We start from the raw sequence: 56,316 nt of genomic DNA, 5'->3' as shown, positions 1-56,316 counted from the left end.
GGCACCCCCGCCGCCCCGTAGGCCTGCGTGAACTTCACCAGGTAGTCGGCGAAAACCCCGTTCTGGTCGCTGCGCAGCGAGCCGCCGATGAGGTTGTTGTTGTCCTTCATCCACGCCGACCCGCTCCACGGCGTGGCCATGACCGACAGCTTCGGGTTCAGGCTCTTGGCCTGCTTGACCAGCGGCAGGATGTAGGAGTTGTCGTGCGCCACGGAAAACCGCGTGAGAGCCGGGTCCGCCGCGCCGTGTCGTAGGTGTAGAAGTTGCTGTGCGAGAAGTCCGACGCGCCGATGGGCTGGCGCAGGAAACTCAACCCGATCCCGCTGGTCGTGTTGAACAGCGAGTTCATGATCTCGTCACGCCGCGGCGAGTTGCTGATGTTCCACGCGGCCGAGTCCGTGAACGACGCGCCGAAGCCCACCATCGACTGGTAGGTGGTGTTGGGGTTCACCGTGATCACCGGCCCGCTGCCGCCGGAGCCGAACGACACGTTTCCCTGCTGTTTCAACAGGTTCGAGCGGTCGGCGGTGGTGAGGCACACGCCCGCGGTGGTGGCCGCGTGCGCGGCCGGCGCGGGCGCGGCGAGGTAGGCTCCGGCGCTCGCGGTGGCGACGACGGCCGCGGCCGTGATCCGCCAGCGCGTGCGAGCCGGTCTCGGCTGGGTGACTGTGCCTGACATTCCGCTCCTCGGTGGGATCAGGAGCACGCTCGCGGGGAGCGGCTCGTCTCCTGCCACAGTGGCGGCTGTCCGGCAGTTTTCAGTGGCGCCTCGAGGTGAGGCGGGCGCCGGTCGGAGGTTCCCGGCCGGCAGCCCGGCAATGGTAAATTTCCATTACGAACGGTGTCAAGGCGCCGATCGACGGTTCCTCACACGGCGGTGAGGAACGAGCTCGCGACCGCCGGCCGTTCGCTGTGGAGGAACCGCTCCCAGACGCGACGGAGGTCGGTGAGGTCGGCGACCCCGTCCGGCGCACCCTCGAGCATCCCGGCTCCCTTGAACGCCGCGTGCGTGCCGAAGAGGAACGGGAGGTCGATGCAGTGGCAGGCGCCGTACGGGTTGCCCGGCGCGGCCCAGTCGAAGCGCAGCAGCGTCGCGCCGGGGCCGAACCGCTCGGCCAGCCGCGGGAGTTCTCCGCTGAACAGCGCGGAAGTACCCTGCTCGACCGCGTCCGCGTCGGCGCCGGGGTTGTAGGCGCGGACCTCCTCGCGGGTCCAGCTGATCAGGGCGGGACCCGGCTTCACGGCGGTGATCAGGTCGCCGGCGACGAGGTGCTGGTCGGCCACGAGCTGAAAGGGCGTCGAGACCTGCCCTCGCGTGCGTTCGGAGAACGTCGCGAACCCGTCGAGCAACCGGGCCGCGGGCATCGTCGCGAGTTCCCGCGGATCGCTCGACCCGACGGCGTCGAAGAACTTCTCCGCCCAGCCCGCGGCTTCGTCGCGGGTTTGCGGGACGAGGCTCACGGGCGCGCTCTGCAGTGCGACCCGGTGCACCAGACCGGCGGCCGCCGGCGCGGACCACAGCGCGAGCGCCGACTGCCCGCCCGCCGACTGGCCGCCGACCGTGACGCGCGCGGGGTCCCCGCCGAACGCGGAGATGTTGTCCCGCACCCATTCCAGCGCCGTGAGCTGGTCGGCGACGCCGAGGTTCGGCGGGGCGACCCCGTCGAAAGCGAGGAACCCGAACACGCCCAGCCGGTAGTTAACCGTGACGACCACGGCGTCGGCGTCGTCCGCGAGCCGGGTGCCGTCGTACCAGTCCTGGCCGCCGGAGCCGGTGAGGAACCCGCCGCCGTGGAACCACACGAGCACGGGCCGCGATCCGGCGACCGACGGCGTGAAAACGTTGAGCGACAAGCAGTCTTCCGACTGCGGCAGCGTCATCGGCCCGATCACCGGGTCGAGGCGCGAGGTCGGCTGCACCGCCGCGGGAGCGGCCTGAAGCGCCGCGTGCACGCCTGTCCATCCGGGTGCGGGCGCCGGTGGCCGGAATCGCTGCGCGGTCGCGTACGGAATTCCGCGGAAAGCGCCGTTCGTGCCCCGGACTTTGCCGCCCGCGGTCTCGACGATGATCACGTCAGCCTTTCGGGGAATCGGTGAGGACGTCCGCGACCTGGTCGGGAGCGGACAGGAAGGCCGAATGCGACGTGGTGAGATCGAAAACGCTGGTCCGGTTTCCGGGGAATGCCGCATCGGCCTGGCTGACGAAAAGCGTCTGCAGCTCGGCGGGAATAGTGCGGTCCTGTGTGCACCGGATGTACGTGCGGGGAACCGAACCCCAGCCCGATCCGGTGAGCGTCGTGCTTTCCACCACCATCGCCACGGGTGCGTCGCAGCTGAGCATCGCGATCGCGGCTGCCGCTTTCGGTTCTTCGACGTCGCCGTAGAACGCCTCGCGGATGGCCTTTTGTACCTCGGGGTCCGGATTGCCGGGGTCGATCCGCAGTGCGCCGGTGCTTTCGGGGTCGCCGACCAGCAGTGTCATGAAGCGGTTGCTCTGCCCTTCCGGCAGCGACGGGTACACCAGGCACGGCGTGTCGGAGGCCGGCATGTACGCGGCGAGGTAGTAGAGGTGCGCGAAGAGTCCGGGTTCGCGTTCCGCCGCCCTGGTCAGCACCGCGCCGCCCATGCTGTGGGCGACCGCGGGAAGCCGCCGCCCGCCGCCGATCGCCTTGAGCCGGCCGATCAGAAGGTCGGCCGCCGCGTCCAGGCCGATCCCGAAGACCGGCGACGGTTCGGTGGCGAACGCGCCGGCGTCGAAGGGCCGGCGCGTGGCCGACTCGGGTGCCACGGCGTGCAGTCCGTGCGCGGCCAGGTCCACCGCGACGGCCGCGCGTCCTCGCGCGGCGAGCTCGGTGATCACTTCCGACCACGCCCACGAGCCGTGGTAGAAGCCGTTCAGCAGAACGATCGGGGCATCCGCCACAGTATTTTCTTCCACAACCGCACGATTGTGCCCGGAACCGGCCGGGGAAACCACGCGTGATCGAGTCAGTTTCTGTCGCCGTCGGATCACGCGCCGACGCTGGTGCGGGCCGGTACGAATGCCGGTGAAGCTGTTGTACAGTCACGACTATTGACGACCATCCCGTGTGCGGAGACCGGAAACGGAGCACGCCGGAGAGGAGCATCAGGTGCTGGAGAAACGCAGGCTGGTCATCCGGCCGCCCCACGATCTCGGCGGGTTGCCGGAAGGGCGGCTCGTCCGCTCCGAGCACGACATGACGCCGTTCGAAAAGAGCTGCCACGCGCTGCTGAACGTGCTCGACAGGCACAAATTGGTGAACACCGAGGAAAAACGCCGTGGTGTGGAGGATCTCGGGTCGGAGATCATCGGCAAGCTCACCTACTACGAGCGGTGGGCGGTTTCGGCGTCGAAGGTCCTGATCGAGAAGAAGATCATCACCAGTGAAGAGCTGGGGAAGAAGATGACCGAGATCCGCGAGCGGCTGACGGAGGACTGAGGGCCGTCCGTCCGATGTGGTCGAGATCGAGATCTACGAGCATTGGCTGGAGCCTGTCCCGAACGCCGTGAACGAACAGGAGTGACCGTGGCCGCACATACGCATGAAGGCGCGCACGAGCATGAGGATCCGCATGCGCCGATCGAGGCGGCTGCGGGGGAGCCGGATTATTTTGATGTGCTGCAGATGGCGGTTCGTGAGTTGATGGTCGAGAAGGGTTTGATCGGGGCGGGTGAGGTCCGTGCCATGATCGAGACGCTGGATGCGCATGAGCCGTCTCGTGGTGCTGCTTTGGTGGCGCGGGCGTGGTCTGATCCGGGGTTCAAGGAGCGGTTGCTGGCTGATGGTACGGCTGCGATCGTGGAGTTCGGGATCGACAACTATGACGGTACGAAGCTGATCGTTTTGGAGCAGACGCCGGATACGCACAATCTGGTGGTGTGCACGTTGTGTTCGTGTTATCCGCGTCCGGTGCTGGGTTTGCCGCCGGATTGGTACAAGAGTCGTCCGTATCGTGCTCGTGCGGTGCGGGAGCCGCGGGCGTTGTTGGCGGAGTTCGGTACCGAGGTTCCTGACGAGGTCGCGATCCGGGTGCATGACAGCACGGCGAACATGCGTTATCTCGTGCTTCCGATGCGGCCGGAGGGCACGGAGGGGTGGAGTGAAGAGGATCTGGCCGAGCTGGTGACCCGGGACGCGATGATCGGCGTGACCACGGCCCGCGAGCCGTGACCCTGGCCCGGAGCGCCGACCGCGCGGCCGACGAGCGGAAGACCGTCGGACAGACCGGCGAGTGGCCGCCGGCCGCGTGGCTGGCCGACGCGGCCGGGACAGCGCTGCTGGTCTTCGCCGCCCTGACCGTGGTCGGGTTCACGATGGCCCCGGCCGCTCCGCTGCGGAGCTGGCCGGTGGAGCTGCGGCTGCTCGTCGTCGGTGTCGTGGTCGGTGGCACGGTCGCGGTCTTCGCCGTGACGCCGCCCGGCAAGCGGTCGGGTGCGCACCTCAACCCGGCGGTGAGCTTGTTCATGGCTTTGCGCGGGGTGCTGTCCGCCCGGGACACGATCGCGTACACGGTGGCGCAGCTGCTCGGGTCGGTGGCCGGCGTGCTCGTGGCCCGGGTGTGCTGGGGCCGGCGGATGCGGGACATCTCCGACGGCCTGATCCAGCCGGGCCCGGGTGTGGGCACAGCGGGTGCGGTGCTGGGCGAAGCGGTGAGCACCGTCGTGCTGCTGCTGCTGCTGGTGCTGTCGTGGCTGGTGTCGAAGCCGCGGCCGCGTGAGACGCCGTGGGTGATCGGCGCGGTGATCACCGTGCTGATCGTGGTGACCGGCACGACGTCCGGCGGGAGTTTCAATCCCGCGCGGGACTTCGGCCCGTTCGTGCTGGGTTCGGACTTCCGTTCTTTCTGGGTCTACATGCTCGCCCCGCTGGGCGGCGCCGCGCTGGCCGCGGTACTCCTGTGGGCGGCCCGGTTGTGGCGGCCGCGGACCTGCAAGCTGTGCGGGCCGGCCTTCGACGAGGTGACGGTGACGATGCCGGAGACGATCGACTCACCGCTGGGGCGCCGGGTGTGCCGTGAGCTGGAGCTGGCGGGTTTCACCATCCACGGCGGGGTCCGGCCGGCGGCGTGGAGGTCCGGAGTGCCCGCCCGACCACGGCGGCGGGGTGCTGGTGAGCTGGGCGCCCGACGCCGCCGCGTTCGAGCCGATCGACGAACGCGTGACGGCCGTCGAGAAGACCATGGCCGGAGCCCTGCTGACGGTGCTCGCGGCCCTCGGGTTCACCGCGGAGCCGCTCGGCGAGTCGTTCTCGGTCCGGGTCACCGACGGGCTGAACCGGGCGGGGGTCGCGTGAGAAGCACTGTGCCCGCGTGCCCGGACACCAACCGGTTACCGGCGGTGCCGCTGCCGACCTTGGCGGGCGTCGCCGGTGCCGGGGTGAGCGGGTCAGTCCGAGGAGACGGTGCGCCGCTGGTGCACCGCGACGTCCATGAACACGCGCTTGAACTCGGCGTAGGACTCGCGGCCCACGCGGCGGGCGTGGCGGTCCTGCATGCTCGCCATGATGCGGTCGGCCGTGCGCATCTGGTCGAGGCCGCGTTCGGTCGGGCAGACGAGCTTGGCCCGGCGGTCGCCGGGGTCGGGCCGGCGGTACACGTAGCCCAGTGCCTCCAGTTCGTCCACGAGCAGGCCGATCGCCTGTTTCGCCTGGCCGGAGAGCCGCGCCAGCTCGGTCGCGCGGAGACCACCCGGATCGAGGTAGGCCAGTACCACCCCGTGCCGGGGGTGCAGATCGTCGAAACCTTGGGCGACGAGCTTCGCGAAGAGTTCGCGTTGAACGGCGAACAGGAGCCTCGCTGACAGCACCCCGAGGTCCGGATTCGTCGCGTTCCGCTCCGCCCGGGTAACCACTCACCGCCTCCTTCGGCCGCGCGGCCGCCGAACACCGCCGCGGGATGGCCGATCATAAACGTTCGACCTGACCCGGCTCCGGGCGGCGCGCCGCTGGACGCTCGCCCGGAGCCGGGCCAGGTTGATCCGATCTCGGCGAAAATTGATCTTTTCATGCGTAGTCGAGCCTCTTTCGGGGGCGAATGCTGGACCGTATGGACGACATGCACTTCGACCTGGTGGTCATCGGCTTCGGCAAGGGCGGCAAGACGCTGGCCGCGGCTCTGGGGAAGCTCGGCAAGCGAGTCGCGATGATCGAGCAGTCCGCGGCGATGTACGGCGGGACCTGCATCAACATCGGCTGCGTGCCCACCAAGTCGCTCGTCCACCACGCCGAGCACCCCGGTGCCGGCACCCCGCCCGAGCGCCACCGCCAGGCGGTCGAGGCCACGCGCGCGCTCACCGCGGCCATGCGCGGGAAGAACTTCGCCATGCTCGACACGATCGACACTGTCACCGTGATCACCGGCAAGGCGACGTTCCTCGACCCCAAGACCGTGCGGGTCGCGGCGGGGGAGGACGTCCTGCGCGTCACGGCGGAGACGATCGTGATCAACACCGGCGCCGTGCCGACGGTCCCGGCCATCCCGGGCCTGCGCGAGAGCACCCGGCTGCTGACCAGCACCGACCTGATCGACCTCGACCACCTGCCGAAGCACCTGGCCATCCTCGGCGGCGGGTACGTCGGCGTGGAGTTCGCCTCGACATACGCCCAGTTCGGCAGCGCGGTCACGGTACTCGACGCCGCGCCGCGGATCATGCCGCGCGAGGACGAGGACATCGCCGCGGCGGCCACCGCCATCCTGCGCGGGGCCGGGGTCGAGTTCGTCTCCGACGCCCACGTGACCGGCGTCCGCGACATCGACAACGGCGTGGAGATCACCTACGAGATCGACGGTCAGACGCACACGCTCGCGGCCGACGAGGTGCTGGCCGCGACCGGCCGCACGCCCGCGACCGAGGGCCTGGGCCTGGACCGTGCCGGCGTGCGCACCACTGAGACCGGTGCCGTCGAGGTCGACGAGCACCTGCGCACCAGTCAGCCGCACATCTTCGCGATCGGCGACGTCAACGGCGGCCCGCAGTTCACCTACATCTCACTCGACGACTACCGCATCGTGGCCGACCAGCTCCTCGGCGGCGGCAAGCGGTCCACCCGGGACCGGAAGTTCATCCCGTACACGGTGTTCATGAGCCCGGCGCTCTCGCGCGCGGGCCTCACCGAGCGCGAGGCCGTGGCCCGCGGGCTGCCGGTGAAGGTCGTGGAGAAGGCCATCGCCGACATCGCCGCCATGCCGCGGTCCAAGATCGTCGGCGAAACGCGGGGGTTGATGAAGTTCGTGGTGGACCGCGAAACCGACCTGATCCTGGGCGCGACGCTGCTGGGCGTCGACTCGCAGGAGCTGATCAACCTCGTCACGCTCGCGATGCGCCACGACGTGACCGCGACCGAGCTGCGCGACTCCGTCTACACACACCCCTCGTCGTCGGAGGCCTTCAACGAGGTCCTCGGCACGCCGCCGGTCCGGACGCACTGAGCCGGCGGTCGTCAGACGTCCCCTTCGGACAGTGGTGCCGGGGTGATCCGGTTCGGCTCGGATTCGATCCGTTCGCGTATGGCGGGGTCCTGCCCGCCGCGTGATGATCAAGAAAACTCCGGCACCACCGGCGGAGGGTGAGCACCGCCGGAGTACTGGCAGGGCCTGTCCGCCCTGTCCGCCCTGTCCGCCCTGTTCGCGGGCCGGGCGGGCTTCGACGACCGCTACCTCGCCGAGCGCCTGGCCACGAGCCGCTGCGGGTGCGCCTGTTCGCCGCGACGCGGAACGCCTGAATTGCCGCGGAACGTGCTTACACTGCTGGGATGAACCTGCCCGGCGCCCTTCCGCCCGCGGAGCGTTTCCGCTCCGCGGCGGGTGGCGCGGTCGTGAGCCCGTTCTTCGCGGGGATGCCGGCGGATCTGGTGGCCGGCCTGCTCGAAAGCGGGACGGCGCGGCACTGCCCGCGCGGTGAGGTCATCTTCCACACCGGGGAACACGCGGCGTTCGGCTACCTCGTCGTGGCCGGGAAGGTCGCGATGGGACGGACGACCCCCACCGGCCGCGAGCGGCTGATGACGTTGTTCCTGCCCGGGGACCCGTTCGGCATCACCAGCGTCTTCGAGGGCAACGCCCGCGTGTCCGACGCCGTGGCGATCAGCGACGCCGACGTGATCGCCCTGCCGGCGGCCCGGTTGCGAGAGTGGGTGCTGAGCGACCCGCGGATCGGGGCCGCCGTGGTGCGGTTCCTCTCGGCGCAGGTGCGGCGGATCAACGAGACCGTGGGCTCGCTGCTCAACCCCGACATCAGCGGGCGCGTGGCGGCCGGGATGGTGGAGCTGGCCGACCGCATCGGAGTGCGCGGCCCCGACGGCATCCGTGTGCGGCACGACCTCACGCAGGAGCAGTGGGCGCACTACGTCGGCGCCTCGCGGGAGAGCGTGAACAAGGCGCTGAAGGACATGGCGCGCCTGCGCGTGGTGACGCTGGAGTCGCGTGAGCTCGTGGTGCACGACGAGGAACGGTTGCGGCGCAAGGCCGGCCGCTGACCTCACGCGCCCGATTCCCCGAAACCCGAATAACTGCGGCGGAAATACACCAACGGCGACGCGTCCGTGTGTTCCCCGTCCATGATGAGCCCGACGACGATGGCGTGGTCCCCGCCGTCGACCACCTGGTAGAGCTCGCACTCCAGGAACGCCACCACGGCGTCCGCCAGGACCGGCGAGCCGTGCCGGCCCCGGCGCCAGCCCGTGGTGGCGAACTTGTCCTCCACACGGCTCGCGAAGTGCGCGGAAATCTCGGAACCGTTGCTGTCCAGCACGTTCACGCCGAAGCGCCCGCGGTCGCGGATCGCCTGCAGCGTCCGCGAAGCCTTGCCGAGGCACACCAGCAGCAGCGGCGGTTCGCACGACAGGCTGCACACCGTGCCCGACGTCATGCCGATCGGTGAGCCGTCCTCGGCGGTCGTGGTGATGACGCTGACCGAGGTCGGGAGCGAGGCGGCCAGGCCGCGGAACCGGTCGGCGTCCACGCCGTAACCGGCGAGGTGGACGGGGGCGGACATCGACCGGGCCGAACCCAATGCCGCACCCGGCGAGGGCGGAGTCGAAGAAGTCATGGTTCCATGGCGCCGCCGGAGGCCCTGCCGCGGCAACCGGATGTGGAAACTTGCACAAGGGAGTTGTCCACCTCACACCCGCGGTCTTCCATGCCTTTCACAGCAGCGCGGTACTGCGGAAGGCGGAATCGGCATGGCGGACAACACCGGCAACTCTGGCAAGTCACGGAAACGGATCGCGGCGGCGCTCGTCGGCGTCGCGGCGCTGGCGGTCACCTCGGCGTGCTCGACCACGGACACGACGGCCGCACCCGGCTCGGGTTCGGGCTCCGGCCCGGCCACGGGCGGGGCGGCGGTGGTGGTCGACGCTCCCGCGACCACTTCGTCGTCGGCGGTCTACCTCGGCGCCCGCAACGGCGAGTTCGCCAAGGCCGGCGTCACGGTGCAGGCGCACAACCACACGAGCTCCGACTCGCCGCTGGTGGGCCTGCTCGGCAACGCGTACCCGATCGTCTGGGACAACGCGGCCGACTACCTGCTCGCCGTGCAGAAGAAGCTCGCCGTCACGGTCGTGGGGCTCAGCGACCTCGGCCGGCCGGGCCAGCTCGAGGTGCTCGCCAAGGCCGACTCGCCGATCCGTTCGGTGCGGGACCTGCCCGGCCACAGCGTCGCCATCCCCGGCACGACCTCGAGCTGCGCCCTCACCATCCCCGCGCAGCTGCGGGCGGCGGGGCTGGACCCGAAGTCGGTGAAGCTGGTGCCGGTCGCGCTCCCGGACGAGGGCAGCGCGTTGCAGCGCGGGATCGTCGACACCGTCTGCGCGCCGGAGCCGTTCCTCTCGACGATCCGCAAGACGGTGAGCACTCGCAGCGTCTCCGACCAGTTCACCGGTCCGCTCACCGACACCCTCGTCGGCGTCTACGTGACCACCACGAGCTACGCCCAGCAGCACCCGGACGTGATCGCGTCGTTCCGCAAGGCCCTGGCGGCCGAGAACGCCGCGCTCAACGCCGATCCCGACGCGTTGCGCAAGGCCGTGCCGACGTTCACCCGCGTCGACCCGTCGCTGGCCGCCGGCATGAAGCTGCCCGGGTTCGCCACGAACGTGACCGACACGGCGCCGCTGCAGAAGCTGGCGGAGCTCATGCAGCAGGCCGGGATGCTCACGAGCACGGCGCTGCCGGCCGACGTGATGGCCGCGGACCGCTGACGCAGGAAAGGACCCCCGCCCCATGTCGCTCGACGTCCTGCCCCGGCGCGCCGCCGCGCGCCGGGGGCACCGCCCCGCACTGTCCACTTTCGTGCTCGGGCTCTCCGGCCTGGTCCTGCTCGCCGCGGCCGAGGAGGTGGTCTCCCGTTCGGGCCTGGTGAGCACGCAGTACCTGCCGCCCGCGAGCGTGATCCTCGCGAGGCTGGGGGAGCTGCTCACCAACGCGCCGTTCTTGGCCGACCTCGGCGCCACCGCGGGTTCGGCGGTGCTCGGGCTGGTGATCGCGGTCCCGGTCGGCCTGGTCGTGGGCCTGGTCCTCGGGCTCGTCCCGGCCGCGCACACCGCGACGCGGATCGTCGTGGACCTGCTGCGGCCGGTGCCCGCGGTGGCGATCGTGCCGCTGCTGGTCCTGGTGACCGGCACGGGCCGCGCGTCGGTGGTGATCACGATCGTGAGCGCCACGGTGTGGCCGGTGCTGCTCAACACGATCCACGGCGTCCGAGACGTCGACGGCGTCGCGTTGCAGACGGCCCGCCTCTACGGCGCGCGGCTGCCGCGCCGGCTGGCCGAGATCGTGCTGCCTTCGGCCGCGCCGGTGATCGCGGCCGGGGTCCGGGTGTCGATCGGGCTCGCGCTCGTGATCGCCGTGGCGGCGGAGCTGCTCATCGGCACCGACAGCGGCGTGGGGGCCTACCTGCTCGCCGCGACCCAGGGCGGCAGCCACACCGACTACGCGTTCGCCGCCGTGTGCGCGGCGGGGTTGCTGGGGCTGGTCGTGAACTGGGCCGCCCGGGCCCTGGAACGACGGTTTCTGCCGTGGAGCGAAGGAGAACCGCGATGAGTGCCGTGATCTCACCGGCGCCGGTCTCCGTGCGTCCACTGCGGACCGCGGCGGTGGTCGCGGGCCGGTTCGTGCTGCGGTTCGGCCTGCTGGCCGTGCTGTGCTGGGTCTGGCAGCGCGCCACCGAGGCCGCGGCCAACCCGTACTTCCCGACGCCGCTGCAGATTCTGGACCGCATGCGGACGCTGTGGTTCGACGGCCCGGCGAGCCACCTGTGGACGTCGGCTCCCTTGTGGACGGACGTGGCGCCGAGCCTCGTGCGGATGCTGATCGGCTGGCTGGGCGGCTCGCTGCTCGGCGCGGCGATCGGGGTGTCGGCGGGCGCGTTCCCCACCGTGCGGCGCATGGTGGACCCGGCGGCGCAGTTCCTCCGCGCGCTGCCGACGCCGGCCATCCTCCCGGTGTTCCTGATCGTCTTCGGTGCCAACGACGTGATGCGGGTGCTGGTGATCGCGTTCGGCTGCACGTGGCCCGTGCTGCTCAACGCGATGCAGGCGACCGGCGCGATCGACCCCGTCGCGCGGGACACGGCCCGCACGTTGCGCCTGGGACCGCGTCGCCGGCTCGTACAGGTCGATCTCTGTTACGCGACCCCGGCGATCCTGGCGGGCATGCGCGTCGGGCTCGCCTTGGCGCTGGTGCTGATGGTGCTGTCGGAGTGGGTCGTCGCGACCAGCGGGCTCGGCTTCTTCCTCGTCGACTCCCAGCGCCATTTCGAGTTCGCCGGCATGTGGGCGGCGATGGTCGCGCTCGGCGTGCTCGGCTACGTCTTCAACACCGTGTTCACCGCACTCGAACGCCGCGCGCTGCGCTGGCACCGCCACAGCCGTGCCCGGCACGACTGATCCCCGAAGAACTCGACAGGAGTTGGTGATGACCTCCATGCAGAACCCGGTCCACGCCGCGGCCCGCCCGGTCGCCGGCGGGCCGGACGCGCCGGCCGAGCCCGCGCTGCGGGTCACGGACCTCGGCCACAGCTACCCCGGGCTGCCACAGCCGGTGCTGCACGACGTGTCTTTCACCGCGGCTGACGGCGAGGTGCTCACGATCGTCGGCCCGTCCGGCACGGGGAAGTCGACGTTGCTGCGCTGCCTCGCCGGGCTGCTGCGGCCCGGCCACGGCGAGGTGTGTGTGCTCGGTAAGCCGGTGGACGGCGTGCCGGACGGGCTGTCGATGGTGTTCCAGGACTACAGCCGCTCGCTGTTCCCGTGGATGCGGGTGGGCCGCAACGTCGAGTTCCCGTTGCGCGCCGCCGGCGTGCCCGCGGCCGAACGGCGGGAACGCACCGCCGAGTCGCTGGCTGCGGTCGGGCTGGGCGACGCGCGGCGCAAGTACCCGTGGCAGCTCTCGGGCGGCATGCAGCAGCGCGTGGCCATCGCCCGCGCCCTGGCGTGCCGGCCGCGGATCCTGCTGATGGACGAGCCGTTCGCGAGCGTCGATGCCCAGACCCGCGCCGACCTCGAGGACCTCACGCTGTCGGTGCGCGACCGGTTCGGCATGACGATCCTGGTGGTCACCCACGACATCGACGAGAGCGTGTACCTGTCCGACCGGGTGATCGTGCTGAGCCGGCCGCCCGCGACGGTCGCCGAGCAGGTGACGGTGGACCTGCCCGCGCCGCGCGACCAGATCACCACCCGCTCGGACCCGCGCTTCGTGCACCTGCGCGCGGACGTCGCCGCCCACATCCGCGGCGACGCGGCGAGCTGATCCAGCGGCTTCACGAAAACTCGGAAAACCTCCGGAAACCCTAGGGGAGACATGAAGTTCTCGATCTACCTCAACGCCCAGTCGCCGGACGGCGCGCACGACCTCGAGGTCGTCGAAGCCGTGACCGAGCAGGCGCTCATCGCGGACCGCAGCGGTTTCGCGGGCGTCTGCCTCACCGAGCACCACTTCACCGGCTACAACACCTACGGCAACCCGTTCACCTTCGGCGCCTACCTCGCGCCGCAGCTGGAGAACCTGCACACGATCATCTCGGTCGCGGTCCCGGCGCTGTGGAACCCGCTCAACTTCGCCGAAGCGTGCACGACGCTCGACCTGCTCACGCGCGGGCGCTGCACCATCGGCGTCGGCACGGGCGGTTCGCCGCGGGAGTACCAGGGTCTCGGCCGCGACACCGCCAACCGAGCGGCGCTGATGGACGAGGTGCTCGAGGTCGCGTTCCAGGCGCTGGACAAGCGGGACGAAGACGGCGTGGAGATCGACTTCACCACCACGCACTCGAGCGGGCTGCTCACCCGGCGCATCATGCCCGGCGGCTTCCGCCCGTCGATCCGGTTCGCGCGCGCCGCGCTGTCCGACCAGGGCATCCTCGACGCGGCCGGCCGCGGCTGGGCGCTGCAGACCGCGCGTGACGAGCTCGACGAGACTGTGCGCAAGTGGGCGCTCTACCACGACGCCCTCGACCGGTCCGGTCACGACGAACAGACCATTCAGGACGCTCGCGACTGGTCGCTCGTGCAGAAGATGGTCTACATCGGCGAAACCGACGAGTCCGCGCTACGCGAGGTGACGCCGGCGCTGGACTACCTCGACGCGTCGACCGCCAAGGCCTTCCAGGGCGCGGCCGGTGCGGCGAAGTTCCAGAACAGCGTGGTCGGCGTCGCGGCCAGCGACCGGGACGCGTTCCTGCGCAAGGCGATGATCGTCGGCAGCGCCGACACCGTCGCCCGCGAGATCGAGGCACACGCCGAGCGCGGAATCGGCCACCTGGCGCTGGTTTTCCTGTACGGCCAGATGGATCCCGCGCTCGGCAACCGCTCGCTGCAGCGCTTCATCGACCTCGTGATGCCGCGGTTCGCGAACGCCTCGGGAGCCGTGCCGGTGGGGGTGGCGTCGTGACCACTGTGGACGAAACGACCCGCCGGCCACTGGAGACGCTGGCCGGCACCTGGACGGTGGACGCGGCGCACAGCCTCGTCGCGTTCTCCGTGGTGCACATGACGATCGCGCGCGTGACCGGCCGGTTCGACGTGCTCGACGGCGAGGTCGAGGTGACTCCGTCGGGCGCGTCCGTGCGCGTCCGCGTCGCGACCGGGAGCGCGTCTTCGGGCCATCCGAAACGGGACGAGCTGATCCGCTCGGCGGATTTCCTGGACACCGCACAGTTTCCCGAAATGGAGTTCACCGCGTCGTGCGACGGGTTTTCCGCCGGCGACTGGACGTTGCCGGGCAGCTTGACGATCCGCGGGGTCACCCGGCCGATCGAGCTCGCCGTGCGCACCGGCGGAGTCGTCGACCACCGCGGCGCCACGCGCGCCGGGTTCTCGGCCCGGACGTCGCTCGACCGGCGCGAGTTCGGGCTGAAGTTCGACGGCCTGCTCGCCGGTGGCGGCGCGGTGGTGTCGAACCTCGTGGACATCGTGATCGAAGCCGAACTGGTCAGGGCCTGACCGACCTCGAAAGGACCACCGTATGCACACCCGCAGCCTCGTGACGAGCCTCGTCGGCGGCGACTACCAGGATGTCGAGTACACGGAAGAGGAACGCCGCAACATCGACCTCGTCCTGAAGTTCCGTTCGGTCCCGCTCGAAGAACGCGCACAGTTCCTCAAGCCCGGCGCGACGGTCAACCGCGTCGGCATGGCTTCCTTGGCGGAGCTGTCCGGCCTCGGCATGGGCGGCTACCGCAAGGATTCCCTGCCCGACCGGTACGACGTCATCGAGGACATCGTCGCCAAGGGGGATCGGGTGTGGGCGGTGTGGTCGCTCACCGCCACCCACACCGGTGAGCTCTACGGTTTTCCCGCGACGGGGAACCGCATCGACATCACCGAGATGGCGATCTGGCGGTTCGAGGACGGGCTCGTCGCCGAGCACTGGTACTTCGCCGACGACTTCGCGTTGCTGCGGCAGCTGGGCGCGCTCCCGGAGTTCACCGACTACGCCGAGCTGACGCGCGGCCGATGGCGCACGGCGGAATGAGCGACGGGTGTCGTGCCGCCGATCGGTGGCACGACACCCGGCCGGTCACTGGTTCTTGGTGAACGTCTCGTCGACCCACGCGGTGACCGTCGGCCACACGGGGTGGGTCGGCTGCACCACATCGAAGTGGGTCGCGCCCTCGACCTCGACGTAGCGGGCGCTGCCTCCTGCCGCGTTGGTCTTCTCCGCGTAACGGTGGCTCCAGTCGGCGGGCACGGCCTCGTCCGCGGTGCCGTGCACGGCCAGCACCGGCACGCCCGGGTTGGCCAGCTCGAGCGGGGAGGTCCAGGAGTAACGCTCGGGGTTCTCCGCGTAGTGCGCGCCGACCAGGAGCGTGACGATGCCGTCCCCGACCTGCGCGGCGACGAGCGGCCAGGCCTCCGGACGCGCGGCCTCGGGCGCGTCCTTCGGCGGTTCGGCGTCGGGGTCGGCGAGCACCGTGCCGAACCCGGTGGCGTCGCCCGTCTTGAGGTCGAGGGCGCCGGCGAGGGAGACGATGCCGAGCGGAGTGACCTTCGGGTTCGCGCCCGGGGCTTCGGCGGGCAGGGCGCCGCGGTGGGCGGCCCAGGTGGTGAGGTGCCCGCCGGCCGAGTGCCCGACGATGACGACCCGGCTCGGGTCGAGCGCGGGGTCCATCCCGTCGACCGCGTCCACGGCCGCGGCGATGTCGAGGAACGTGCCGGGCCAGCCGCCGCCCGGCTCGCCGATGCGGCGGTACTCGATGTTCCACACCGCGTATCCGCGGCCGAGGAAGTCGTCGACGACGTCGGTGATCTGGCGGCGGTCCCACATGGCGGTCCAGTAGCCGCCGTGGACGACGACCACGACCGGGAACGGTCCCTGGCCCTCCGGCAGGTACAGCTCACCGACCTGCGACGGCTCGGGCCCGTAGGCCACGGTGCGCACGCGGCGCTCGACGGCGGGGGTCTCCTGGGCGTCGTCGTAGCGCACGCCGCGTTCGGCGCCGACCAGCGTGTCGATCGTGGCGAAGAACGTGCCGATCGCCGGCAGGTTCGCGCCCTTGGCCTTCGACTCGTCCCACGCGGCGTCGTCGGACCACTCGACGAAGTCCAGCCACGTGTTCTCGGCCACCCGCACCAGCCGCGCGGAGAGGAACCCACGCCGGTCGGCCCGGAACGCCTCCACCATCGCCGGGCGCGCGGCCAGCATCGCCCGGGTGTTCTCCTCGGCCACCGTGAAGGTGGTCATCTCGACGACGGACATCGTCTGCTCCTGGTTCTGGTTCTTCTCCGGTGGGTCAGCTCCGCGCTGCCCTGGACGCGCACCGCCGTGGCGCCGGGGCGGTGCGTCCGCACCGGGATTTTTCAACTGGTCATGAATCTTTACCGTCAATAGGTGCGACGACAGACTACCGCTGCGTGCACTGGCTCGACACCGCGTGCTTGCGGAAACGGGCAGGCGGCGTGCCCACAGTGGCCCGGAACGCCTGCGCGAAAGCCGATTCCGAGCGGTATCCGACCTCGCTCGCCACGCGCGCCACCGAGAGGTCCGAGCGCGTCAGCAGGTCGGCGGCCACCATCATCCGGATCGAGGTCAGCAACGTCGCGACCGTGATGCCGGTGCGGGCGGTGAAGCGGCGCAGGAACGTGGCGCGCGACATCCGCGCCTCCGACGCCATGCGGTCGATGGTCCACGACTCGCCGGGGCGTTCCACGACCTGGGCGATCACCCGGCCCAGCACGTCGTCGCCCATGGCGGTCCACAGGGCGGGCGTGTCGAGTCGCTGGTCGGGGCGGCTGCGCAGCGACATGGCGAGCAGCGCGTCGCACAGCGAACACACGATGGCGCCCGTGCCGGGTCCGTCGGAGTCGGCTTCGCCGCGCAGGACGTCGGCCAGCGCGAGCGCCGGGCGGTCCATGGTGACGTGCACCAGCGAGGGCAGCAAGCGGAACAGCAGCGCGCCCGCGGCCGAGTCGAAGCGGTAGTGGCCGCAGAACAGGTCGAGCTCGTGCTCGGCGCCGAGGGACTTGCGTGTGGTGAACGTCGCTCCCGGCTCCTCCTCGAACCGGCGCCGGCGGCCCGAGGCCGCGGTCACCGTGTGGGCGTCGCCGTGGGGGAGCAGGAAGTAGTCGCCCGGACCCAGGTCGACTGTGGACGTGCCGGTGGTCACAGTGCAGCGTCCTTGCAGGACAAGGTGGAACTGCACCTCACCCGGCGGGGCGGCCTCGTGGTCCAAAGTGAACTGTCCGGCCATCAGGCACCGCACGTCGAGGCGGCCCTCGAGATGCGCCAGCCGGATGAGTCTGCTCACTCCGTCCATGAACCGATCCCGACAGAAAATGAGCCGATCATCCGTAGTCCCCTCTCGCGATCCAGTCCATCATGTGTCAACGGAGAATGAGTATCAACCGAAAGGCGTTCATGTCGAACACGTCTTCCGCCGAAGGTGTCGCGGCGGACCTCTCCGTAACCGTGGTTACCAGCAGCTTATTCCTCGGTGAATCTCTGCCGGTGATCGGCCGCCTCCGGAGTGGGATGGACTGGTAGCCGAGGACGCCGAGAGGGAAGTCTCGGATGGTTTGACCGAGGTCGAATTTCCTTGGCGCCACGGGATCTTCGGCGAACCCGGTTTCGTCGGAGGTCAGGTAGTACATTAAGATGACTTTTGTCGAAGCGCGGTTCCGAACACTGATCGCGACGACAAGTACGAACTGCCCGGATCCGTCGTTGTCCCTGCCGCTACACCGTCGATCCGGCTTGTCGTGAATATTTCATCGACCCGACGGCGATTACGGCGGACCTGAAGAAGGAACGAGTGCGGACCCACGGCATCGGACACGCGCACGGCGGCTCGGGCCGCCGCACGGTTCGCGGGCTCGTCCGCTTCGGCCGGCCAGTCGTGGCTCCGGGCGGCGCAGGCCCCTGCGAGAGCACTGACGGCACCGGTGGCTTCGGCACCCGGCGGCCGCGTCGGCTGTGCCGGCTGCGTCGGCTGCAGGAGTTCGGGAGGGCCGAGCCGTGCCGCTGATCGGCCGTGACGATGAGATCGCCTCGATCCGCTCCTTCTTCGAAGGCGCCGGCGTGCGCGGTGGTGCCCTGCTCGTGGTGGGGGAGGCCGGGGTCGGCAAGAGCGCGGTGCTCGACGAGTTCGCCGCCGGGGAGGCCGGGCGTGGCACGCGGGTCGTGCGGGCGGCGGGCGCGCAGTTCGAGGCCGAGGTCGGCTACTCCGCGCTCAACCAGCTGCTCTTCCCGCTCGGCGAGGAGATGGCCGCCCTCACCGACACCCACCGCACGGCGCTGCGGTGCGCGCTCGGTTTCGAGGTCGGGCCGGCACCCGACCGGCTCGTGGTGTCGAACGCCGCGCTGCTGTGGCTGCGGTCCGTCGCGGCCGAAACCCCGCTGCTGATCGTGATCGACGACCTCCACTGGGTGGACCGCGCCAGCGCCGAGGTGCTCGGCTTCGTCGCCCGTCGCCTGGTCGGCAGCCCGATCGTCTTCCTTGCCGCCTGCCGCTCGGCCGACCGCGGGTTCTTCCAGGACAGCGGGCTGGCCGAGGCCGTGCTGCCGCCGCTGCCCGCGCGGGCGGCCCGCACGCTCGTGGACCGGCACTTCCCCGAGCTGGCGCCCGCCGTGCGGCACCGGCTGCTCGCCGAAGCTGCGGGCAACCCGCTCGCGCTGCTGGAGCTGCCGTCCGCGCTCGACGGGGACCAGCGCACGGACTTCACGACGTTGCCCGAGGTCCTGCCGTTGTCGGACCGGCTGCAGGTGCTGTTCACCTCGCGGGTGCGGGGCCTGCCCGAGCGCTGCCGGCTGATGATGTTGCTGGGGGCGCTCGGGGGCAGCGTCGAGGTGGCCCGGCTGCGCACCGCGGGCGGCGAGACGTGCGACCTCGACGACCTGGCCCCGGCCGAAGCGGCCCGGCTCGTGCAGCTGAGCGGCACCCGGCTGGGCTTCCGGCACCCGCTGATCGGCGCCGCGGTGGTCGAAGCGTCCGCGGAACGCGAACGGCGCTGGGCCCACCGCGCGCTGGCCGGGGTCGTCGCGACGCCCGAACGCCGCGTGCGGCACCTGGCCGAGTCGTCCGTCGGGGTCGACGCCGACATCGCCGCGCAGCTGGACGAGACGGCGCAGGCCCTGCTGCGCCAGGGCGACGCACTGGGCGCGGTCGCCGCGCTGACCCGGGCCGCGGAGCTCAGCCCCGACCCGGCCGACCGCGGCCGCCGGCTCGCCGAGGCCGCGTACGTCGGAGCCGACGCCGGTGGCGAGCTGGCCACGGCCAGCCGGTTGCTGGGCGACGCCCGCCGGTCCGGCTCCCTGCCGACGCATTCGCTGCCCGGCGCCGCCGCGGCGGCGCACTTGCTGATCAACTCCGACGGCGACGTCACCACCGCCCACCGGCTGCTGGCCGGTGCCATCGAGGCCGGCGACCACGGGTTCGACGCCGGTGACGCCGTGCTGGTCGAGGCGTTGCTCAACCTGCTCCTGATCAGCTGGTACGTCGGCACGCAGCCGGCGTGGGAGACCTTCCACCGCCTGGTCGGGCGGCTGGAGCCGGAGCCCCCACCGGTGCTGCGCGTGAACGCGACCGTGTTCTCCGACCCGGCGCGCGCGACCGACGAGGACGTCGCCGAGCTCGACGCCGTGATCGACACCGTGGGCGGTGACGAGGACCCGACCCGGCTCATCCGCATCGGCACCGCGGCCGTGTTCGCCGACCGGCTGCCCCGGCTGCGCGAGGCGGAGCGGCACCTCGCGCAGTCGCGCCACGCGGGCAAGGGACCGGCCCGCCGTCACCTGGGGGCACTCATGCACCTGGGGATCGACGGCTTCCAGTCGGGCCGCTGGGACGAGGCGTGGGAGTTCGCCGACGAGGGCCTCGCCGTCTGCACCGAACACGGCCTCCGCTTCTTCCACTGGTACTTCCACTGGGTGCAGGCGCTCGTCGCCGCCGGCCGCGGCGAGGTCGAGGCCGCGCGGCAGCTGACCGACGGCATGGCGCAGTGGGCCATCGCGCACCAGGCCGCCGGCATCACGTACTTCGCGTGGCAGGCCCGCGCGTTGTCCGACATCGGCGCCGGCGCGTACGACGACGCCTACCACCACGCGTCGCAGGTCAGCCCGGCAGGAGAGCTCGCGCGGTACCGGCCGGGCGCGCTCTGGGTGGCGCCGGAGCTCGTCGAAGCGGCCCTGTTCACCGGGCGCCGCGCCGAGGCGAACGCGCACGCGGCCGCACTGCGCGAGGCCCGGCTGGGCAAGCTGTCGCCCCGCCTGCGCCTGGTCACCGCGGCGGCGACGGCGATGACGGCGGACGACGACACCGCCCGGGAACGGTTCGAGGCGGCGCTGTCCGGCCCGGCCCTCGACCGCTGGCCGTTCGACCTGGCCCGCGTGCGCCTCGCGTACGGGGAACGGCTGCGCCGGCTGCGGAGCACGAGCGCGGCCCGGGAACAGCTGACCATCGCGCACGACACGCTGGCCGCGCTCGGCGCCGTCCCGTGGCGGGACCGCGCCGCCAACGAGCTGCGCGCGACCGGGCTCACGCGGCAGTCGGCGCCGGACGCCAAGGCGCCGCTCACGCCGCAGGAGCGCGAGATCGCGGAGCTGGCCGGCGCCGGCCTGACCAACAAGCAGATCGGGCAGAAGCTGTACATCTCCCACCGGACCGTGGGTGATCACCTGTACAAGATCTTCCCCAAGCTGGGCATCACCTCCCGCGCCGCGCTGCGCGACGCCCTCACCACCTACGACGATCGGGACCGGTCGGACAAGCCAGTCATGTGACGGGTGCTGTGTCCGTCCGCGAAGTCCACTCTCGGGGGTATGAGCGCAGGAGTACACCCGGATGTCCACTGGCCGCCCGGCTGGGGGCCGGACCGTTGCGACAGCTTCGTCAGCCATCAACGTCACGTGGCGGCACCGGCCGACGCGGTGTTCACCCGGCTCGTCTCGGTGGCAGAGTGGCCGACGTGGCAACGTGGGGTGGACCGGGTCGAGGTGGCCGAGGAGCTGATCGTCGGCGGCCGGTTCGTCGTCGTGGCGGCGCCGCACACCCTCGACGGGATCGTGGGCGAGCTGGTCGTGCCGAGCCGGTTCGGCTGGGCCGCCGTGAGTGATCGGCTGAGCTTCTACCAGTCGTGGCTCCTGCTCGACGTGCCGAGCGGCGGCACCCGCGCAATCTTCCACGAGGCCGCGCGTGGTCCGGCGGCGTTGCTGCGCACCTCCGACCGGGCCGAGCTCACGCGCTCATGGCTCGACGCGCTCCCGCCGTCCGTTTGATTCTCCGCGGGAGCACGCGGTGGTGACGGTCCGGCGGGTGTTCGCCGCCGATCCGTTCACCGAGACCGGCCGCCCGGTCACGGTCACGGAAAGCGAGCACCACGGCCTCGTCGCCGTCGCCGGCCGGCAGGGGTGGCGGGAATGGGACCGGCGCACCCGGCTGTCCCCGCACGTGGTCGGTCTTTACGACCGGCGAGACCTGACCTGCCGCCTGCTCTTGCGCAGCCGGTTCCCGGTGCACGCCGTGGACTTCCACCCGCGCCTGCCGGTGCTCGCGATCGGGACGGGACGCTACGGCGGCGGCTTTTTCTACAACGGAGAGCTGCTGCTGTGGCACTTCGGCTCCGGCCGCGTGGTGTCGGCGCTCGCCGACACCCGGGAGATCCGTTCCGTGCGCTGGCGCCGGTGGCGCGAGGGCCGGGTGCTGGATCTCGCCGTCGCTCCCGTGCACGAGGAGGAGCTCGGCCGCGAGTCCCACACCGTCGGCTACGACGCGATGCTCGAGCGCGACGACTGGCTCGCGGTCGGCGAAGGCGATATTTCCTGGCAGGAGCTCGACGGGCCCTGTCGCGAAAGCGACGATCCCCGCGACGAAACCCGTGCGCGCGAGCACCTCGAAGGCCTGAGCGCCGGGTGGCGTGAGCACGGTGCGGTGTGGAGCGTCGAGGCCCTCGCCGACGGCCGGATCGCGGCCTCGTCGGAAGGCGTGGCGATGACAATGTGGTCCTCTGTGGACGGTGCGCCGCCGGTTGCTCGTCCGGAGTCCCGTTCTCTGCTTGATTCCGCCACTCCGGACGGCCGGGAGCCGCCGCAGGGCTGGACCGCGTTGCCGGTCCGGCGGGCCTCGGCGTCGTACGTCACGGGAGTGCCCGACAGTGAAGACGAGGACCGCTGGGTCGCACTGGTGGAACCGGACCGCGACGAGCCGACCGTGCGGCCCCTGTTTCCCCTGGCTCCGTCGGAAGAAACCGCGGACCTCGCGGAAATCGGGGCCGCCGTGGACCTCGACGGCGGGGCCTTGATCTACGCGGCCTCCTGGTTGCGCATCGGGCCGGCGCTCGACGTCGACGGTCCCATGGCCGATGCCCGGCACGCCGCCACCCTCGTGACGCGGCGTCGGCTGCCGGACGGCGAGGTCGGGTGGCAGTTCGTGGTCGGGGGCCAGGTCCTGGCGATCGAAGCCGACGCCGCGATCGTCCACCTCAGCCTGAGCTCCGGGCTGCTCGTGGCCCTCGACGCCACGACCGGCGGGGTGCTCTGGACGCACCCCCTGGTCGTGGCTGGGCTCCCGTCGACGGGCTCGGCGCTGGCCTTGGCCGGGACCGGGCGGCTGCTGGTCGGGACCGCCGAGGGGCGGGTCGCCGAGTGCGCGGTGCCGGCTCGCGGCGAGCTCACGGCCTATCCCGGCGCGCCCGCCGAAGGGCCCGTTTTCCGTTTGGTGCCCCCGAAGCCTCCGCCACCGCACCTACTGGGGTTCCGGGCGGAATTCCTGCTCGGCGGCACGGTCGGGGGCGGCCGGCTCCGTCACCAGTAGGTGGTCAGCCGGAACGCCGCGCCACGCCCCGGGACGGCGTCCGGCACGCGGGGCGCACGGTCGTAGGAGCCGCCGAGCGCGTGCAGTTCGAGGTCGGCCGGGCAGCTGGGCCCGACCAGGTCGTCGACGGTTTCCACGCTCAGTTCGCGCAGGGAAACGGAAGTGGTCGGCCGGAGGACGCCGTCGTGGAGGTCCCCGACGGCCGTGAACGGTTTGCGCCCCATCGAGTCCCGGGTGACCTGTGCGGCCGCCCGCATCGGGGCGAGCAGGCGTTCCGCCTCCTTGTCACCGCCCAGGTGGGCGAACCGTAGGTGCGTCACGAAGCCACCGTCGAGCAACCGGCACAGGAAGACCGAAGTGGTCGATTCGTCCGGTAAGGACGGTGCCCACTCGCGCCACACGGGCAGGATCTCGCCGGTGAACCGCAAGACTCCGCCGTGGAAATCGCGGTAGGGGAACAGGTCGACCACCATCGCCGTGACGACGGCGTTCGTCTCGCCGCGGCACAGGGCCCGGAACAGCTCGGGCTCGTGCTCGACCTTCACGGTCCGCCGCACTCCGTCGAGGCTCACGATCTCGACCAGGCGCACCCGGTCCGCCGCGTACCCGTGGCGCCGGCCCAGCACCGGGCTGAGGCCACCGGTCAGCGTGTCCTCGACGACGCAGGCGTCCGGCCTCGCGCCGGCCACCGGGGTGAGGCCGTACTCCGCGGCGGCGGCGAGCACGTCGCGCCAGCGCACGGCCGCACCGACCCGCGCGACGAGGCGGATCGGGTCGATCGTCACCTCGGCCAGCCGGTCGGGGCAGTCCGTCGGCGCAGCGGTCATGGTCGTCTTCTCCAGTGGGGTCTCGGGGTGGTCGGGGAACACCCTCCTTCGCCGGAGCCCGTGCGGTGAACCGTCACACGACGGTGCGGGCGACGGTCGCGGTGCGCCGGACGCGTCTGTCACCCGACCGGGGGTCATCACATCGGGTCCAGTCGATCAACGACGACGGGTGACCGTCTCCGGACCCGTCATCTGACGGGCACTGAGCGCGGCAGATCCGAGCAAGATGGCTTTCAGTTCGAAAGATCCGGGGCCACAGCACCGGTTCCGGCACGTTGCGGGCCGCCGAGGGGGCGGCCCGGAATCCCACTTCCCTGGAGCACCCGTTGACGAGCACCGCCGTCCCCGCCACGCCGTCGGCCGACAGAGCCGACAGCGCACCGGCCAGAATCGCGCCGGCGCGCTACCCGCTCACGACGTTCGCGATCAGCTTCGGTCTGGTCGGGCTCGCCGGGGTGTGGACGAGGGCAGCGCCGGCACTCGCGTTGCCCCGCGCGGTGCCGCAGGTTTTCTGGGCCGTCGCGGCGATCGCCTGGGTCTGGCTGATGATCGCCCATGCGGTGCGGGGCCTGAAAAGCGAGCAGCAGCTGATCGACCACCTGCGCCACCCCGCGCAGGGGCCGATCGCCTCGCTGGCCCCGGTTGTCGCGATGCTGCTGGCCAACGACCTGTTCACGTGGTCTCCCGTGGCCGGGCGGATCCTCTACCTCCTGGCGCTGGCAACGTCGGCGGTTTTCGCCGCCTGGATCCTCGCGTCGTGGTTCGAAGGGCGCCTCGGGCTGGAGGCCGTGCACGCCGGTTACCTGCTGCCGACGGTCGCGCCGGGCCTGATCGGCGCCGACGTGGCCTACTCGCTCGGCTACCACGGGCTGGCCTGGGGGCTGTTCGCCGTCGGTGTGTTCTTCTCGGCGGTGATGACGCCGATCATCGTGCAGCGCCTGAGCTTCCACAGTCCGCTGCCCGCGGCGCTGCAACCGACCACGGCGATCTTGCTCGCGCCGCCGCCCGTGGCGGGCCTGGCCTGGTTCACGATGCACGGTTTCACGCGCGACCCCGCGGCGAGCGCGATCGCCGGCATCGGCGTGCTCATGCTGTTGGTTCAGGCGATGATGCTGACGCGCTACCGGAAGCTGCCCTTCTCGCTGGGCTTCTGGTCATTCACGTTCCCCCTGGCCGCGAGCGTGTCGCTGACGGAGAAGTGGCTCCAGCTGCTGGAGCCGGCGGGCTGGCGGATCTACACCGGTGTGCTGGCCGGCGCGTTCACCGTTTTCCTCGCCGTGATCGCGGCGTTCTCGCTGCGGCCCGTCGCCCGGAAGCTCGGTTTCTCGAGTCACCGCAAGGCGGTCGCGACCAACTAGTCAAAAAAATTGACCAACATGTATATTGACCAGGTACCCCAAGGAGGAGCTTCCGATGGTTGAGAGCAAGTTCACCGAGCGGCTGACCCGGGACAACGCGATGGTCGTGCTGGTCGACCACCAGGTCGGCTTGTACAGCGGCGTGCGCGACATCGCGGTGGAGGAGCTGAAGCACAACGTCGTGGGCCTGGCGAAGGCGGCGCAGGTGCTCGGCCTGCCGCTCGTGGTCACGACCACCGAGGCGGACGGCATGTGGGGCCCGCTGATCCCCGAGCTCGCCGCGGTCCTGCCCGACGACCTGCCGGTGCACGACCGGGCGACCGTGAACGCGTGGGACGACGAGCGCGTGCAGGGCGCGATCCGCGCGACCGGCCGCAAGAAGGTGATCTTCGCCGGCGTGTCCACCGAGGTGTGCCTCGCGTTCCCGGCCATCAGCGTCACCGCCGAGGGCTTCGACGCCTACGCGGCCATCGACGCGTCGGGCACGTTCTCGCGGACGAAGCGCGAGGCGGGCCTGCTGCGGATGCAGCAGGCGGGCGTGATCCCCATCGACTACGCCACCGCCATGGTCGAGGTCCTGGCCGACAACAGCGACCCGCAGGCCGGCTACGTGTACGCGGCGTTGGAGATGCCGTTCGCCGTGCTGGTCGGGCAGATCGCCGCCGGTTACGCGAAGAACTGACCACCAACAGGGGAGGAGAAACGTCATGAAGAGCAAGATCGCGAAGCGCGCCGGGATCCTCGGCGTGGTCGCCGCCGCCGTCGCCGGGGCCGTGGTGGCGGTGTCGAGCGGCAGCGCCGAAGGCGCGCCGGACGCGGCTGCTTGGCGGACGCCGGTGAAGGCGTTCGGTGTGGAGTACGACGCGTCGCACGTGTACCTGCAGCACGGCAAGCTGCCCGCCTTCATCAAGAGCTGGGAAGCGACCTTCGGCGGTACCGACAACGGGCAGAACACCTTCCAGATCACTCCGACGCCGAGCAAGGCGCTGGCGTCGATCATCCACTCGCCGGTCGGTCTGCTGGCGGCGTACGACTACCAGACGCCGGTGCCGTTCCCGTTCGGTGCGGAGCAGACCGGTTTCGGTGTGCACGACCCGGACCTCGGCGCGGACGCGGCGCTCCGGTCAGGCGCGGCGGTGACCGTCACCCCGTGGACGGGGCCGGTCGGCCGTGAGGCCGTGGTCCAGTTCCCGGGTGGGTTCGCCTCGCAGATCTGGAAGCAGTTCGACATGTCGGGCTTCACGCCGCTGACCACGCAGCCGGAGTTCCGCGTGTATCTGCCCGAGACGACGGTCAACGCGTTCCTCGCGTCGTACCTGAAGTTCACCGGTGGCAGCGTGATCTCCGACGTCCGCAAGGCCGACGGCGGCGAGGTCGGCGCCCCGGGCACCACCTACCACCGCATCCGCATCAAGACGCAGTTCGGCAACACGGTCGTGCTGGCCGGCAACGGTGACTGGACCTACCCCTACGGCCGCGACACCACCGGCTACACCGTCTCCGACGTCAACGCCACGGTCGCGAAGGCCGCAGCCAACGGGGCCACCGTCCTTTCCGGGCCGTACAAGAGCAAGGACCGCACCAGCGTGATCCTGCAGTTCCCCGGCGGTTACATCGCCGAGGTCCACGACGGCGTCTTCCACTGATTTCCCCGTTCCCACACCGAGAAAAGGAACCACCACGATGAGCATCGAGATCAAGGCCGGCCGCTACGAGATCGACCCGGTGCACTCCTCGATCGAGTTCTCCACGCGCTTCGTCGCCGCCCGCGTGCGCGGCACGTTCGGCGCCTTCTCCGGCACCGTCGAGGTCGCCGAGGACCTGGCCAAGTCGTCGGTGACGGCGGCCATCGACACCGCGTCGCTGCAGACCGGCACCGAGGCGCGCGACGAGCACCTGCGCACCGCGGACTACTTCGACGTCGCCAACCACCCGGAGGCGACCTTCGCGTCCACCGGACTGGAGGCCGACGGCGACCGGTACACCCTGCGCGGCGACCTCACGATCCGCGGCACGACGCTGCCGGTCGCGCTCGACCTGTACTTCACCGGCGACGGCGTGGACCACTACGGCAACTTCCGGGTCGGCTTCCGGGCCACCACGCGGATTTCGCGCTCCGCGTTCGGTGTCGCCGGCAACGTGTCCCAGCCCGGCGGGCCGCTGCTCATGGGCGACGCGACCGAGCTGACGCTGCAGATCCAGGCGACCGCTCCGGCCGGCGAGGAGTCCTGATGCCCACGACCACCTCCGCGATGACCGTTGCCTCGGCGGGGGCGCCGTTCACGCGGCGTTCACTGGAGCTGGCCGACCCGGCGCCGGACGAGGTCCTGGTGCGGATCGAGGCGGTCGGCATGTGCCACGCCGACCTCGCCGTGCGGGCGGGGGAGTTCCCCTTCCCGCTGCCGGGGGTGGCCGGGCACGAGGGTGCCGGCATCGTCGAGCAGGTCGGCTCGGCCGTGACCTCGGTGAAGCCGGGGGACCGGGTCATGCTGACCTTCGACTCCTGCGGCCACTGCGAGGGCTGCGTCTCCGGTCTGCCGTCGCAGTGCGTGGAATTCCTGCCGCGCAACTTCACCAACGGCGCCCGGCCCGACGGCAGCCCGAGCCTGCACGACGGTGACGAGATCGTGCACGGCAACTTCTTCGGCCAGTCCTCGTTCGCCACCTACGCCCTGGCCCGTGTGCGCAACACCGTCCTGGTGCCCGAGGTGGCCGCCGACGTGCCTTCGTCGGTGCTCGCACCGCTGGGCTGCGGCATCCAGACCGGCGCGGGCGCGGTGCTCAACGTGCTGCAGCCGGGTGCCGCGTCCACGGTGGCCGTGTTCGGGGCCGGCGTGGTCGGGCTTTCGGCGGTGATGGCGGCCGCGCTGCTGCCGATCGAGCAGCTGATCGTGGTCGATGTGCTGGAGTCGCGGCTCGAATTGGCCCGTGAGCTCGGCGCGACCGCCGTGGTCAACTCCCGCACCGCCGACCCGATCGAGGCGATCCGGGACCTCACCGGTGGCGGTGCCGGCCACGTCGTCGAGAGCAGCGGCGTGCCGGCGGTGCTGGTGCAGGCCATCACGAGCCTGCGCGGCGGCGGTTCGGCCGCGGTCGTCGGCGTGCCGCCGTTCGGGGTCACCGCGCCGATCGACGTGGCCGATGTGGTCAACAACAGCAAGCGCGTGATCGGCGTGGTCGAAGGGCAGAGCAACCCGCCGACCTTCCTGCCGGTGCTGGCCACGCTCACGGCCACCGGGCAGCTGCCCGTCGAGCGGCTCGTGACCACATTCGCACTGGGCGAGGTCGAACAGGCGGCCGAGGCCATGAAGAACGGCACCGCGACCAAACCTGTGCTGCTGCCGCAGGAGAACGAATGATCTCACTCAGCGCCGAGCTCGCCAAGGCGCACCACCTGCTGGCGACGATGGGCGAGCACATGCCCGTCGACGACCGGCCGGAACACGTGCGGCACCGGGACGCCTACCGGCGTTGGAGCGAGCAGTTCCCCGTCCCCGACGACGCGCTCGTCACCGCGGCCCCGGGCTTCCCGGGGCTCGCGGTGACCACGCCGGCCTCCGTGGCCGGCCGGGCGCTGCTGTACTTCCACGGCGGTGGTTACACCGAAGGTTCGGCGTACAACCACCGGGAAGTGGGTGCCCGGCTGGCCACCGCCTCGCGGGGCACCGTCTACCTGCCGGACTACCCGCTGGCGCCCGAGCACCGCTTCCCCGCGGCGCTCGACGCGGCGGTGGCGGCCTACCGGGCGCTGCTCGACACGGTGCCGGCGACCCGGATCGCCGTCGGCGGCGACTCCGCCGGCGGCGGGCTGTCGCTGGCGTTGCTGTTGAAGCTCAAGGACCTGGCCCTGCCGCTGCCCGCGGCGGCGGTGCCGGTGTCGCCGTGGACGGATCTGACGGTCTCCGCGCCCTCGTTCGCCGAGCGCGCCGACCGCGACCCGTTCGTAAGCCGGGAAGCGCTGCGCGGCTTCGCGGCCGGTTACCTCGGCGACCACGACCCACGGGACCCGTTCGCGTCGCCGCTGTTCGGCGACCTCACGGGGCTGCCGCCGCTGCACCTCGAAGTCGGCACCGAAGAGGTCATGATCGACGACTCGCGCCGCTTCCACGAGCGCGCGCTGGCGGCAGGCGTGGCTTCGGAGCTGGTCGAGACCAAGGGCGCCCCGCACATCTGGCAGCACTTCGTATCGTTCCTCCCCGAGGCGGCGGCGTCGGTCGACCGCATCGGCGCATTCGTCCGGGAGCACGTGGCATGAGCAAGGACCTGCAGTTCGGTGTCTCGCTGACACCGATCGACGACGTGGTGGGAAACCGCCAGTTCGCCCGCGCGGCGGAAGCGGCCGGGCTGGACCTGATCGGGATCCAGGACCACCCGTACGTGCCGAGTTGCCTCGACACGTTCGTCCTCGCCGGCGATCTGCTGGCGCACACGAGCAAGATCAGCGTCTTCCCGGACGTGGCGAACCTGCCACTGCGGCCGCCGGCGTTGCTGGCGAAGACGGCGGCGGCGCTGGACCTGGTGTCCGGCGGCCGGTTCGAGCTGGCGCTCGGCGCCGGCGGCTACTGGGACGCGATCACCCGGCTCGGGGTGTCGCGGCGGACTCCCGCCGAGGCCAACGTCGCGCTGGAGGAAGCGATCACGGTGCTGCGCGCGCTGTGGGCCGACGGCGGCAAGCCGATCCGGTTCGACGGCGAGTACTACAAGGTCGCCGGGGCCCACCCGGGCCCGGCGCCGGCGCACCCCATCGAGATCTGGACCGGCTCGCAGGGACCGAAGGCGCTCGCGCTGACGGGCCGGATCGCCGACGGGTGGGCGGCGCCGATCGCCTCCTACCTGCCCTACGAGAAGTGGGCCGAGGCCAACCGCATCATCGACGACGCGGCCGAGGCGGCGGGCCGGAATCCCTGGGCGGTCCGCCGGATCGCGCAGGTGGTCGGCACGATCACCGCGAACCCCGGGCGGCTGCGCGTCGACGAGGGCGCCGACCCCGTGCGGGGCACGGCGCGGCAATGGGCGCAGCTGCTGGCCCGCCTCGGCGAAGAACAGCCGTTCACGACGTTCGTGTTCTGGCCTGAGGAGCAGGCGATCGACCAGGTCGAGTCCTTCGCTCGGGAAGTGGCACCCGAGGTGCGGCTGCTGTTGGACGCACAACCCGCTTGAGAAACTCTCTTTCCCTGAAAGGACAACCGATGGACCACGAAGCGATCATCACCCAAGCGTGGGACGCGCCGGGCAGCACCACGGCGAAGCTGACGCCGGTGCGGGTGAACGAGGTGCTGCGCGAGCGCTACGAGGTGACCCCGCCGTTCCAGTACACCGGCACCGACCTGTGGGACATGGAAAAGCGCAAGGCGGCGGCGCCGGACGTGTACATCCCGACGGTCGTGAAGCCCGGCAGCGCCGAGAAGTTCCCGAGTGTCCACAACGGGCAGTTCGAGGACTTCACCCGTGTATCGCAGCAGCGGCGCTGGGCCGACCCCGACAACTACGACCTGATCATCGAGCACGTCCGCCTCGACCACGAGAGCCGGCGGGCGTTCTTCGTCGGCGCGGAGCGCTTCGAGGCGCCCGACGGCCGGGTGTTCACCGCCGGCACCGGGCAGCCGATCTTCCACGTCGAGCACTCCGTCGGCGGTTCGGAAGAGGACCCGCTCAACATGTGGCGAATCGTCTTCCTGACCGAGCAGGAGCAGCCGGAGCTGGCCGCGGCCTTCAACATGTACGAGAACGACCCGTACCTGCGGGTGTTCATCGAGGTGCACCTCGAGAAGCAGCTGGGGCGCGAGCTCGTCCGCCGATGAGTCCTTTTCGGACGCCGGCCACGCGCCTGCGGGCGCGTGGCCGGCGTCCGTGCGTTCAGCGGTCGCGGCGCGGATCGAGGAGCTTGCGGGAGTCGATGAACCACAACGGGATCAGCGTCGCCAGCGGCAGGATGGTCAGCTGCCACAACGCGGCGCCGTGCCAGCCCAGCGAGCCGACGAGCGATGCGAAGATGAGCCCGGAGAACGCGGCCGCCACGTAGTAGAACGAGACGAACATCCCGGCTGCGCGGCCGACGTAGTGGGGCCGCACCGCGCGCTGCATGGTGGCGTTGAGCGTGGTGAACAGCGAGCCCGCCACGAACACGGCCAGGACGAAGGACCACGTGTACTGCCAGGCGTGGCTCGCGGAGCCGTTGAAGACCAGCCACGCGCTCACGGCCACCCCCGCGTAGGTGATGAGCAGGATCGTGCGTGGGTTGAACCGGTCGGCGAGCCAGCCGGTGAGGATCGACGTCGCGGCGCCGGCGCCGACCACACTCGTGGCGAGGGCGGCCTCGGACGCGGTGTAGTGCAGCTGCTGGCGCAGGTACGTCGGATACAGGCCGAGGTAGCCGTAGAACACGAGCCCGCCGGCGATGCAGGCGAGGCACAGCATCGCGGTGTTGCGGTTGAAGGGCGAGCTCGGCACGTGGTCGGTCGGGATCTCGGCGCCGCGCACCACACCGGCGTCGAGGTCGGTCACGTCGCGCCGGACCAGCAGTCCGATGAGGACGGTCAGGACCAGGCCCGCGATGCCGTAGAACAGGAACGGCGTGTGCCAGCCCCCGAAGTTCTGCGCGATGGCGGTGCCGACCAGCGGGCCGAGGAACACGCCGGTACCGAACACCGCGCCCAGCACGCCGAAGGCGAACGACCGGCGCAGCACGAAGAACGAGCCGACCACCGCGTACAGCGCGGTCGCCTGCATGCCCTCGCCGGCGCCGGAGATCAGCCGGTAGACGGCCATGTCCGCGAAGCCGGAGGCGAGCGGCGTGGCGAGGGTGCCGGCGGAGTAGAAGAAGACGCTGATCACGAGCACCGTCTTGCGGGGCAGCTTCTCGACGAGGTACCCGGCGGGCAGACCCGCCAGGGCGATGCCGAGGGTGAAGCCGGTCGCGAGGAGCCCGCCCTGCGAGAGGCTGAAGCCGTGCTCGGCGCTGATCTCCGGGAGCAGCGGGTAGAACACCTGCCGGTCCATGGCGTTGATCAGGTAGGAGAGGACGAGCAGCGTCCAGCCGGTGATCGACACGGCGAGCGGAACCCGGCGTGCCTTCGGGACCTGGGGCGCGGTGGTTCTCTGAGAGCTTTTCATGGGGGAGCCTTCCCGGGCGCCGGAGACGAGCGTCACAGCTGCGATCGATTGCAGCAATGTAGGCGGCGGATGGCCTGAGGTCAATGTTGATCAACTGCCAGATGCGGAAGGTTTGCAGCTAGGACGGCTCGATAGCCGGGTTTTCAATGCTGCGACGCGATGACAAACGATCGCAGTCACGCTTCATTCTGTGGGAGGAGTGAGGCGTCGACCAGGCCGCTTCGCAACGCCTCTTCCGCGGTGACCGGCGTCGCGGCGCGGGAGTGCCGGTTGCGCAGGTGGACGACGGTGTCGAGCTCCGCGCGGGTCAGTCGGGCGTCGGAGACCAGGCCCACCGCGGGATCGGTCAGGATCGCCAGGTGGCGTTCGGCGCTCGGGCCTGTCAGTCCGAGGCGGTCGGCCACCGCGGCCAGCGCGACCTCCCGGTGCCGGCCCGCGGCCAGCTCCCCGGCCACGGCGGAGGTGACCGTGAGCAGGGCGGCGAGGGCTGCGCCGTGCGCGGCGATCCCGTCGGCGGTGGCACACAGAACGGTCCCGGCGTACGGGCCGATCTCGGTGACCGACGCGACGCGCCGGGCGCCCCGGGCTTCGGCGACGAGGTCGTTGCCGGCATTGAGCACGGTGGTGTCCACGGTGCCCTCGACCAGGGCCCGCGCGCGTTTCGGGGTGGAGCCGAGGCTGACGACCTCGTAGTCGCTGTCGCGGGCCAGGCCGGCGCGCGCCAGGAGCTCGAACGCGATGAAGGCGAAGCCCGACCCGGGCACGTCGACGCCGAGCCGGCCGCCGCGCGCGGGTCCGGCGACGCCGGGCGCGGTGAACAGGCCCAGCCCCAGGCCGCGGTCGACCGCGCCGAGGATCCGCACGTCGCCGGTCCGGCCCAGCGGGTTGCCGGGGACGCAGCGGTAGGCCAGCACGTTGTCCGGGTTGGTGAACGCGGCGTCGAGGCGGCTTTCGAAGAGGTCCTCGAACTGGTGGGCCGACGTTTTCGCCGGCACTTCCGTGACCTCGAGCCCGGCCTCGGCCAGGGCGCCGGTGGCGGAGGCGACCGACAGGAGGACCGAGGGGCTGAAGGTGCCCAGCTTGATCGAAGGCACGGGGCGCCGCCTTTCCTGGCTCGTCCGGGGAGGTCGGCTGCGGACGTTCGCAGCTCGACTTTCTTTTCGCTACTTGACGGATCCTAGCTGGCACCGCATGATGGTTGCAAACGATTGCAGCTACGGAGGTACATGTCATGGTGACCCACACCGACCGACCCACGATCGGCTGGATCGGCACAGGCCGCATGGGTGCGGCGCTGGTGCGCCGGTTGCTCGCGGCCGGTTACGACGTCGCAGTCTGCAACCGCACCCGCGCCAAGGCCGAAGAGCTGGTCGCCGACGGAGCGACAGTGGTCGACCGTCCGGTGGACCTCGCCGGTCGCGACGTGGTGTTCACCATGGTGTCGGCTTCGGCCGACCTCCAGCACGTGACGTCGGGCGACGGGGGCCTGTTCACGGACCCGGCGCAGGCGCCGAAGATCGTGATCGACTCGTCCACGGTCTCCGCCGAAGGCTCGGCCGCCGTCCGCGTGGAGGCGGCGAAGCGCGGCACCGAGTTGCTGGCCGCGCCGGTGAGCGGCAACCCGAAGGTGGTGAGCTCGGGGAAGCTGACGCTCGCGATCTCCGGCCCGCGCCCGGTGTTCGACGAGGTGCGCCCGATGCTGGAGGTGCTCGGCCGCGGCGTGACCTACGTCGGTGAGGACGAGGTGGCGCGCCTGGTGAAGATCTGCCACAACGTCTTCCTCGGCGTGGTGATCCAGTCGCTGGCCGAGATCACGGTGCTGGCGGAGAAGGGCGGTGTGACGCGCGAGGCGTTCATGGCCTTCCTCAACGACTCCGTGATGGGCTCGGTCTTTTCCCGCTACAAGACGCCGGCCCTGGTGAACCTCGACTTCACGCCCACGTTCACGATGCCGTTGCTGCGCAAGGACTTCGACCTCGGTCTCGCCGCCGCCCGTGAGCTGGAAGCGCCGATGCCGGTGGCCTCGGCGACCGCGCAGATCGTGGCCGGCGCGATCGGCGCCGGGTTGGTGGAGCAGGACTTCGCCGTGCTCGTCGAGGAGCAGGCCCGGCGCTCGGGGATCACCCTGGTGTCCGAGAACGCCGACGTGACCGACGGTCTGGAGCCCACCGATGTTTGACGGTCGGCCGATCCCGGCTCCGGGTCACAACGCGGTCGACTTCGAAGAGCGCGTGGACTTCGCCCGGCTGCGCGACTACCGCCTCGCCCGGGCGCGGGCCTCGCTCGACGCGGGCGAGTGCGGCGCGTTCCTGCTGTTCGACTTCTACAACATCCGCTACACCACGCAGACGTGGATCGGCGGCGCGCTCGGCGACAAGATGACCCGCTACGCGCTGCTGACCCGCGACGGCGAGCCGATGCTGTGGGACTTCGGTTCCGCCGCGAAGCACCACCAGCTGTACTCGCCGTGGCTCGAGCCGGAGAACTGCCGCGCCGGCATGCTCGGCCTGCGTGGCGCGATCTCGCCCGAGGCGGGCCTGATGCGTGACGCCGTGACGCAGATCAAGGACCTGCTCACGCAGGCCGGCGTCGCCGATTCACCGGTGGGCGTGGACATCGTGGAGCCGCCGTTCCTGTTCGAGATGCAGCGGCAGGGGTTGACGGTGGTCGACGCGCAGCAGGCGATGCTCGACGCGCGGGAGATCAAGTCGTCCGACGAGATCACGTTGCTCTCGCAGGCCGCGGCGATGGTCGACGGCGTGTACCAGGACATCGTCGAGGCGCTGAAGCCCGGTGTGCGCGAGAACGAGATCGTCGCGCTGGCCAACAAACGGCTGTACGAAATGGGTTCCGACCAGGTCGAGGCGATCAACGCCGTGTCGGGGGAGCGGTGCAACCCGCACCCGCACAACTTCTCCGACCGGCTCATCCGGCCCGGGGACCAGGCGTTCTTCGACATCATCCAGTCCTACAACGGCTATCGCACGTGTTACTACCGCACGTTCAGCGTCGGCAGTGCCACCGATGTGCAGCGCGGCGCGTACCGGCAGGCGCGCGAGTGGATGGACGCGGCGATCGAAGCGGTCAAGCCGGGGATCGGGACCGACGACGTCGCCCGGGTCTGGCCGGCCGCCACGGAGTTCGGCTTCGCGAACGAGATGGCCGCGTTCGGCCTGCAGTTCGGCCACGGGCTCGGGCTGGGGCTGCACGAGCGGCCGATCATCTCCCGGCTCAACAGCCTCGACAACCCCGTCGAGATCCGCCCCGGGATGGTGTTCGCGCTCGAGACGTACTGCCCGGCCACCGACGGCTTCTCCGCCGCGCGCATCGAAGAGGAAGTCGTGGTCACCGAGACCGGCGTCGAGGTGCTGACGAAGTTCCCGGCGCAGGACCTGTTCGTCGCCAACCCGTACTGAGGAGCCACTGTGAAGGTCCCCGAAGAGTTGTTCATCGGCGGTGAGTGGCGGCCCTCGTCCGACGGGTCCCGCATCACCGTGATCGACCCGGCCACGGCCGAGCCCATCACCACGGTCGCGAACGGCAGCGTCGAGGACGGCCTGGCCGCCGTCGACGCCGCTGCGGCCGCGCTGCCCGCGTGGGGTGCGACCGCGCCCCGGGCGCGCGCCGACGTGCTGCAGCGTGCGTTCACGCTGATGCACGAGCGCGCCGAGGAGCTCGCCGAGCTGATCGTGCGGGAGAACGGCAAGGCGCTGCCCGACGCGCGGGGCGAGGTGAACTACGCCGCCGAGTTCTTCCGTTGGTACGCCGAGGAAACCGTGCGCGTGGCGGGCACCGTGCAGACCGCGCCGGGCGGCGCCAACCGCATCCTGGTGCTGCGGCAGCCGATCGGCGTGAGCGTGCTCGTGACGCCGTGGAACTTCCCGGCCGCCATGGCCACGCGCAAGATCGCGCCCGCGCTCGGCGCCGGCTGCACCGTGATCCTCAAGCCGGCGTCGGAAACCCCGCTCACCGCGCTCGCGATCGCCGCCATCCTCGAAGAGGCCGGCGCGCCGGCGGGCACGGTGAACGTGGTCCCGTCCACGCGGTCCGGCAAGGTGGTCGGGGCGATGGTCCACGACCCGCGCGTGCGGAAGCTGTCGTTCACCGGGTCGACGGAGGTCGGCCGAGCGCTGCTGCACGTGGCCGCGGACACCGTGGTCAGCACGTCGATGGAGCTGGGCGGCAACGCGCCGTTCCTGGTCTTCGACGACGCCGACCTCGACGCGGCGGTCGAGGGTGCGATGGTCGCCAAGATGCGCAACGGCGGCCAGGCCTGCACGGCGGCCAACCGGTTCTTCGTGCAGCGCGGCGTGGCCGCCGAGTTCGGCCGGCGGCTGGCTGAGCGGATGGGCGCGCTGCGCGTCGGCCCGGGCACCGACGCCGGGATCGAGCTCGGCCCGCTCGTCAACGAAGCCGCCGTCGACAAGGTGACCGAGCTGGTCGACGGGGCCGTCGGCGCCGGCGCCCGTGTGCTGGTCGGGGGAAAACGCCCGGAGGGAACGGGGTTCTACTACCCGGCGACCGTCCTGGCCGACGTCCCGGCGGGCGCGCCGGTGCTCGCGGAGGAGATCTTCGGCCCGGTGGCGCCGATCGTCACGTTCGACACCGAGGACGAGGTCGTCCGGCTGGCCAACGACACCGAGCACGGCCTGGTGTCCTACGTGTACACCCGCGACCTGGCGCGCGGCCTGCGGCTTTCGGAGGCGCTGGAGTCGGGGATGGTCGGGCTCAACCGTGGTCTGGTCTCCGAGCCGGCCGCGCCGTTCGGCGGCGTGAAGCAGAGCGGGCTCGGCCGCGAGGGCGGGCACGAGGGTCTGCTGGAGTACACGGAGTCCAAGTACGTCGCCGTCTCTTGGTGACGTCCGGTCACTCTATGCTGGCACGATGAACAGGCCGCCGACGATCAAGGACGTCGCCGAGCGGGCGGGGGTGCACGCCGCGACCGCGAGCCGGGCGCTCAACCCCGCCACCCGCGGGATGGTCAACGCGCGGACGGCGAGCCGGGTCGCCGAGGCCGCCCGCGCCCTGGGCTACGCGCCCAACTCCGCCGCGCGCAGCCTGCGCACGCGCACGTCGTCGGTCGCCGGGGTCATCATCCCGGACCTGCGCAACCCGGTGTTCCCGCCGATCGTCCGCGGTATCGAGGACGGTCTGCGGGACGCCGGGTACATGGCCCTCGTCGGCAACACAGACGGCGACCCGGACCGCGAGCGCGAGCTGGTCACCGCCATGCGCGGCCGCCAGATCGACGGCTTCATCCTGGCCACCAGCCGCCGTTCCGACGAGCTGACGTCCTCGGTGCCCACGGTGCTCGTCAATCGCCGCACCGACAACGGCGGCATCCCGTCGGTCACCGCCGACAACGCCGCGGGCATCCACCTGCTCGTGCGCCACCTCACCGACCTCGGCCACACGCGCATCGGCCACGTCGCCGGCCCGCGCGACCTCTCCACCGGCTGGGAGCGCTACCGCGGCTACCTCGACGCCACGACGTCCCTGGGCCTCGAGGCGGCCACCGACGCGGTCGAGTTCGCCGGCGCGTTCACCGAAACCGCGGGCCACGCCGCGACCCTGCGCCTGCTCGCCGCGCACCCCTCGCTGACCGCGGTGCTCGCCGGCAACGACCTCATCGCCCTCGGCTGCTACTCCGCCCTGGCCGAACTCGGCCGCACCGTCCCCGGCGACGTCTCCGTGACGGGCTTCAACGACATGCCGTTCGTCGATCGCCAGCGCCCCTCGCTGACCACCGTGCGCATCCCGCACTACGACATCGGCCGCGAAGCCGCCCGCCTGCTGCTGGAACGCATCGCCTCCCCGACGGCGCCCGCGAAACGCGTGGTCCTCCCGGTCGAACTGGTCCGCCGCGACTCGACGGCCGCGGCGCAGAGCTAGCCACCCGCTTCTGCTGCGGCGCAATGAAAGCCTGCCGGCACGGCGATCACCGCTCTGGCGCCGGTCAGCGTCGGCGGAACGCATCGATCCCGCCGAGCGCACGGGGGCGCCGTGAGGAAACCTGTGAATCAGGCTGATCTGCAAGAAAACCCCGGTCCGACAGCGAGGAACCGTTGTCGGCCCGGGGGTTTCGCCTCGAGGGACTCAGTCCTGCGGCAGCAGCCCCGCCCGCCGGCCCAGCGCGCGGGCCCGGTCACCGGCCCGGCGCATCAGATCCGTCACGTGCAGCTCGTCCACCCGGGTGAACCGGCCGTCGTCCAGCAGCTGCTCACCGTTCACGAAGACATGCTTCGCGTCCGTCCCCCGAGCCGCGTGGACGAACGTCGTCAGGGGGCGGTGCACCGGCCCCGCGTGCAGGGTGTCGAGGTCGAAGACCGCGATGTCCGCGGCGTAGCCCGGCCGCAACGAACCGAGGTACTTGTCCGCGCGGACGGCGTAAGCGCTGTCTTCGGTGGCCATCGTCACGAGCTTGCCGAGGTCGATCGAGCCGGGGTGTTCGTGGAGCTGGTTCTGCAGAAGGCGGGTCCACTTGAGCTGCTCGACCATGTCGTTGGTGAGGTCGACCATCGGGCCGTCGGTGCCGAGGGCGACGCGGATGTCGTTGTCCAGCATGTGTTTCACCGGTGTGATGCCGGCGCCGCGGGCGGCTTCGGAGCTCGGAGTGTGCGCGACGGTGCTGCGCGAGGCCGCGATGAGGTCGAGGTCGTTGCCGCGCGGGTGGATGGTGTGCGCGAGGATCCAGCGGTCGTCGAGGACGCCGAGGCGGTGCAGGAACTGCACGTCGGTGCGGCCGGTTTCCAGCACCCACTTGAGGTAACCCTCGTCGCGCGACATGGTGCCGCCCGCGATGTGCGAGGTGACGAACGTGTCCTTCTCCACGGCGAGCTCGTGGCCGCCCACCACCATCTCCTCGGAGCTCGTGCCGAGCGCGACCCAGTGGGCCGTCGCCTCGAGCACGAAGCCGACGCGGATCCGGCCCTCGGCGGCGCCGTCCCACTTCTCGAACGACTCGCGCGCGCCGGCGTAGTCGTCGCGCGCGTCGTGCGGGCGGATGACCTTCGCGAAGAACTGGCGGACCCCGGCGTCGGCCACGGGTCCCAGGATCGCCTCCTCGTCGGCGATCGTCGTCTCGTTCACGAGGTGGTTGACGGAGCTGGTGGTCCCGCCGCGCAGCATGTCGAGCGCGGCGAGCTCACTGGCCACCCGCAGGTCGTCCACGTCGAGGTTGTCCTTGAGCGGCACGAGGCAGCCGGTGATCCACTGCTCCAGCAGCACGTCGCAGCCGAGCCCCTTGCCGTAGAGGTACCAGTCGTGCTGGTGGGCGTTGACCAGCCCCGGCAGCACGATCGAACCCGTCGTGTCCACGACGCGGTCCACACCCTCCCGGCTCACCGACCCCACCGGGCCGAGCTCGGCGATGGTCGTCCCGTCGATCAGGAGGTCTCCTCCGCCGAGAAGTTCCGGGCGACCCGGCGCGACGACCGCGCCTCCGCTGAGCAAAGTCCTCATCCGACTGCCTCCTGCCGAACTGTGCCTCATTGCGAAACCTGCAAGACCGGCCCGCATGGCCGCAAACGATTGCAATATCGTAAGAGCTGAGTAGTCTGTGGTCAATGGCAGCTTCGGCTGTGTTCCACCGCAAACGTTCACAGTCCACCGAAGGGATCTCACGATGTCCGACGCCCTGGAACCCGTCCTTCCGGCCGACGGCCGTGGCCCGCTGCCGCGTGCCCGCTGGGGCTCGTTCATCGGCGGCAGCTGGGTGACGCCCGAAGACGCGCCGGCCTTCACCGTTCTCGAGCCGGCCACCGGGGGCCGGCTCGCCGACGTGGTGGAAGCGAGCGACGACGTCGTCGAGCAGGCCGTCCGCGACGCTCGCCGGGCGTACGAGGGGGCGTGGGGCCGCCTCACTCCGCGCGAGCGCAGCGGGCTGCTGCGCAAGGTTGCGGCCCTGATCCGGGAGCACGCCGAGGAGCTGGCCGAGCTCGAGGCCCGTGAGGTCGGCAAACCGGTACGCGACGCGCGGCGGTTCGACGTGGCGTTCAGCTCCGCCGGGTTCGACTACTTCAGCGGCCTCGCCGAGACGCTCCACGGCGAGGTGCTGGACCAGGGACCCATCGAAGCGCGCGTGCACTACGAGCCCTACGGGGTCGTGGCCGCGATCCTGCCGTTCAACTGGCCGCCGATGCACTTCACCAAGAAGACCGCACCGGCGCTGGCCGCGGGCAACACCGTGGTCATCAAGCCGGGGGAGCAGGCGCCGCTGGCCGTGCTGCGGCTCGTGGAGATCGTGAACCAGGTCCTGCCGCCGGGTGTCGTGAACGCCGTGTCGGGGATGTCCGCGGGCCCCGCGCTCGCCGGGCACCCCACCGTCGAGCGGATCACCTTCACCGGCGCGACCAAGACCGGCCAGGCCGTGCTGCGCACCGCCGCCGAGAACCTCACCTTCGCCACGATGGAGCTCGGCGGCAAGAACGCCCTGATCGTGCTCGACGACGCCGACCTGGAGGTCGCCGTCACCGTGGCGATCGAGGGCATGTTCTACAACCAGGGCGAGGCCTGCACGTCCACCGCGCGGATCGTCGTGCACCGGTCGTTGCACGACGAGTTCGTGGAGAGGTTCGTGGCCGCGACCGCGAAGCTGCAGGTCGGCGACGGGCTCGACAAGGCCACCGACATCGGTGCGATGGTCGACGCGCGCCAGCAGCAGAAGGTGCTCGGCTACATCGACACCGCGGTGAAGGAAGGCGCGAAGATCGTCTTCCAGGCCGAGCTTCCGGACGACGCGCGCCTGGCCGGCGGCTTCTGGGTCCCGCCGACCGTGCTCACGGGCGTGCAGCCCGACCACACCGTCGCGCAGGAGGAGATCTTCGGCCCGGTCGCATCGATCATGGTCCACGACACCGATGAAGAAGCCGTGCGCATCGCCAACGGCACCGCGTACGGGCTCACGGCCGCGCTCATCACGCGCGATCACTTCCGCGCCTCGAACCTGGCGCGCGACCTGCAGGCCGGCATGGTCTTCGTGAACAACTACGTCCGCCGCTCCTTCCTCGGCTCGCCGTTCGGCGGCGTGAAGGGAAGCGGGTTCGGCCGGGAGAACGCCGCCGAGACCCTGCACGAGTTCGTGCGGGCCAAGAACGTGCGGTTCCCGTCGGGCCGCGGGCCGATCCCCGTGTGGCCGCCGGTCGACTGACGCCGATCGGCTCCGAGCGTAACCGCTGGACGTGATCGACAGGGAGGTTCGGCGCCGCCACCCGCGCCGGACCTCCTGATCCGATCTCGGCGGAAAACGATCCACCGCCGAATGGCGTCGCGCGCCGGATCTCGGCATCATCATTGACGGTAATGTCTATTGCTTGACGGGAGCGCTTTGCGCGACGACCTGCTGTTCGGCGTTGCGCTGACGCCCACCACCGATCTGGCGGCCGACCGCGCCTTCGCCGCGGCCGCGGACGAGGGCGGCCTCGACCTCCTCGGAATCCAGGACGCGCCGTTCGCGCCGGACCAGCTGGACACGTTCGTGCTGGCCGGAGACCTGCTGGCGCACACGGACAAGATCAGCGTCTTCCCGGACGTCGCGAGCCTGCCGCTGCGGCCGCCGGCACTGCTGGCGAAGACCGCGGCTGCCCTGGACATCGTGTCCGGCGGCCGGTTCGAGCTGGCGCTCGGCGCGGGTGGCTATTGGGACGCGATCACGCAGCTCGGAGTGCCGCGCCGCAGTCCGCGCGAGTCGAACGTCGCACTGGAGGAGGCGGTCACCATCCTTCGCGCGCTCTGGGCCGACGGTGGCCCGGCGGTGCGGGTCGAGGGCGAGTTCTACTCCGTCGCGGGTGCGCACCCGGGTCCGGCGCCCGTGCACCCCATCGAGATCTGGGTCGGCGCACAGGGCCCGAAGTCCCTCGCGCTGACCGGCCGGATCGCCGACGGGTGGGCCGCCCCGATCGCCACCTACCTGCCCTACGAGAAGTGGGCCGAGGCCAACCGCGTCATCGACGACGCGGCGGTTGCGGCGGGCCGGAACCCGCGGGCCGTGCGCCGGATCGCCCAGATCGTCGGCACGGTCACCGAAACTCCCGGCCGGCCGCGACTGGAGCAGGGTGCAGACCCCGTGCGGGGCACCGCGCCGGAATGGGCCGTGCTGCTGGCGAAACTCGGCGGCGAACTGCCCTACACCGGGTTCCTCTTCATGCCCGAAGACAATTCCCCCGCTCAGGTCACCGCATTCGCCCGTGACGTGGTGCCGGAGGCCCGGCGACTGCTCGCGCGGTGAGGTCCACAGTGGAATTCCCGGGCCGGACAAACGAGTGGACAGAAAAGGCCACACATCCGATGTTTGGTTGACCCGGCTCGCTCGTTCGCCCAGTGTGGTCGGCGACAACTGCACGAGCGTCCGGAAGGCGATGAAGGATGACCGACGCGGGTTCTCTGTCCAGACGCGGTTTTCTGGTCGCCACGGGTGGGGTGGCCGCCGTCGCGGCGCTGCCCCGCACCGCGGTGGCTGCCGCCGCGCGGCCCCAACCGGTGGACTCCGTCGATCCGATCATCGGATCTGTCGCCACGGCCGCCGACACGGCGTGCGGTAAGACATTCCCGGGCGCGGTCGCGCCGTTCGGCCTGGTCCAGCTGAGCCCGGACACGGTCTCCGGCGGTGACAACGGCAGCGGCTACTCGGCCGAGATGACCACGATCGAAGGCTTCAGCTTCCTGCACATGTCGGGCGTCGGCTGCTACGGCGACCTCGGCAACCTCCAGGTGCTCCCGCAGACCGGCCCGCTCGTGACCGGGCGCGACGAGGCGAAGAGCCCGTACCGCACGGAAACCGAGACCGCGCGCGCCGGTTACTACGCCGTGGAGCTCGACCGCTACCGCGTGCGCGCCGAGCTCACCGCCACCGAGCGGGCCGGGCTGCTGCGCTTCACCTTCCACGACGCCGGCACCGGCCGCGTCAAGGTCGACCTCACCCGCCGCATCGGCCCGGACGGCTCGCACTCGATCGCGCAGCACGTGCGGCAGGTCGACGCCACCACCGTCGAAGGCTGGGTCCGCTGCGACCACACGGGCGGCGGGTGGGGCTGCGGCGCGCAGAGCCCGGCCTACACCGTGTACTTCACGATGGAGTTCCACCAGCCGATCGCCGTGTTCGGCACCTGGGACGGCACCGACGTCCGCACCGACCTGGCGCAGCGTGACGGCACCCAGCTCGGCTTCTTCGCCGAGTTCCCCGTCCGCGCCGGCCAGCAGGTGCCAGTGCGCGCGGGCGTGTCGTTCGTCGACCTCGACGGCTCCCGCCGCAACCTGCGCCACGACCTGCCGAGCTGGAGCTTCGACGCCGTGGCCACCGGGGCCCGTCGCACGTAGGCGGACGCGCTGGGCAAGGTCGCCGTCGAAGGCGGCACGGCCGAGCAGCGCAAGATCTTTGAAACCGCGCTGTACCACTCGATGATCGACCCGCGGCTGTTCGGCGACGTCGACGGCCGGCACCGCGTGGGCGACACCGCCCCGGTGCGCGACGGCGTCACGCACCGCACGCTGTTCAGCGGCTGGGACGTGTTCCGCGCGCAGTTCCCGCTGCTCACGATCATCGACCCGGACGTGGTGCAGGAGACGATCACGTCGCTGGTCTCGCTCACTGACCGCGGCCTCACGAAGGGCCTCGCCCGGTGGGAGCTACTGGGCAAGGACACCGACACGATGATCGGCGACGCCGCGAGCAACGTCATCGCCGAGGCGTACCTCAAGGGGCTGCGCGGGTTCGACGCCGAGAAGGCGTACCGCTTCTGCCGCGAAGTCGCGATGGGCCCGGCGGAACGCTCCAACCGCACCGATTTCGCGAACTGGACCTCGCTCGGCTACTGCGTCACCTACAGCCTCTCCTCGACGCTGGAAAACGCGTACACCGACTACGCCCTCGCACGGTTCGCCGAAGCGTTGGGCAAGAAGGAAGACGCGACGCGCCTCTATGCGACTTCGCAGAACTACCGGAACCTCTTCAACACCGACGCCGGCTGGTTCCGCGGCCGCAATGCCGACGGCACCTGGATGGGCGATGGCGACGGTTGCATCGAGAGCAACCCGGAGCAGCAGGGCTGGTTCGTGCCGCACGACGTCGGCGGCCTGGCGAAGCTGGCGGGTGGGCGCGCGGCGTTCGTCGACCGCCTCAACGGCATCTTCGAGAAGACGCCGCCGGACGTGATGATGAAGTGGAACGAGTTCTACAACCACAGCAACGAGCCCGTGCAGCAGATGCCCTTCATGTTCACCTACGCGGGTGCGCCGTGGCTCACCCAGAGGTGGTCCCGGTACGTCTGCGAAAACGCCTACCACACGGGCGCAGGCGGCCTGGCGGGCAACGACGACGCCGGGCAGATGTCGGCGTGGTACGTCCTCGCCGCGGCGGGTTTCTACCCCGTTTCCCCCGCGAGCGGCGTGTACATCCTGGGCAGCCCCGTCTTCGATCGCGCGCGCTTCACGACGGGACGAGGCCGGACGTTCACCGTGCGCGCGATCGGCAACTCGCCGGTCAACGTCTACATCACGTCGGCGACGCTGAACGGGAAGCCGTTGCACCGCGCCTGGATCACCCACGACGAGGTCGTCCGCGGCGGCGAACTGGTCCACATGAGCGCGAGGCCGAACCAGGCCTGGGGTGCGAGAGCGTTGCCGCCGTCGCTCACGCCGACGTGATGGCCACTGTCCGATGGCCACTGTCTGATTGCGGCTGTCCGGTAGCCGCGTCCCGGTAGCTGCTGTCGATAGCGCAGTGTCATGGTTTCGCCACAAGATCGCCGTTGGCCCTGTAGTGCCGGAGTCCACTGTGAATAATGGCGGTCGTGGTGAGGTGGAGTGGCTGTCGGGGCTCGAGCGGCGAGCCGCCCCAGCAGCCAGGCGAGGAGCACGGCAAGCAAATCGCGTCGTTCCCGCAGCCGGCCGCGGGGCAGACCCTGGACTGCGTCGCCTCGGGCACGGCGGCCGAGCCGGTGGTGCGGTGCACGGCCAAGTGATCACCGGCTGACCGGAGGGGCGAACGGGCGAGGGCCGCCATTGGTCCTCGTCCGTTTTTCGTTGTGCTTCACGATCACCACCCTCACCCCACCGACCCGCGACGACCACCGCTGACCGGGCAGCGCCTCCTCTGCAGTGCGAAAGAATCAGGTTGTTCGCGACGGACTGCGTCAGGAGTGGTGTTGATGATCGATATGGCAACGGCCGAGGCGGCCGGCGAGCGGTTTCACGGCAGTGCCGTCGCGCGGTTCGCGTTCGGGCTGCTGGTGATCGCCGCGCCGGACAGTCAGGACGATCACGCCGGGTGGGACGCCGCGACGGAGGCCGTCCATGCGGGGAACGACTCCCTGTACGTGGGCGTGCGTGACGCGGCGAGCGGACCGGTCGGAGTCACGTGTGTCGAGGAGCCGTTCGCGGTCGACGGGCTCGGGCTCCTGCACCGCGGCGAAATCGAGCTCTCTCGGCGGTCGCTCGCGATCTACGAGCCGAACGCGCAGCTTCGCCTGGAACTGCCGGTCGAGCGAGTGCTGAACCGGGTGTCGGTCTACGGGGACGACGGCGATGAACCGGCCCGGATCCTTGTCGTGCTGGGAGACCCGAGCGAGCCACTCAGGTGAACCGAACGGCGATCTCCGCCCGGCGTAACGATGTCCCGCTGTCGTCGATGAGGAGGCGACGACGTTTTCCGGGGAGACGCACGTGGAAGAGGAAGACCTGCTCGACTCCCACCCGGACCTGGTGGATCCGGAGTGGCGCCGGCGGGCGGAGGCCGGCGCGCGGGCGGGCGCGAGGAAAGATCGCCGACGGGTGCGCAAGCAGTGGCGCGCACGACTGCCGCGGCCGCGGGGGCGGTGGTGGGGTGCGAGCCTCGTCCTTCTCGTCCTCGGGGTGACGGCGGCCGCGATCGTGCTCGTGGGGAGCCGGCCCAAAACCGAGCCGGCCGCGCCGAATCCGACGGCGGTGCCGGTGCTCGCGCATGTCGATCTGGCGCGACCGTACGACCGGACGCCCGCCGAGAACTGGGCCAAGGGGTTCGACGGGATGGCCACGACCGCGACGGCGGCGTTCAAGCCCGAAGTTGTCACAGAGGCCTACGCGCAGGTCAAGCGCGCGATCTCCGCCGCGCGGCTCGAACCCGCCGTCGTGACGGGGCATGACCCCGCGGCCTTCCTGGCGCAGCTGGCGCCGGACGCGCGGCCGTGGATCGCGTCGAAGATGGCGGAGCACGGCAAGGGCCTGCTGCCGTACGTGACCGAGATCGCCGACGGATACCGCCTGCTCGACGCGGGCCCGCGGACCTTCGGCACCTTGAGCGCGCACCCCGGGGCCAAGCCGGGGGAGCTGGCCGTGGACGCGAAGTACGTGGTCGCCTACGCCTTCGACGACCCCCACCCCGGCGGCCTGACCGGGCCGGCGCAGATCGTCAGCTTCGTGCGCGTGGACGAGAACTACGTGCTCCGCAGCGGCACGAGGTTCAGCAAAACCAGCCAGGGCCTCTGGCTCGACGGCGAGCACAGCGCGTTCTCCTCCGTCGGCTGCGCCGCCGCGAAGACGGGCTTCCTGGCGCCCGGCTACGCCAACCCGCCCGTCGGCCCGGCGCCCGCGGGCGAGCGCGACGCACCCGGCTACTACGACCCGAAATACCCGGTGCCGACCCTGGACGGCTGCCCGGACTGACCCGGCCGCATCACGGCGTCAGCGGCTTTCGAAGAGGCGAGCACCGCCGGACGAAAGTCACCCGGACGGGGGCCTGTTGGCCGTCTCGCGCGCCGGTCCGCTGCGATTACAGTCCGGGGTGCCGGCAGACCGACGAAGGCGGGGAATCCATGGCAAGCGCGTCCACCGATCTGGTCGTCGGGGTCGACGAGAGCGAGTCGTCGCTGATGGCGGCGCGCTGGGCCGCGCGGATGGCCCGCGAGCGCGGCCTCGGGCTGCGGCTCGTGCACGCCGTGGACGAGATCCCCGTGTCGTACCCGCACGCCGCGCCGACGTACGAGGACGCGCAGCGGGTCGTCGGCGAACGCGGCGATCGGGTGCTCCGCCGGGCGCAGGCGGCCGTCGCCGAGGTGGCGCCGGAGCTGGCCGCCGAGGCCGTGTTGCGGCCGGAGCAGCCGGCGTCGGCCCTGCGTGCCGAGTCCGCGTCGGCCGGGATGCTGATCCTCGGCTCGACGGGGCAGCGCCGGCTCGGCCGGTTCGTGCTGGGCTCGGTGTCGGTCTCGCTCGCTTCGCACGCGGAGTGCCCGGTCGCGTTCGTGCGTCCCCACGTCGCCGAGGACGCGCCGCCGGTGGACGGCCCGGTCGTGGTCGGCGTGGACGCCACGCCGATCGGCGAGGACGCGATCGGCGCCGCCTTCGAGGAAGCGTCGTGGCGGCGGACTCCGCTCGTGGCCGTGCACTGCTGGAAGGAAGGCTTCCTGGCGTCGGTGTTCGAGGAGTCCGGCTCGTCCGCCGACGTCGACAAGATCGAGGCCCACGAGCGGGAACTGCTCGCCCAGCGCCTCGCCGGGTGGCAGGCGAAGTACCCCGACGTGCAGGTCCAGCGCGTGGTCGTGAAGGAAAAGCCGGTCGACGGCCTGCTCGACTGGGCCGACCGCGCGCAGCTGCTGGTCGTCGGCAGCCGCGGCCGCGGCGGGCTCGCCGGCCTGGCGCTCGGATCCACCAGCCAGAGCTTGATCTCGTACGCGTTGTGCCCCGTTCTGGTGGTGCGCGGGAACCGCCCGGCGGCTTCGCAGGACTGACGGATTCTCCCGAGTGGGCCCGGCGGGCCACGGTCGTCGCTACGATCGACGCGCTTCGCTGCCCGCCGCACCGCGACGCCCTGGCGCGGGCGAGCTCGTGGCCCGGGTCGTGGACGTCGCGGTCCCGACCCTGGAGTGTCCACTGTGGAAACGACCGATCCGCGGGCGATGCGCGACGCCATGCTCCGCGCGGTACGCGCCCGCGCGTCCGACGACGCGTTCGACCCGCACGCCGAGCTGCGCGAAGTGCTGGCACCACTGGGTTTCACGCCCGAGGACAGCGGCGGCGCGATCACCTTCCTCAAGCGCGATCCGCTGCTGCCCAGCGCCATCCGCATCGGCGGGGCGGCGGCTGTCGCGCTGACCCAGCAGTCGGTGCTCGCCGCGAAGCTCTGGCGCCTGCGCACGGGGCTGGGTCAGGACATCACGGTCGACCTGGGCCAGGCCATCCGCCGGCTCGCTCCGGCGTCGGAGCTGCGGTGGGAGACGCTCAACGGCTACCCTGCCGACTTGGCCGACCGGCTCGTCGGTTCCTACCTCGGCTTCTACCCGACCCGCGACGGCCGCCACGTCATCCCCGCGAACATCTACCCCGGCCTGAAGTCGAAGATGCTCGCCGTCCTCGACTGCGCGGACAGCCCCGAAGCGCTCGGCCGCGCGATCGCCCGCCACACCGCCGACGAGCTGGAGGAGCTGGGGGAGCGGCACGGCATCGTGTTCGCGAAGGTCCGCAGCGTCGAGGAGTTCGTGGCCGAGCCCGTGTTCGAGCACCTCGCTTCCCGGCCGCTCATCGAGATCGAGAAGGTCGCGGACACCCCGCCCGAACCGTTGCCGGACTGGGGCACGCACCCGCTGTCCGGCATCCGCGCACTCGGCATGGGCCACGTCATCGCGGGCGCCGGCATCGGCCGCTCGCTCGCCGCACTGGGCGCCGACGTGCTCAACGTCTGGCGGGTCATGGAGTTCGAGATGGACTCGCTGGTCGCGACGGCCAACGTGGGCGTCCGCTCGACCCGCCTCAACGTCCGCGGTCCCGACGGCCAGGCGACGCTGCACGCCCTCCTGCGCGACGCCGACGTCTTCTACGCCAACCGCCGCCCCGGGCTGCTCACCGAGCTCGGCGTCGACGCCCACCAGGCCATCGGCCTGCGTCCCGGCCTCGTCCACGTCACCGCCAGCTGCCACGGCGACACCGGCCCGTGGGCCGGCCGCGTGGGCTTCGACCAGGTCGCCGGCACCGTCACGGGCATGGTCGCCGCCGAAGGCACCCTGGCCCAGCCGAAACTCCCCCCGACTTCGATCATCAACGACTACCTCGTCGCCTGGCTGGGCGCCACCGGCGCGCTGGCCGCCCTCATCCGCCGCGCCACGGAGGGCGGCAGCTACCGCGTCCACGTCTCCCTCACCCGCGCCGCCATGTGGGCCACCACCCTCGGCTTCTTCGACCGGGACTACGTCCACCGCGCCGTCGGCAGCGGGGGAGAGCACGAGCTGCTGGACCCGCAGCTGTTCACGTCGCTCACGCCGCTCGGGCTGTACCAGGGCGTCACGGAAAACGTCACCCTCTCGCGGACCCCGCACCACTACCTCAACGTGCTCTCACCCCGCGGCGCCGACCAACCGGCGTGGCTGCCGAAGCCCCGGCAGGTCGACGTCGCCGCGCTCGCGAAGGCACTCAACCGCTGAGCCGGCGGACCTTTCCGTGCGTGAGCTGCTCGGGCCGGCCGGCCGATGCGCGAGGATGACCGCCATGGACGTTGGACGGTCGAAGTGGATCGCGCGCTTGCCGAGCAGATCCGGCGTTGGCGCGGCCTCGACGAGGAGACGTGGCGGCAGATCGCCATTCTCGTGACCGCGCGGCTCGGACTGCCGCACAGCACCGACCAGACCGCCGGGCGGCGGCTCTGCGAGGACGCGGCCCGGATGCTCGGCGAGGATCCGGACCGCGAGCCTTGGAACTAGCGTCGCCGCCGAACGGCCCGGATCGCTGAGCCGGCACCGTCAGAACCAGTGCAGGCAGTGCGGCTCTCGTTCCCCGCGGAACAGCGCGTCGGCGGCAGCCGCGGCCTCGGGATGGTGCGCGTGGATGTGGCCGGCGCGCACGAGGGTGCTCGGGGTGGTGCCGCCGAGGTAGAGGGAGCCGAGGTCGCGCACGTCGAGGGACAGGTCGGGGGCGCGGTCCGTGGGGACGCACTCGGCCTTGCCGTCGCGGACGGTCAGGAGGTGGCGGCCGCGCTCGGCGAGGAAGGGGTCGGTGACGTCGAGGACGAGTTCGCCGTCGGTGAACCAGCCGCGGGTGGTCAGCGCGCGCGGGACGTCCAGCAGCCGCACCCACAGCCAGTCGTCGTCGCGGGCCTCGCCGGCGCGGAAGTCCGCGAGCTGCCAGCGCAGCGGGTGCCACGGCGGGACGTGCTTGAACACCACGCGCGTGACCAGGTCGTGGCCGAGCACGAACCGGGCCAGGGCCGTGAAGACGGCGTCGTCGGTGGCGATGGTTTCGTCGACGGTCAGCGTGCCGGGCTCGCCGAGCGAGTAGCTGGCGTACCCGTCCGGGTTCCCGTCGGCGTCCCGGTGCACGGCGATGTACCGCGGTGCCGCGGTGATCGGCGGCTGGCCCGCGCGCAAGGCCCACCACCGGTGCGGCCGGGACAACGCACCGGGCTGCGCGCGGCGGTAGCGGTCGTAGACGTCTTCCAGCAGCTCGCCGCACTCGTCCCGCTTCAGCACCTCGACCGAGCCGGCGTCGGCCGGCGCCTGGGCCCGCGGTGCGGCGAGCGCGGCCTGGTGCCGCGCCACCGTCAGCTGCCCGGTGTAGGTCGCCGGCCCGTAGCCGAAGCGGCCGTAGATCGTGGCCTCCGACGCCAGCAGCACGGACAGGAACTCCCCGCGCGCCCGCAGTTCGGCCAGCTGGTGCCGCATCATCGCGCTCAGCACCCCCCGGCGCCGATGCGAAGGCAGCACCCCGACGGACGTGATCCCGGCCGCCGGCACCACGACCTCGCCCGGCAGCGTGAGCTCGAACGAGTAGTTAGGCCGCCGCGGTCCCGACGGGCCGCCCGTCCGCCAGAGCCAGCACCCCGCGGTCCATTTCGAGCGCCGACCACCACAACCCGCCGCCACCCTCGGCCGGCGCCTCCGGGAACCGCGCGAACGCGGTGTGGACGGTGGCGACGAAGACGTCGAAGTCTTGCTCGGTCGTGGCGCGGATCTCCACTGCGGCGATCTCCCCGGGTGTCGTGGCTGTCGCGCCACAGTGCATCGGCGTCGCGAGGCCGGGTCAACCGAATTACCGGCACCGCCTGAAGGCCCAGTGGGCGGCAGCACCGCACCGGCCACGTCGGGCAGGTCGTGGGATCCACCTCGGCGAGAGGACGGTATCGAGCTGGCCGACGGCCCTTGCCTTCGGCGGCGCTCCCCACCGAACTGCGAGCACGCGCCTGCCTGCCTCCCGGCAAAAGCAGCAGAATCATCCCACCCGCCGCAGCGACGTTTCGATCTACGGCGAGCTCGGTGACGGCCGCGGATCCCGGGCGGGCCAACGGCGTTTGCGCCCCGCGAGCCGCGGTAGTCGGACGTGCCTCCCGCCGGGGAGGTGGTGAACGCAGAAGGAGCTTCGATGATCGCGTTGCTGGGGATTCTGCTGGTGGTCTGGCTCGTGTGCGTGGTACTGGGGGTCGTGATCAAAGGCTTGTTCTGGCTGGTGATCCTCGGCGCGGTGCTCTTCGTGGCGACGGCGGTGATCGCGTTCGTCAAGCGCAAGACCGTGGGCAGCTGCTGACCGGCCCTCCTCGGCGAAGTCGTCGGCATTGGTCCACACGGGACGGTGCCGGCGCGTCCGTCCGGTTCCGGCGGCGGGACCGGTCCCGCCGCTTCCCCCTTGACCTTCGGCTCGTCCGGAGGTCGAGTGCGAACGGGGGATCGGGCATGGCGGACCGTCCCGAGGTCGAGGTCGTCGGCGTGATGGTGGGGGTGACGGCGGGGATCCTCAGCGATCCGCTGGTGCCGTGGTGGCTGTTCCTGCTGATCGCCGCCGGGGTGGCCGCTCTCGCCGGGGGGATCGTCGCGCAGGCGGTGGCCAACCTGCCGTCGGTGCGCCCCGCGGTGCTCGCGGGTGCGACGGTGTTCGGGGGTCTCCTGGGCGGCCTGGCCGGCGTCGCGGTCGCGGGCTCCCGGGTGAACGCTTGGCAGGATTGCGCGATCCTGCTGTCCGGCTACGTCGTGCTGCGCCTGGCCGGCGCCACCGCGGACCGCCTGGGCGCGGGCACCAACGTCTCGCTGATCGCGTCCCTCACCGGCGAGGTCGTCACCTTGGCCACCGTGCCGCTGCTGCTCGCGGCCCACCCCCAGCTTTCGATCTGGGCCGTCGTCGGCATCGGCGCCGGCGTGGGCTGGCTCGAGGGCGCCGTCACGGCGATGGCATTGTCACCCGGACGGACTGCGGTGGCCGAGGACTAGCGCGTGGCCGCGCCGTCGACGGCTGAGGCGGAGGTCCGATCGCTGCGTAACATGGGCTCGGACGTGTTCTCTCGCGTGGAAGGAACTTCGGGTTGTCGCCGCCTCCGAGCCAGCTGTCGAGCGCGGGCGAGGCGACCCCGGCGGACCCGGTTCCGGCCCCGGCGGGCCGGTTCGAGTGGCTGCGGCGGTGGGCGTTCGCGATCGTCGGGTTCGTGTTGCTCGCGCAGATGGCGTTCGCGATGGTCACCACGGCCGTCGAGCAGACCCCGACGATCGACGAGCCCGTGTACGTCGGCACCGCCGTCGTCTACCTCGACCAGCACAGCCTGCGGTACAACCCTGAGCACCCGCCGCTGGGCAAGCTGATCATCGCGTCCGGCCTGGTGTTCACCGACGTGCACCTCGACCCGGCCTTCGCCGGCGACGAAACGCAGCTCGGCCGGCGCGTGCTGTACGAGTCGGGCAGCGATCCCGGCCGGCTGATGCTCCTGGCGCGGCTGCCGATGATCGTGCTCACGCTGCTGTTCGGGCTGGTCGTCTTCGCGTTCGCGCGTGACCTCGCCGGCCCGGTCGGCGGGCTCATGGCGCTCGCGCTCTACGCTTTCTCACCCGACGTCATCGCCTACGGCTCGCTGGCCACGCTCGACGTGCCGATGGCCGGGTTCCTGCTGACGTCGGCCTGGCTGGTGTGGCGGGCCCGGCGCCGGCCCGTGCGGTATCTGCCCCTGGCGGGACTCGCGCTGGGCGCGGCGATCGCCACGAAGATGAGTGCGCTGCCCGCGGTTCCGGTGATGCTGCTCCTGGGGGCGTTGTCGGTGTGGCACTTCCGCCGCGGCTCCGGCCACTCTCCGAAACGGACAGCGGCCGAGCTCGCCGCGACGGTCATCGGCATAGGGCTGATCGCCGTCGCCGTCCTCTGGGCCGCCTACCTCGCCGTCGATCCACACTTGCGCTGGCAGGCGCCGCCCGGCCTGCCGAGCCTCCACGGCCTGCGCGCCCTCGCCGACTGGCTGCCGGTGCCCGCGCCGTACCGCGACGGCATGCACCTCCAGTTCGGCTTCGAAGACCAGGTGTGGAGCGGCTTCCTGTTCGGCCGCCTGTATTTCGGCGCCCTCTGGTACTACCTCCCGGCCGCGATCCTCGTGAAGACCCCGCTCGGCACGCTGGCGCTCTGGCTGGGCGGCATCGTCGTGCTGCTCGCGATTCCGCGGCTGCGCCCCGCCGCGCCGTACCTCCTCGTTCCGTCCGCCGTGCTGCTGGCCGCCGCGATGACCGGCAGCCGCGATTTCGGCGTCCGGTACACGGTTTTCCTCCCGATGTTCCTCGCCGTCGCGGCCGCCGGCCTCGTCCTCCTGCACCGCCGCTGGGCCCACCTCACGGCGGCGGCCCTGGTCGTCTTCACGGCCGTCAGCTCCCTGCTGACGTTCCCGTACTACCTGCCCTACGCCAACGAGGCCTTCGGCGGCCCGGCGCAGACCCACCTGCGCCTGCACGACTCGAACGTCGACTGGGGCCAGGACCTCGGCCGCCTCGCCGATCGCCTCCACACGACCTACCCGGGCGAGCACGTCTGGCTGATCTACAAGGGCAGCGGCGTCCCCGCGCACTACGGCATCGAGGCCGCAGACCCGATCCGGGTGCCCCCGGACCAGGTCCACGGCCTCCTCGCCGTCTCCGACTCCTCCGTCGCCAAGGCCGACGCGCACCTGAAGGCCCTGCTGGACACCAGCAACCCGATCGACGAGGTCGGCCACTCGATCACCATCTACCGCCGGCCGTAGCTCCCGGTCACGGCCCGGGGTGCACGGACGGCGTGAACGTGGGCGGCCGCTGATGTGCGGTGGTGTCAAGGTTCAAATCGTGTTGCGGCAGCCAGGCGAACAACCCCGTCCGGCTGCCGCGGCCACGCACCCGCCCGTCCGAGCCACGCTGCTCCTCGCCCGAACCCGGAAGTCCACAGTGGATACACGCGAGTCCTAAGCCGTACCGCGTCGTTTCGTCCAGATGTCGTAGGCGACCGCTGCGAGCAGGACCACGCCCTTGACCAGCATCACGCGCTCGCTCGGGGCGCCGATGAGGGACATGCCGTTGTTGATCACGGCCATGATCAGCCCGCCGGTGATCGCGCCGACGACCTTCCCCACGCCGCCCTGCACGGCGGCGCCGCCGATGAACGCGGCGGCGATCGCGTCGAGCTCGAAGTTCACGCCGGCGGTCGGGCCGGCCTGGTTGAGCCGGCCGGCGAAGATGATCCCCGCGAGCGCGGCCAGCACGCCCATGTTCACGAAGATCCAGAACGCCACCGACTTGACCTTGACGCCCGACAGCGTCGCGGCCTGGAGGTTGCCGCCGACCGCGTAGATGTGGCGGCCGAACACCGAGCGCCCGGCGACGAGCGAGTAGCCGACGACGAGCAGGGCCAGCAGGATCAGCACCCACGGCAGGTTCTTGAACCGCGCGAGCTGCACGACCACGGCGAGCACCAGGATCGCGGCGCCGGCGACCTTCGCGACGAAGACGGGATACGGGTCCACGTCCTGCCCGTAGCCGAGCCGCGCGGAGCGCTTGCGCTGCTGGGTGATCGCGATCGCGGCGACGGTGAGCACCCCGACGATGAGGCTGACCAGGTCGGCGCCGCCGAGCGGGCCGAGGCCGATGTTGCCGAGGTAACCGTCGGTGAAGCCGTTGGACAGCGTGCGGATCGCGTCGGGGAACGGGCCGATGCCCTGGTTGCCCAGCACGGTCAGCGTCAGCGCGCGGAACGCCAGCATCCCCGCCAGTGTCACGATGAAGGCCGGGATGCCGAAGTAGGCGACCCAGTACCCCTGCCACGCGCCGATCACCGCGCCCGTCACCAGGGTGATGAGTACCGCGAGCGGCCACGGCACATGCAGGTTCACCATGAGCACCGCGGAGACGGCGCCGGTCATCGCGACCACCGACCCGGCCGAGAGGTCGATGTGGCCGGAGATGATCACCAGGATCATGCCGATCGCGAGGATCAGCACGTAGGAGTTCTGCACGATGATGTTCGAGATGTTCTGCGGCTCCAGCAGCGCGCCGCCCGTGAGCACTTCGAACAGCACCACGATGAGGGCGAAGGCGACGTAGATCCCGCTCTGGCGCGGGTTGATCGAGATCCGCCTGCCCGGGGTGGCGGCCGGGGGCGCGGCGGGCCGGGCCGTGTCCGTTGTGGTCATGGGCGTTCCTTCGTCATGTACTGCATCAGCAGCTCCTGGGTGGCGTCCTCGCGGGCGACCTCGCCGGTCACCCGGCCCGCGGCCAGCGCGTAGATCCGGTCGCACAGGCCGAGCAGCTCGGGCAGCTCGGAGCTGATGACCAGCACGGCCTTCCCTTGCGCGGCAAGGGAGTTGATGATCGAGTAGATCTCGAACTTCGCGCCGACGTCGATGCCGCGGGTCGGCTCGTCGAGGATCAGCACGTCCGGATCGGTGAAGATCCACTTGGCCAGCACGACTTTCTGCTGGTTGCCGCCCGAGAGCTTCCCGGTCACGCTGCGCACGGTCGGCGCCTTGATCCGCAGGTCCCGGCGGAACCCCGCGGCGGTGTCGTGCTCGGCGTGCTCGTCGACCCAGCCCCGGCGCGCCAGCTTGCCGAGGCCGGCGGCCGAGACGTTGCGCTGCACGTCTTCGATGAGGTTGAGCCCGTAGCGCTTGCGGTCCTCGGTGGCGTAGGCGATGCCGTGGCGCACGGCGTCGCGGACCGAGCGGACGTCGATCGGCACGCCGTCCTTGACCAGCCGGCCGGAGATGCCGGTGCCGTAGGAACGTCCGAACACGCTCATCGCCAGCTCGGTCCGGCCCGCGCCCATCAGCCCGGCCAGGCCGACCACCTCCCCGCGCCGCAGCGTCAGGTTGGCGCCCTCGACCACGACCCGGCCCGGCTGCGTCGGGCTGTGCACGGTCCAGTCCTCGATCCGCAGCACCTCGTCGCCGATGTCGGGCACCCGCGGCGGGAAGCGGTGCTCCAGGTCGCGTCCGACCATGCCGGTGATCAGCCGCTCCTCGGTGAGCCCGGCCGCGTCGAGGGTCTCGATCGTCCGGCCGTCGCGCAGGATGGTGACGGTGTCGGCGATCGCGATCACCTCA

Annotated in this window: 56 protein-coding genes and 1 pseudogene (2 of these 57 cut by a window edge); 40 read left to right on the top strand and 17 right to left on the bottom strand. The window is 71.2% G+C overall.

Translation table 11 applies throughout. From position 1 onward, the window contains the following. From QRX50_RS38645 to QRX50_RS38630, 4 genes are all read right to left on the bottom strand, one after another. Positions 1-212, bottom strand: partial view of a ricin-type beta-trefoil lectin domain protein gene (locus QRX50_RS38645; RefSeq protein ID WP_285968012.1) — the start only. Its footprint begins 1,177 nt before the window's first position; only the first 212 of its 1,389 coding nucleotides appear in the window; its start codon is at positions 210-212; its stop codon lies beyond the left edge, outside the window. Further along, positions 158-679: a glycoside hydrolase gene (locus QRX50_RS38640; RefSeq protein WP_285968011.1), complete on the bottom strand. Its 522-nt coding sequence runs from the start codon at positions 677-679 to the stop codon at positions 158-160. The genes QRX50_RS38645 and QRX50_RS38640 overlap by 55 nt, the downstream gene beginning before the upstream one ends. Positions 680-867: 188 nt before the next feature. Beyond that, entirely contained in the window at positions 868-2,073 is a 1,206-nt protein-coding gene (locus tag QRX50_RS38635) for a carboxylesterase family protein (RefSeq protein WP_285968010.1), read from the bottom strand. A 1-nt stretch (position 2,074) separates the two neighbouring features. Next, positions 2,075-2,923 carry an alpha/beta fold hydrolase gene (locus QRX50_RS38630; protein WP_285968009.1) on the bottom strand — a complete coding sequence of 283 codons (849 nt, stop codon included), beginning with the start codon at positions 2,921-2,923 and terminating at the stop codon, positions 2,075-2,077. Between the two features lie 208 nt (positions 2,924-3,131). Here QRX50_RS38630 and QRX50_RS38625 point away from each other — a divergent pair, with 208 nt between their 5' ends. The 3 genes and pseudogenes from QRX50_RS38625 to QRX50_RS38615 all read left to right on the top strand — a co-directional run. Beyond that, a complete protein-coding gene (locus QRX50_RS38625; RefSeq protein ID WP_285968008.1) occupies positions 3,132-3,461 on the top strand; it encodes an SH3-like domain-containing protein in 330 nt (109 codons plus the stop codon). Between the two features lie 87 nt (positions 3,462-3,548). Next, positions 3,549-4,193 (top strand): nitrile hydratase subunit alpha, encoded by a 645-nt coding sequence (gene nthA, locus QRX50_RS38620; RefSeq protein ID WP_285968007.1) that lies wholly within the window; start codon positions 3,549-3,551, stop codon positions 4,191-4,193. Continuing rightward, positions 4,190-4,855: pseudogene (locus QRX50_RS38615) on the top strand (aquaporin); the annotation flags it as partial. The gene nthA and the pseudogene QRX50_RS38615, both read left to right, overlap by 4 nt. A 552-nt stretch (positions 4,856-5,407) precedes the next feature. Here QRX50_RS38615 and QRX50_RS38610 read toward each other — a convergent pair. Further along, positions 5,408-5,734, bottom strand: a complete 327-nt coding sequence (locus QRX50_RS38610; RefSeq protein ID WP_285974674.1) for a MarR family winged helix-turn-helix transcriptional regulator — start codon at positions 5,732-5,734, stop codon at positions 5,408-5,410. 332 nt (positions 5,735-6,066) lie between these two features. Between QRX50_RS38610 and QRX50_RS38605 the strand changes: the two genes are divergently transcribed. Both QRX50_RS38605 and QRX50_RS38600 read left to right on the top strand, forming a co-directional pair. Then, on the top strand, positions 6,067-7,449 hold the full coding sequence (locus tag QRX50_RS38605; RefSeq protein WP_285968006.1) for an FAD-dependent oxidoreductase: 1,383 nt from the start codon (positions 6,067-6,069) through the stop codon (positions 7,447-7,449). 323 nt (positions 7,450-7,772) lie between these two features. Continuing rightward, on the top strand, positions 7,773-8,495 hold the full coding sequence (locus QRX50_RS38600) for a Crp/Fnr family transcriptional regulator (RefSeq protein WP_285968005.1): 723 nt from the start codon (positions 7,773-7,775) through the stop codon (positions 8,493-8,495). A 2-nt stretch (positions 8,496-8,497) separates the two neighbouring features. On the opposite strand, the gene QRX50_RS38595 is transcribed toward QRX50_RS38600, so the two are convergent. Then, entirely contained in the window at positions 8,498-9,067 is a 570-nt protein-coding gene (locus QRX50_RS38595) for a flavin reductase family protein (RefSeq protein WP_285968004.1), read from the bottom strand. A gap of 133 nt (positions 9,068-9,200) precedes the next feature. Between QRX50_RS38595 and QRX50_RS38590 the strand changes: the two genes are divergently transcribed. From QRX50_RS38590 to QRX50_RS38560, 7 genes are read left to right on the top strand one after another with little or no spacing between them, the layout of a single operon-like run. Next, positions 9,201-10,217 (top strand): ABC transporter substrate-binding protein, encoded by a 1,017-nt coding sequence (locus tag QRX50_RS38590; RefSeq protein ID WP_285968003.1) that lies wholly within the window; start codon positions 9,201-9,203, stop codon positions 10,215-10,217. Between the two features lie 22 nt (positions 10,218-10,239). After that, complete coding sequence (locus QRX50_RS38585) at positions 10,240-11,058, top strand: ABC transporter permease (RefSeq protein ID WP_285968002.1); 819 nt, start codon at positions 10,240-10,242, stop codon at positions 11,056-11,058. Then, complete coding sequence (locus QRX50_RS38580; protein WP_285968001.1) at positions 11,055-11,903, top strand: ABC transporter permease; 849 nt, start codon at positions 11,055-11,057, stop codon at positions 11,901-11,903. The genes QRX50_RS38585 and QRX50_RS38580 overlap by 4 nt, the downstream gene beginning before the upstream one ends. 28 nt (positions 11,904-11,931) lie before the next feature. Beyond that, positions 11,932-12,768 (top strand): ABC transporter ATP-binding protein, encoded by an 837-nt coding sequence (locus tag QRX50_RS38575; RefSeq protein WP_353074044.1) that lies wholly within the window; start codon positions 11,932-11,934, stop codon positions 12,766-12,768. 51 nt (positions 12,769-12,819) lie between these two features. Then, complete coding sequence (locus tag QRX50_RS38570) at positions 12,820-13,905, top strand: LLM class flavin-dependent oxidoreductase (protein ID WP_285968000.1); 1,086 nt, start codon at positions 12,820-12,822, stop codon at positions 13,903-13,905. After that, the gene (locus QRX50_RS38565) at positions 13,902-14,456 is read left to right on the top strand and encodes a YceI family protein (protein WP_285967999.1); all 555 of its coding nucleotides are present in this window, start codon (positions 13,902-13,904) and stop codon (positions 14,454-14,456) included. The genes QRX50_RS38570 and QRX50_RS38565 overlap by 4 nt, the downstream gene beginning before the upstream one ends. 22 nt (positions 14,457-14,478) lie before the next feature. Beyond that, positions 14,479-14,988 carry an ester cyclase gene (locus QRX50_RS38560; RefSeq protein WP_285967998.1) on the top strand — a complete coding sequence of 170 codons (510 nt, stop codon included), beginning with the start codon at positions 14,479-14,481 and terminating at the stop codon, positions 14,986-14,988. Between the two features lie 45 nt (positions 14,989-15,033). On the opposite strand, the gene QRX50_RS38555 is transcribed toward QRX50_RS38560, so the two are convergent. The 3 genes from QRX50_RS38555 to QRX50_RS38545 all read right to left on the bottom strand — a co-directional run bounded on the left by QRX50_RS38555 (position 15,034) and on the right by QRX50_RS38545 (position 17,603). Then, a complete protein-coding gene (locus QRX50_RS38555; RefSeq protein WP_285967997.1) occupies positions 15,034-16,212 on the bottom strand; it encodes an alpha/beta hydrolase family protein in 1,179 nt (392 codons plus the stop codon). Positions 16,213-16,357: 145 nt separating this feature from the next. Continuing rightward, positions 16,358-17,260, bottom strand: coding sequence for a cupin domain-containing protein (locus QRX50_RS38550; RefSeq protein WP_285967996.1), 903 nt, complete (start codon positions 17,258-17,260; stop codon positions 16,358-16,360). Positions 17,261-17,336: 76 nt separating this feature from the next. Then, the gene (locus QRX50_RS38545; protein ID WP_285967995.1) at positions 17,337-17,603 is read right to left on the bottom strand and encodes a hypothetical protein; all 267 of its coding nucleotides are present in this window, start codon (positions 17,601-17,603) and stop codon (positions 17,337-17,339) included. Between the two features lie 364 nt (positions 17,604-17,967). On the opposite strand from QRX50_RS38545, the gene QRX50_RS38540 reads away from it, so the two are divergent. Genes QRX50_RS38540 through QRX50_RS38530 form a run of 3 tightly spaced genes read left to right on the top strand, consistent with a single transcriptional unit; the run spans position 17,968 to position 22,759 of the window. Then, positions 17,968-20,730: a helix-turn-helix transcriptional regulator gene (locus QRX50_RS38540; protein WP_285967994.1), complete on the top strand. Its 2,763-nt coding sequence runs from the start codon at positions 17,968-17,970 to the stop codon at positions 20,728-20,730. 39 nt (positions 20,731-20,769) lie between these two features. Continuing rightward, positions 20,770-21,225: an SRPBCC family protein gene (locus tag QRX50_RS38535; RefSeq protein WP_285967993.1), complete on the top strand. Its 456-nt coding sequence runs from the start codon at positions 20,770-20,772 to the stop codon at positions 21,223-21,225. 19 nt (positions 21,226-21,244) lie between these two features. Continuing rightward, positions 21,245-22,759 carry a hypothetical protein gene (locus tag QRX50_RS38530; protein WP_285967992.1) on the top strand — a complete coding sequence of 505 codons (1,515 nt, stop codon included), beginning with the start codon at positions 21,245-21,247 and terminating at the stop codon, positions 22,757-22,759. Here QRX50_RS38530 and QRX50_RS38525 read toward each other — a convergent pair. Then, complete coding sequence (locus QRX50_RS38525; protein ID WP_285967991.1) at positions 22,750-23,586, bottom strand: FAD-binding oxidoreductase; 837 nt, start codon at positions 23,584-23,586, stop codon at positions 22,750-22,752. The two genes, QRX50_RS38530 and QRX50_RS38525, sit on opposite strands and share 10 nt — an antisense overlap. A 326-nt stretch (positions 23,587-23,912) precedes the next feature. On the opposite strand from QRX50_RS38525, the gene QRX50_RS38520 reads away from it, so the two are divergent. Genes QRX50_RS38520 through QRX50_RS38485 form a run of 8 tightly spaced genes read left to right on the top strand, consistent with a single transcriptional unit; the run spans position 23,913 to position 30,745 of the window. Next, complete coding sequence (locus tag QRX50_RS38520) at positions 23,913-24,944, top strand: TDT family transporter (RefSeq protein WP_285967990.1); 1,032 nt, start codon at positions 23,913-23,915, stop codon at positions 24,942-24,944. A gap of 55 nt (positions 24,945-24,999) precedes the next feature. Continuing rightward, positions 25,000-25,626, top strand: coding sequence for an isochorismatase family protein (locus QRX50_RS38515; protein ID WP_285967989.1), 627 nt, complete (start codon positions 25,000-25,002; stop codon positions 25,624-25,626). 25 nt (positions 25,627-25,651) lie between these two features. Next, on the top strand, positions 25,652-26,590 hold the full coding sequence (locus QRX50_RS38510) for a hypothetical protein (RefSeq protein WP_285967988.1): 939 nt from the start codon (positions 25,652-25,654) through the stop codon (positions 26,588-26,590). Positions 26,591-26,627: 37 nt separating this feature from the next. Then, positions 26,628-27,176: a YceI family protein gene (locus QRX50_RS38505; RefSeq protein ID WP_285967987.1), complete on the top strand. Its 549-nt coding sequence runs from the start codon at positions 26,628-26,630 to the stop codon at positions 27,174-27,176. Beyond that, positions 27,176-28,303, top strand: a complete 1,128-nt coding sequence (locus tag QRX50_RS38500; protein WP_285967986.1) for an NAD(P)-dependent alcohol dehydrogenase — start codon at positions 27,176-27,178, stop codon at positions 28,301-28,303. Before QRX50_RS38505 ends, QRX50_RS38500 begins: the two co-directional genes overlap by 1 nt. Continuing rightward, positions 28,300-29,199, top strand: a complete 900-nt coding sequence (locus QRX50_RS38495; protein ID WP_285967985.1) for an alpha/beta hydrolase fold domain-containing protein — start codon at positions 28,300-28,302, stop codon at positions 29,197-29,199. The genes QRX50_RS38500 and QRX50_RS38495 overlap by 4 nt, the downstream gene beginning before the upstream one ends. After that, complete coding sequence (locus tag QRX50_RS38490) at positions 29,196-30,104, top strand: LLM class flavin-dependent oxidoreductase (protein WP_285967984.1); 909 nt, start codon at positions 29,196-29,198, stop codon at positions 30,102-30,104. The genes QRX50_RS38495 and QRX50_RS38490 overlap by 4 nt, the downstream gene beginning before the upstream one ends. Before the next feature lie 29 nt (positions 30,105-30,133). Continuing rightward, positions 30,134-30,745, top strand: a complete 612-nt coding sequence (locus QRX50_RS38485) for a hypothetical protein (protein WP_285967983.1) — start codon at positions 30,134-30,136, stop codon at positions 30,743-30,745. 55 nt (positions 30,746-30,800) lie between these two features. On the opposite strand, the gene QRX50_RS38480 is transcribed toward QRX50_RS38485, so the two are convergent. Together QRX50_RS38480 and QRX50_RS38475 are read right to left on the bottom strand one after the other, a co-directional pair. After that, the gene (locus QRX50_RS38480) at positions 30,801-32,057 is read right to left on the bottom strand and encodes an MFS transporter (protein WP_285967982.1); all 1,257 of its coding nucleotides are present in this window, start codon (positions 32,055-32,057) and stop codon (positions 30,801-30,803) included. Positions 32,058-32,233: 176 nt separating this feature from the next. Continuing rightward, entirely contained in the window at positions 32,234-33,151 is a 918-nt protein-coding gene (locus tag QRX50_RS38475) for a substrate-binding domain-containing protein (protein ID WP_285967981.1), read from the bottom strand. A gap of 137 nt (positions 33,152-33,288) precedes the next feature. Here QRX50_RS38475 and QRX50_RS38470 point away from each other — a divergent pair, with 137 nt between their 5' ends. The 4 genes from QRX50_RS38470 to QRX50_RS38455 are packed head-to-tail and all read left to right on the top strand — an operon-like array spanning position 33,289 to position 37,949. Continuing rightward, positions 33,289-34,236 (top strand): NAD(P)-dependent oxidoreductase, encoded by a 948-nt coding sequence (locus QRX50_RS38470; RefSeq protein WP_285967980.1) that lies wholly within the window; start codon positions 33,289-33,291, stop codon positions 34,234-34,236. After that, positions 34,229-35,473 carry a M24 family metallopeptidase gene (locus tag QRX50_RS38465; protein ID WP_285967979.1) on the top strand — a complete coding sequence of 415 codons (1,245 nt, stop codon included), beginning with the start codon at positions 34,229-34,231 and terminating at the stop codon, positions 35,471-35,473. Before QRX50_RS38470 ends, QRX50_RS38465 begins: the two co-directional genes overlap by 8 nt. Before the next feature lie 9 nt (positions 35,474-35,482). Further along, positions 35,483-36,916: an NAD-dependent succinate-semialdehyde dehydrogenase gene (locus QRX50_RS38460; protein ID WP_285967978.1), complete on the top strand. Its 1,434-nt coding sequence runs from the start codon at positions 35,483-35,485 to the stop codon at positions 36,914-36,916. A gap of 25 nt (positions 36,917-36,941) precedes the next feature. After that, entirely contained in the window at positions 36,942-37,949 is a 1,008-nt protein-coding gene (locus QRX50_RS38455) for a LacI family DNA-binding transcriptional regulator (protein WP_285967977.1), read from the top strand. A gap of 204 nt (positions 37,950-38,153) precedes the next feature. Here QRX50_RS38455 and QRX50_RS38450 read toward each other — a convergent pair whose 3' ends face one another. Further along, entirely contained in the window at positions 38,154-39,518 is a 1,365-nt protein-coding gene (locus QRX50_RS38450; RefSeq protein ID WP_285967976.1) for an amidohydrolase family protein, read from the bottom strand. A 163-nt stretch (positions 39,519-39,681) separates the two neighbouring features. Between QRX50_RS38450 and QRX50_RS38445 the strand changes: the two genes are divergently transcribed. The 10 genes from QRX50_RS38445 (at position 39,682) to QRX50_RS38400 (ending at position 49,714) form a co-directional block, all read left to right on the top strand. Continuing rightward, positions 39,682-41,205 carry an aldehyde dehydrogenase family protein gene (locus QRX50_RS38445; protein WP_285967975.1) on the top strand — a complete coding sequence of 508 codons (1,524 nt, stop codon included), beginning with the start codon at positions 39,682-39,684 and terminating at the stop codon, positions 41,203-41,205. A 177-nt stretch (positions 41,206-41,382) separates the two neighbouring features. Next, positions 41,383-42,282, top strand: a complete 900-nt coding sequence (locus tag QRX50_RS38440; protein WP_285967974.1) for an LLM class flavin-dependent oxidoreductase — start codon at positions 41,383-41,385, stop codon at positions 42,280-42,282. Between the two features lie 137 nt (positions 42,283-42,419). Then, on the top strand, positions 42,420-43,370 hold the full coding sequence (locus tag QRX50_RS38435) for a hypothetical protein (protein WP_285967973.1): 951 nt from the start codon (positions 42,420-42,422) through the stop codon (positions 43,368-43,370). Positions 43,371-43,379: 9 nt separating this feature from the next. Continuing rightward, positions 43,380-44,696 carry a GH92 family glycosyl hydrolase gene (locus QRX50_RS38430; protein WP_353074193.1) on the top strand — a complete coding sequence of 439 codons (1,317 nt, stop codon included), beginning with the start codon at positions 43,380-43,382 and terminating at the stop codon, positions 44,694-44,696. A 146-nt stretch (positions 44,697-44,842) separates the two neighbouring features. Beyond that, positions 44,843-45,013: a hypothetical protein gene (locus QRX50_RS38425; protein ID WP_285967972.1), complete on the top strand. Its 171-nt coding sequence runs from the start codon at positions 44,843-44,845 to the stop codon at positions 45,011-45,013. A gap of 177 nt (positions 45,014-45,190) precedes the next feature. Beyond that, positions 45,191-45,631, top strand: coding sequence for a hypothetical protein (locus QRX50_RS38420; protein WP_285967971.1), 441 nt, complete (start codon positions 45,191-45,193; stop codon positions 45,629-45,631). A gap of 82 nt (positions 45,632-45,713) precedes the next feature. Continuing rightward, on the top strand, positions 45,714-46,691 hold the full coding sequence (locus QRX50_RS38415) for a hypothetical protein (RefSeq protein WP_285967970.1): 978 nt from the start codon (positions 45,714-45,716) through the stop codon (positions 46,689-46,691). 149 nt (positions 46,692-46,840) lie between these two features. Beyond that, a complete protein-coding gene (locus tag QRX50_RS38410) occupies positions 46,841-47,752 on the top strand; it encodes a universal stress protein (protein ID WP_285967969.1) in 912 nt (303 codons plus the stop codon). A gap of 144 nt (positions 47,753-47,896) precedes the next feature. Beyond that, positions 47,897-49,438, top strand: coding sequence for a CoA transferase (locus QRX50_RS38405; RefSeq protein ID WP_285967968.1), 1,542 nt, complete (start codon positions 47,897-47,899; stop codon positions 49,436-49,438). An 84-nt stretch (positions 49,439-49,522) separates the two neighbouring features. After that, positions 49,523-49,714 carry a hypothetical protein gene (locus QRX50_RS38400; RefSeq protein WP_285967967.1) on the top strand — a complete coding sequence of 64 codons (192 nt, stop codon included), beginning with the start codon at positions 49,523-49,525 and terminating at the stop codon, positions 49,712-49,714. A gap of 39 nt (positions 49,715-49,753) precedes the next feature. On the opposite strand, the gene QRX50_RS38395 is transcribed toward QRX50_RS38400, so the two are convergent. Together QRX50_RS38395 and QRX50_RS38390 are read right to left on the bottom strand one after the other, a co-directional pair. Beyond that, positions 49,754-50,743, bottom strand: coding sequence for a GNAT family N-acetyltransferase (locus QRX50_RS38395; RefSeq protein WP_285974671.1), 990 nt, complete (start codon positions 50,741-50,743; stop codon positions 49,754-49,756). Between the two features lie 37 nt (positions 50,744-50,780). Then, the gene (locus QRX50_RS38390) at positions 50,781-50,966 is read right to left on the bottom strand and encodes a hypothetical protein (protein WP_285967966.1); all 186 of its coding nucleotides are present in this window, start codon (positions 50,964-50,966) and stop codon (positions 50,781-50,783) included. Positions 50,967-51,368: 402 nt separating this feature from the next. Here QRX50_RS38390 and QRX50_RS38385 point away from each other — a divergent pair, with 402 nt between their 5' ends. From QRX50_RS38385 to QRX50_RS38375, 3 genes are all read left to right on the top strand, one after another. Beyond that, entirely contained in the window at positions 51,369-51,530 is a 162-nt protein-coding gene (locus QRX50_RS38385) for a hypothetical protein (RefSeq protein WP_285967965.1), read from the top strand. Between the two features lie 146 nt (positions 51,531-51,676). Continuing rightward, positions 51,677-52,207, top strand: coding sequence for a hypothetical protein (locus QRX50_RS38380; protein ID WP_285967964.1), 531 nt, complete (start codon positions 51,677-51,679; stop codon positions 52,205-52,207). A 92-nt stretch (positions 52,208-52,299) separates the two neighbouring features. Continuing rightward, entirely contained in the window at positions 52,300-53,988 is a 1,689-nt protein-coding gene (locus QRX50_RS38375) for a phospholipid carrier-dependent glycosyltransferase (RefSeq protein ID WP_285967963.1), read from the top strand. A 195-nt stretch (positions 53,989-54,183) separates the two neighbouring features. Here QRX50_RS38375 and mmsB read toward each other — a convergent pair whose 3' ends face one another. After that, positions 54,184-55,407 carry a multiple monosaccharide ABC transporter permease gene (mmsB, locus tag QRX50_RS38370; protein ID WP_285967962.1) on the bottom strand — a complete coding sequence of 408 codons (1,224 nt, stop codon included), beginning with the start codon at positions 55,405-55,407 and terminating at the stop codon, positions 54,184-54,186. After that, positions 55,404-56,316 carry the 3' portion of a multiple monosaccharide ABC transporter ATP-binding protein gene (gene mmsA, locus QRX50_RS38365; protein WP_285967961.1) on the bottom strand. The gene runs 608 nt beyond the window's last position, so 913 of the gene's 1,521 nt are visible here — the last part of the coding sequence; its start codon lies off the right edge, out of view — the gene reads right to left on this strand; the stop codon is at positions 55,404-55,406. Before mmsA ends, mmsB begins: the two co-directional genes overlap by 4 nt.

This window comes from Amycolatopsis sp. 2-15 (assembly GCF_030285625.1).
In the GTDB taxonomy this organism is placed as follows: Bacteria; Actinomycetota; Actinomycetes; order Mycobacteriales; family Pseudonocardiaceae; genus Amycolatopsis; species Amycolatopsis carbonis.
The sequence above is the reverse complement of the archived record's forward strand: the minus strand, read 5'-3'. Positions and strand labels throughout refer to the sequence as shown.

Excerpts from the sequence above, each read along its gene's own strand:
- QRX50_RS38640 (WP_285968011.1), bottom strand. The coding sequence starts at position 679 with ATGTCAGGCACAGTCACCCAGCCGAGACCGGCTCGCACGCGCTGGCGG.
- QRX50_RS38605 (WP_285968006.1), top strand. The coding sequence starts at position 6,067 with ATGGACGACATGCACTTCGACCTGGTGGTCATCGGCTTCGGCAAGGGC.
- QRX50_RS38600 (WP_285968005.1), top strand. The coding sequence starts at position 7,773 with ATGAACCTGCCCGGCGCCCTTCCGCCCGCGGAGCGTTTCCGCTCCGCG.
- QRX50_RS38595 (WP_285968004.1), bottom strand. The coding sequence starts at position 9,067 with ATGACTTCTTCGACTCCGCCCTCGCCGGGTGCGGCATTGGGTTCGGCC.
- QRX50_RS38590 (WP_285968003.1), top strand. The coding sequence starts at position 9,201 with ATGGCGGACAACACCGGCAACTCTGGCAAGTCACGGAAACGGATCGCG.
- QRX50_RS38585 (WP_285968002.1), top strand. The coding sequence starts at position 10,240 with ATGTCGCTCGACGTCCTGCCCCGGCGCGCCGCCGCGCGCCGGGGGCAC.
- QRX50_RS38580 (WP_285968001.1), top strand. The coding sequence starts at position 11,055 with ATGAGTGCCGTGATCTCACCGGCGCCGGTCTCCGTGCGTCCACTGCGG.
- QRX50_RS38575 (WP_353074044.1), top strand. The coding sequence starts at position 11,932 with ATGACCTCCATGCAGAACCCGGTCCACGCCGCGGCCCGCCCGGTCGCC.
- QRX50_RS38570 (WP_285968000.1), top strand. The coding sequence starts at position 12,820 with ATGAAGTTCTCGATCTACCTCAACGCCCAGTCGCCGGACGGCGCGCAC.
- QRX50_RS38560 (WP_285967998.1), top strand. The coding sequence starts at position 14,479 with ATGCACACCCGCAGCCTCGTGACGAGCCTCGTCGGCGGCGACTACCAG.
- QRX50_RS38555 (WP_285967997.1), bottom strand. The coding sequence starts at position 16,212 with ATGTCCGTCGTCGAGATGACCACCTTCACGGTGGCCGAGGAGAACACC.
- QRX50_RS38545 (WP_285967995.1), bottom strand. The coding sequence starts at position 17,603 with ATGTACTACCTGACCTCCGACGAAACCGGGTTCGCCGAAGATCCCGTG.
- QRX50_RS38535 (WP_285967993.1), top strand. The coding sequence starts at position 20,770 with ATGAGCGCAGGAGTACACCCGGATGTCCACTGGCCGCCCGGCTGGGGG.
- QRX50_RS38525 (WP_285967991.1), bottom strand. The coding sequence starts at position 23,586 with ATGACCGCTGCGCCGACGGACTGCCCCGACCGGCTGGCCGAGGTGACG.
- QRX50_RS38515 (WP_285967989.1), top strand. The coding sequence starts at position 25,000 with ATGGTTGAGAGCAAGTTCACCGAGCGGCTGACCCGGGACAACGCGATG.
- QRX50_RS38510 (WP_285967988.1), top strand. The coding sequence starts at position 25,652 with ATGAAGAGCAAGATCGCGAAGCGCGCCGGGATCCTCGGCGTGGTCGCC.
- QRX50_RS38505 (WP_285967987.1), top strand. The coding sequence starts at position 26,628 with ATGAGCATCGAGATCAAGGCCGGCCGCTACGAGATCGACCCGGTGCAC.
- QRX50_RS38500 (WP_285967986.1), top strand. The coding sequence starts at position 27,176 with ATGCCCACGACCACCTCCGCGATGACCGTTGCCTCGGCGGGGGCGCCG.
- QRX50_RS38495 (WP_285967985.1), top strand. The coding sequence starts at position 28,300 with ATGATCTCACTCAGCGCCGAGCTCGCCAAGGCGCACCACCTGCTGGCG.
- QRX50_RS38490 (WP_285967984.1), top strand. The coding sequence starts at position 29,196 with ATGAGCAAGGACCTGCAGTTCGGTGTCTCGCTGACACCGATCGACGAC.
- QRX50_RS38485 (WP_285967983.1), top strand. The coding sequence starts at position 30,134 with ATGGACCACGAAGCGATCATCACCCAAGCGTGGGACGCGCCGGGCAGC.
- QRX50_RS38480 (WP_285967982.1), bottom strand. The coding sequence starts at position 32,057 with ATGAAAAGCTCTCAGAGAACCACCGCGCCCCAGGTCCCGAAGGCACGC.
- QRX50_RS38470 (WP_285967980.1), top strand. The coding sequence starts at position 33,289 with ATGGTGACCCACACCGACCGACCCACGATCGGCTGGATCGGCACAGGC.
- QRX50_RS38465 (WP_285967979.1), top strand. The coding sequence starts at position 34,229 with ATGTTTGACGGTCGGCCGATCCCGGCTCCGGGTCACAACGCGGTCGAC.
- QRX50_RS38455 (WP_285967977.1), top strand. The coding sequence starts at position 36,942 with ATGAACAGGCCGCCGACGATCAAGGACGTCGCCGAGCGGGCGGGGGTG.
- QRX50_RS38450 (WP_285967976.1), bottom strand. The coding sequence starts at position 39,518 with ATGAGGACTTTGCTCAGCGGAGGCGCGGTCGTCGCGCCGGGTCGCCCG.
- QRX50_RS38445 (WP_285967975.1), top strand. The coding sequence starts at position 39,682 with ATGTCCGACGCCCTGGAACCCGTCCTTCCGGCCGACGGCCGTGGCCCG.
- QRX50_RS38435 (WP_285967973.1), top strand. The coding sequence starts at position 42,420 with ATGACCGACGCGGGTTCTCTGTCCAGACGCGGTTTTCTGGTCGCCACG.
- QRX50_RS38410 (WP_285967969.1), top strand. The coding sequence starts at position 46,841 with ATGGCAAGCGCGTCCACCGATCTGGTCGTCGGGGTCGACGAGAGCGAG.
- QRX50_RS38385 (WP_285967965.1), top strand. The coding sequence starts at position 51,369 with ATGATCGCGTTGCTGGGGATTCTGCTGGTGGTCTGGCTCGTGTGCGTG.
- QRX50_RS38380 (WP_285967964.1), top strand. The coding sequence starts at position 51,677 with ATGGCGGACCGTCCCGAGGTCGAGGTCGTCGGCGTGATGGTGGGGGTG.
- mmsB (WP_285967962.1), bottom strand. The coding sequence starts at position 55,407 with ATGACCACAACGGACACGGCCCGGCCCGCCGCGCCCCCGGCCGCCACC.